This window comes from Billgrantia sp. Q4P2, assembly GCF_052806135.1.
Window position 1 is genome coordinate 170,471 of record NZ_JBRBAI010000005.1, and the last position, 57,436, is coordinate 227,906.

The 57,436-nt window shown below is 64.7% G+C and carries 50 protein-coding genes (2 of these 50 cut by a window edge); 24 read left to right on the plus strand and 26 right to left on the minus strand.

The window, feature by feature from the left end; all coding sequences use genetic code 11:
* Together murI and ACUY1T_RS11040 are read right to left on the minus strand one after the other, a co-directional pair.
* Positions 1–53, minus strand: the start of a protein-coding gene (gene murI / locus ACUY1T_RS11035; RefSeq protein WP_446022723.1) for a glutamate racemase. The gene continues 724 nt to the left of window position 1, outside the view; 53 of the gene's 777 nt are visible here — the first part of the coding sequence; the start codon lies at positions 51–53; the stop codon falls past the left edge of the window.
* 114 nt (positions 54–167) lie between these two features.
* Positions 168–713 carry a hemerythrin domain-containing protein gene (locus tag ACUY1T_RS11040; protein ID WP_446022988.1) on the minus strand — a complete coding sequence of 182 codons (546 nt, stop codon included), beginning with the start codon at positions 711–713 and terminating at the stop codon, positions 168–170.
* A 269-nt stretch (positions 714–982) separates the two neighbouring features.
* Here ACUY1T_RS11040 and ACUY1T_RS11045 point away from each other — a divergent pair, with 269 nt between their 5' ends.
* A complete protein-coding gene (locus tag ACUY1T_RS11045; RefSeq protein ID WP_446022725.1) occupies positions 983–2,326 on the plus strand; it encodes a replication-associated recombination protein A in 1,344 nt (447 codons plus the stop codon).
* 106 nt (positions 2,327–2,432) lie between these two features.
* Here ACUY1T_RS11045 and ACUY1T_RS11050 read toward each other — a convergent pair whose 3' ends face one another.
* The 8 genes from ACUY1T_RS11050 to ACUY1T_RS11085 all read right to left on the minus strand — a co-directional run bounded on the left by ACUY1T_RS11050 (position 2,433) and on the right by ACUY1T_RS11085 (position 12,915).
* Complete coding sequence (locus ACUY1T_RS11050; RefSeq protein ID WP_446022727.1) at positions 2,433–2,810, minus strand: hypothetical protein; 378 nt, start codon at positions 2,808–2,810, stop codon at positions 2,433–2,435.
* An 84-nt stretch (positions 2,811–2,894) separates the two neighbouring features.
* Positions 2,895–4,625, minus strand: a complete 1,731-nt coding sequence (locus ACUY1T_RS11055; protein WP_446022728.1) for a DUF2235 domain-containing protein — start codon at positions 4,623–4,625, stop codon at positions 2,895–2,897.
* A gap of 164 nt (positions 4,626–4,789) precedes the next feature.
* Positions 4,790–5,302, minus strand: coding sequence for a DUF3304 domain-containing protein (locus tag ACUY1T_RS11060; RefSeq protein ID WP_446022730.1), 513 nt, complete (start codon positions 5,300–5,302; stop codon positions 4,790–4,792).
* Entirely contained in the window at positions 5,303–5,896 is a 594-nt protein-coding gene (locus ACUY1T_RS11065) for a DUF3304 domain-containing protein (protein WP_446022732.1), read from the minus strand.
* 10 nt (positions 5,897–5,906) lie between these two features.
* The gene (locus tag ACUY1T_RS11070; RefSeq protein ID WP_446022734.1) at positions 5,907–6,674 is read right to left on the minus strand and encodes a DUF4123 domain-containing protein; all 768 of its coding nucleotides are present in this window, start codon (positions 6,672–6,674) and stop codon (positions 5,907–5,909) included.
* Positions 6,675–6,677: 3 nt separating this feature from the next.
* Positions 6,678–8,801: a type VI secretion system Vgr family protein gene (locus ACUY1T_RS11075; RefSeq protein ID WP_446022736.1), complete on the minus strand. Its 2,124-nt coding sequence runs from the start codon at positions 8,799–8,801 to the stop codon at positions 6,678–6,680.
* Between the two features lie 262 nt (positions 8,802–9,063).
* A complete protein-coding gene (gene lolA / locus ACUY1T_RS11080) occupies positions 9,064–9,693 on the minus strand; it encodes an outer membrane lipoprotein chaperone LolA (protein WP_446022738.1) in 630 nt (209 codons plus the stop codon).
* Positions 9,694–9,822: 129 nt separating this feature from the next.
* Positions 9,823–12,915 (minus strand): DNA translocase FtsK 4TM domain-containing protein, encoded by a 3,093-nt coding sequence (locus tag ACUY1T_RS11085; RefSeq protein WP_446022740.1) that lies wholly within the window; start codon positions 12,913–12,915, stop codon positions 9,823–9,825.
* 201 nt (positions 12,916–13,116) lie between these two features.
* Between ACUY1T_RS11085 and aat the strand changes: the two genes are divergently transcribed.
* The 3 genes from aat (at position 13,117) to infA (ending at position 15,014) form a co-directional block, all read left to right on the plus strand.
* Positions 13,117–13,860: a leucyl/phenylalanyl-tRNA--protein transferase gene (gene aat, locus ACUY1T_RS11090; RefSeq protein WP_446022741.1), complete on the plus strand. Its 744-nt coding sequence runs from the start codon at positions 13,117–13,119 to the stop codon at positions 13,858–13,860.
* A 12-nt stretch (positions 13,861–13,872) separates the two neighbouring features.
* Positions 13,873–14,622 (plus strand): arginyltransferase, encoded by a 750-nt coding sequence (locus ACUY1T_RS11095; RefSeq protein ID WP_446022743.1) that lies wholly within the window; start codon positions 13,873–13,875, stop codon positions 14,620–14,622.
* A 173-nt stretch (positions 14,623–14,795) separates the two neighbouring features.
* A complete protein-coding gene (gene infA, locus ACUY1T_RS11100) occupies positions 14,796–15,014 on the plus strand; it encodes a translation initiation factor IF-1 (RefSeq protein WP_010627817.1) in 219 nt (72 codons plus the stop codon).
* A gap of 105 nt (positions 15,015–15,119) precedes the next feature.
* Here infA and clpA read toward each other — a convergent pair whose 3' ends face one another.
* The 4 genes from clpA to ACUY1T_RS11120 all read right to left on the minus strand — a co-directional run bounded on the left by clpA (position 15,120) and on the right by ACUY1T_RS11120 (position 21,697).
* Positions 15,120–17,396: an ATP-dependent Clp protease ATP-binding subunit ClpA gene (gene clpA / locus ACUY1T_RS11105; RefSeq protein ID WP_446022746.1), complete on the minus strand. Its 2,277-nt coding sequence runs from the start codon at positions 17,394–17,396 to the stop codon at positions 15,120–15,122.
* Between the two features lie 139 nt (positions 17,397–17,535).
* On the minus strand, positions 17,536–17,919 hold the full coding sequence (gene clpS / locus ACUY1T_RS11110) for an ATP-dependent Clp protease adapter ClpS (protein WP_446022747.1): 384 nt from the start codon (positions 17,917–17,919) through the stop codon (positions 17,536–17,538).
* Positions 17,920–18,059: 140 nt separating this feature from the next.
* Entirely contained in the window at positions 18,060–19,316 is a 1,257-nt protein-coding gene (gene icd / locus ACUY1T_RS11115; protein WP_446022749.1) for an NADP-dependent isocitrate dehydrogenase, read from the minus strand.
* A gap of 143 nt (positions 19,317–19,459) precedes the next feature.
* Complete coding sequence (locus ACUY1T_RS11120) at positions 19,460–21,697, minus strand: NADP-dependent isocitrate dehydrogenase (RefSeq protein ID WP_446022751.1); 2,238 nt, start codon at positions 21,695–21,697, stop codon at positions 19,460–19,462.
* Between the two features lie 287 nt (positions 21,698–21,984).
* Here ACUY1T_RS11120 and ACUY1T_RS11125 point away from each other — a divergent pair, with 287 nt between their 5' ends.
* Together ACUY1T_RS11125 and ACUY1T_RS11130 are read left to right on the plus strand one after the other, a co-directional pair.
* Positions 21,985–22,593, plus strand: coding sequence for a pseudouridine synthase (locus ACUY1T_RS11125; protein WP_446022753.1), 609 nt, complete (start codon positions 21,985–21,987; stop codon positions 22,591–22,593).
* Positions 22,590–23,042: an NUDIX domain-containing protein gene (locus tag ACUY1T_RS11130; protein WP_446022754.1), complete on the plus strand. Its 453-nt coding sequence runs from the start codon at positions 22,590–22,592 to the stop codon at positions 23,040–23,042. The genes ACUY1T_RS11125 and ACUY1T_RS11130 overlap by 4 nt, the downstream gene beginning before the upstream one ends.
* 142 nt (positions 23,043–23,184) lie before the next feature.
* On the opposite strand, the gene ACUY1T_RS11135 is transcribed toward ACUY1T_RS11130, so the two are convergent.
* The 3 genes from ACUY1T_RS11135 to ACUY1T_RS11145 all read right to left on the minus strand — a co-directional run bounded on the left by ACUY1T_RS11135 (position 23,185) and on the right by ACUY1T_RS11145 (position 27,935).
* A complete protein-coding gene (locus ACUY1T_RS11135; protein WP_446022756.1) occupies positions 23,185–26,187 on the minus strand; it encodes an efflux RND transporter permease subunit in 3,003 nt (1,000 codons plus the stop codon).
* Positions 26,184–27,260, minus strand: coding sequence for an efflux RND transporter periplasmic adaptor subunit (locus tag ACUY1T_RS11140; RefSeq protein ID WP_446022758.1), 1,077 nt, complete (start codon positions 27,258–27,260; stop codon positions 26,184–26,186). The genes ACUY1T_RS11135 and ACUY1T_RS11140 overlap by 4 nt, the downstream gene beginning before the upstream one ends.
* A gap of 69 nt (positions 27,261–27,329) precedes the next feature.
* A complete protein-coding gene (locus tag ACUY1T_RS11145) occupies positions 27,330–27,935 on the minus strand; it encodes a TetR/AcrR family transcriptional regulator (protein WP_446022759.1) in 606 nt (201 codons plus the stop codon).
* Between the two features lie 138 nt (positions 27,936–28,073).
* On the opposite strand from ACUY1T_RS11145, the gene mnmA reads away from it, so the two are divergent.
* The 8 genes from mnmA (at position 28,074) to ACUY1T_RS11185 (ending at position 36,228) form a co-directional block, all read left to right on the plus strand.
* Entirely contained in the window at positions 28,074–29,186 is a 1,113-nt protein-coding gene (mnmA, locus tag ACUY1T_RS11150) for a tRNA 2-thiouridine(34) synthase MnmA (RefSeq protein WP_446022761.1), read from the plus strand.
* Positions 29,183–29,821, plus strand: coding sequence for a high frequency lysogenization protein HflD (gene hflD / locus ACUY1T_RS11155; protein ID WP_446022763.1), 639 nt, complete (start codon positions 29,183–29,185; stop codon positions 29,819–29,821). The genes mnmA and hflD overlap by 4 nt, the downstream gene beginning before the upstream one ends.
* A gap of 78 nt (positions 29,822–29,899) precedes the next feature.
* Positions 29,900–31,264 carry an adenylosuccinate lyase gene (gene purB / locus ACUY1T_RS11160; protein ID WP_446022990.1) on the plus strand — a complete coding sequence of 455 codons (1,365 nt, stop codon included), beginning with the start codon at positions 29,900–29,902 and terminating at the stop codon, positions 31,262–31,264.
* Between the two features lie 34 nt (positions 31,265–31,298).
* A complete protein-coding gene (locus ACUY1T_RS11165; protein WP_446022764.1) occupies positions 31,299–31,862 on the plus strand; it encodes a cob(I)yrinic acid a,c-diamide adenosyltransferase in 564 nt (187 codons plus the stop codon).
* 20 nt (positions 31,863–31,882) lie between these two features.
* A complete protein-coding gene (locus ACUY1T_RS11170; protein ID WP_446022766.1) occupies positions 31,883–33,055 on the plus strand; it encodes a ribosomal protein uL16 3-hydroxylase in 1,173 nt (390 codons plus the stop codon).
* A 4-nt stretch (positions 33,056–33,059) separates the two neighbouring features.
* Positions 33,060–33,491 (plus strand): GNAT family N-acetyltransferase, encoded by a 432-nt coding sequence (locus ACUY1T_RS11175; RefSeq protein ID WP_446022767.1) that lies wholly within the window; start codon positions 33,060–33,062, stop codon positions 33,489–33,491.
* 393 nt (positions 33,492–33,884) lie between these two features.
* Positions 33,885–35,480 carry an isocitrate lyase gene (locus ACUY1T_RS11180; RefSeq protein ID WP_446022769.1) on the plus strand — a complete coding sequence of 532 codons (1,596 nt, stop codon included), beginning with the start codon at positions 33,885–33,887 and terminating at the stop codon, positions 35,478–35,480.
* Positions 35,481–35,760: 280 nt separating this feature from the next.
* Entirely contained in the window at positions 35,761–36,228 is a 468-nt protein-coding gene (locus ACUY1T_RS11185; RefSeq protein WP_446022771.1) for a glycine zipper 2TM domain-containing protein, read from the plus strand.
* A gap of 151 nt (positions 36,229–36,379) precedes the next feature.
* Here ACUY1T_RS11185 and ACUY1T_RS11190 read toward each other — a convergent pair whose 3' ends face one another.
* Positions 36,380–36,664 (minus strand): hypothetical protein, encoded by a 285-nt coding sequence (locus ACUY1T_RS11190; protein ID WP_446022772.1) that lies wholly within the window; start codon positions 36,662–36,664, stop codon positions 36,380–36,382.
* A 213-nt stretch (positions 36,665–36,877) separates the two neighbouring features.
* Between ACUY1T_RS11190 and ACUY1T_RS11195 the strand changes: the two genes are divergently transcribed.
* Positions 36,878–37,360, plus strand: coding sequence for an FKBP-type peptidyl-prolyl cis-trans isomerase (locus ACUY1T_RS11195; RefSeq protein ID WP_111412531.1), 483 nt, complete (start codon positions 36,878–36,880; stop codon positions 37,358–37,360).
* Positions 37,361–37,423: 63 nt separating this feature from the next.
* Here ACUY1T_RS11195 and ACUY1T_RS11200 read toward each other — a convergent pair whose 3' ends face one another.
* A complete protein-coding gene (locus ACUY1T_RS11200; protein ID WP_446022774.1) occupies positions 37,424–38,074 on the minus strand; it encodes a CDP-alcohol phosphatidyltransferase family protein in 651 nt (216 codons plus the stop codon).
* Positions 38,067–40,304, minus strand: coding sequence for an FAD-dependent oxidoreductase (locus ACUY1T_RS11205; RefSeq protein WP_446022776.1), 2,238 nt, complete (start codon positions 40,302–40,304; stop codon positions 38,067–38,069). Before ACUY1T_RS11205 ends, ACUY1T_RS11200 begins: the two co-directional genes overlap by 8 nt.
* Positions 40,305–40,412: 108 nt before the next feature.
* On the opposite strand from ACUY1T_RS11205, the gene msrA reads away from it, so the two are divergent.
* A complete protein-coding gene (gene msrA, locus ACUY1T_RS11210; protein WP_446022778.1) occupies positions 40,413–41,027 on the plus strand; it encodes a peptide-methionine (S)-S-oxide reductase MsrA in 615 nt (204 codons plus the stop codon).
* Here msrA and ACUY1T_RS11215 read toward each other — a convergent pair.
* On the minus strand, positions 41,016–42,218 hold the full coding sequence (locus ACUY1T_RS11215) for an MFS transporter (protein WP_446022780.1): 1,203 nt from the start codon (positions 42,216–42,218) through the stop codon (positions 41,016–41,018). The genes msrA and ACUY1T_RS11215 overlap by 12 nt on opposite strands.
* 107 nt (positions 42,219–42,325) lie before the next feature.
* On the opposite strand from ACUY1T_RS11215, the gene ACUY1T_RS11220 reads away from it, so the two are divergent.
* Positions 42,326–43,213: a LysR family transcriptional regulator gene (locus ACUY1T_RS11220; protein ID WP_446022782.1), complete on the plus strand. Its 888-nt coding sequence runs from the start codon at positions 42,326–42,328 to the stop codon at positions 43,211–43,213.
* A gap of 59 nt (positions 43,214–43,272) precedes the next feature.
* Here the strand turns inward: ACUY1T_RS11220 and ACUY1T_RS11225 are convergent, their stop codons facing one another.
* Both ACUY1T_RS11225 and ACUY1T_RS11230 read right to left on the minus strand, forming a co-directional pair.
* The gene (locus ACUY1T_RS11225) at positions 43,273–43,809 is read right to left on the minus strand and encodes a C40 family peptidase (RefSeq protein WP_446022992.1); all 537 of its coding nucleotides are present in this window, start codon (positions 43,807–43,809) and stop codon (positions 43,273–43,275) included.
* A 317-nt stretch (positions 43,810–44,126) separates the two neighbouring features.
* Positions 44,127–46,592 carry a DUF1266 domain-containing protein gene (locus ACUY1T_RS11230; protein WP_446022784.1) on the minus strand — a complete coding sequence of 822 codons (2,466 nt, stop codon included), beginning with the start codon at positions 46,590–46,592 and terminating at the stop codon, positions 44,127–44,129.
* Between the two features lie 205 nt (positions 46,593–46,797).
* Between ACUY1T_RS11230 and ACUY1T_RS11235 the strand changes: the two genes are divergently transcribed.
* Both ACUY1T_RS11235 and gabT read left to right on the plus strand, forming a co-directional pair.
* The gene (locus ACUY1T_RS11235; protein WP_446022785.1) at positions 46,798–48,243 is read left to right on the plus strand and encodes an NAD-dependent succinate-semialdehyde dehydrogenase; all 1,446 of its coding nucleotides are present in this window, start codon (positions 46,798–46,800) and stop codon (positions 48,241–48,243) included.
* A 31-nt stretch (positions 48,244–48,274) separates the two neighbouring features.
* A complete protein-coding gene (gene gabT, locus ACUY1T_RS11240) occupies positions 48,275–49,567 on the plus strand; it encodes a 4-aminobutyrate--2-oxoglutarate transaminase (protein WP_446022786.1) in 1,293 nt (430 codons plus the stop codon).
* A 79-nt stretch (positions 49,568–49,646) separates the two neighbouring features.
* Here gabT and katE read toward each other — a convergent pair whose 3' ends face one another.
* The gene (katE, locus tag ACUY1T_RS11245) at positions 49,647–51,953 is read right to left on the minus strand and encodes a catalase HPII (protein WP_446022789.1); all 2,307 of its coding nucleotides are present in this window, start codon (positions 51,951–51,953) and stop codon (positions 49,647–49,649) included.
* A gap of 96 nt (positions 51,954–52,049) precedes the next feature.
* Here katE and ACUY1T_RS11250 point away from each other — a divergent pair, with 96 nt between their 5' ends.
* A complete protein-coding gene (locus ACUY1T_RS11250; RefSeq protein WP_446022790.1) occupies positions 52,050–52,733 on the plus strand; it encodes a hypothetical protein in 684 nt (227 codons plus the stop codon).
* Between the two features lie 73 nt (positions 52,734–52,806).
* Here ACUY1T_RS11250 and ACUY1T_RS11255 read toward each other — a convergent pair whose 3' ends face one another.
* Together ACUY1T_RS11255 and ACUY1T_RS11260 are read right to left on the minus strand one after the other, a co-directional pair.
* Entirely contained in the window at positions 52,807–53,043 is a 237-nt protein-coding gene (locus ACUY1T_RS11255; protein WP_446022792.1) for a GlsB/YeaQ/YmgE family stress response membrane protein, read from the minus strand.
* Between the two features lie 85 nt (positions 53,044–53,128).
* Positions 53,129–53,683, minus strand: a complete 555-nt coding sequence (locus ACUY1T_RS11260; protein WP_446022794.1) for a DUF924 family protein — start codon at positions 53,681–53,683, stop codon at positions 53,129–53,131.
* An 81-nt stretch (positions 53,684–53,764) separates the two neighbouring features.
* Here ACUY1T_RS11260 and ACUY1T_RS11265 point away from each other — a divergent pair, with 81 nt between their 5' ends.
* The 4 genes from ACUY1T_RS11265 to ACUY1T_RS11280 form a co-directional block, all read left to right on the plus strand.
* Positions 53,765–53,956, plus strand: coding sequence for a hypothetical protein (locus tag ACUY1T_RS11265; RefSeq protein WP_446022796.1), 192 nt, complete (start codon positions 53,765–53,767; stop codon positions 53,954–53,956).
* Between the two features lie 98 nt (positions 53,957–54,054).
* Positions 54,055–55,062 (plus strand): GlxA family transcriptional regulator, encoded by a 1,008-nt coding sequence (locus tag ACUY1T_RS11270; RefSeq protein ID WP_446022798.1) that lies wholly within the window; start codon positions 54,055–54,057, stop codon positions 55,060–55,062.
* A 19-nt stretch (positions 55,063–55,081) separates the two neighbouring features.
* Positions 55,082–56,260, plus strand: coding sequence for an MFS transporter (locus ACUY1T_RS11275; protein ID WP_446022800.1), 1,179 nt, complete (start codon positions 55,082–55,084; stop codon positions 56,258–56,260).
* Between the two features lie 26 nt (positions 56,261–56,286).
* Positions 56,287–57,436: the 5' portion of a YcjX family protein gene (locus ACUY1T_RS11280; protein ID WP_446022801.1), read on the plus strand. The gene runs 242 nt beyond the window's last position; only the first 1,150 of its 1,392 coding nucleotides appear in the window; the start codon lies at positions 56,287–56,289; the stop codon falls past the right edge of the window.

Here is a 57,436-nt window from a genome sequence, read left to right on the forward strand (position 1 = left end):
ACGACCGACAGGCCGCCGACACCGGAATCGAAGATCAGTATCGGGCCGGGCATGGCAAAACGAAGCTCATGGAAATCGCTCGGCGGCTACTAGAAAGGGACCTATTCTAGCAGCATGCCGAGCGAGCAGAAGCCTCCATTCGCCGGTCGGTATTGCGTCATCCGCTCTCAGGCAGCCGGTTCCTCAGCTTCGCGCAGCTCGGCGTAGAGCTCCGGATAGGCTTCCTGGAGCCGTTCCAGCTTGGCCGCAGCCCCCTCGGGCAGCGCCTGGGCCAGGCATTCCAGGTCGTGGTCGTCGAAGTGATCGCCAATCAGCGGGAAGAGCAGTTCGCGCTCGTCACGCAGATAGGCACGATGCGCATCGAGGTAGGCCTTCAGGTCAGCGGCGAAGCGGTCCATCGGGACCACCGCATCCATGAGAATCATGTCGATATCGTTGGACAACCGCATCAGGCGCGGTCTGAGGGCCTGGTAGTCGCTCGATAAACGCTCGGTGAGTTCCTTGCTCTCGGGAGCCAGGGCTTGCAGCCTCTCCGAGCAGACACGCTCCAGCGGAATGGTGAACCCTTCCATGTAGTCGAGAATATAGTCGACAACCTCGCGAACCAGCTGGAAATTAGGGCGTTCACCGGCCACCAAGGCCTTTTGCTTGAGCTGAAGAACGTGCAACATGCGCGCCATATTGGCATGATCCTGACGCAACTGGGTCAGCATGGGCATGTCGAGGCCTCCTCTAACGATGAGCGGGTATAGGGATTGGATTCTCGGGACCGGAGCAGGTTCAGTCTTGTCGCTATCGGGCTACGGCCTCGTCGCCAACAAGACACGGCACGAAATGGCAGGATGCAGTCTCCAACCTAGACCCTTTGGCCCAATCCCGCACATCGCCTAAGGTCGTATTGCCAGCCACGAATCACTACGCATCGCAGCCTCTGCGCATCACACTCCGCGGCAACGCCGGGCAGCACAAGGAGAACTCACCAATGGACCTTTTCGGCCAGGCGCCTGACGACTCTGCACCGCTGGCCTTTCGCATGCGCCCCCGGCGCTTCGACGACTACGTGGGCCAGCAAGCCCTGGTCGGGCCGGGCAAGCCACTGCGGCGCATGGCCGAAACCGGCAGCGTGCGTTCGATGATCCTGTGGGGGCCGCCCGGTACCGGCAAGACCACCCTGGCCGAGATCCTCGCCGAGCACTCCGGCGCGCACCTGGAGCGGTTGTCGGCGGTCATGGCCGGGGTCAAGGAGATCCGCGCCGCGGTGGAGCGAGCCCGTGCGGTGCAGGGCCAGGGGCGCCCCACCCTGCTCTTTCTCGACGAGATCCACCGGCTCAACAAGAGCCAGCAGGACGCCCTGCTGCCCCATGTGGAATCGGGCCTGCTGACGCTGATCGGCGCCACCACCGAGAACCCTTCATTCGAAGTCAACTCCGCGCTGCTCTCGCGTGCCCGCGTGTATGTGCTCACTGCGCTCGACGATGAGGAACTCATCGAAGTGATGCGGCGCGCCCTGAACGATCGCGAACGCGGGCTGGGCGAGCGTCGCATCGCCGTCGATGACGAGGTGCTGGGCATGCTGGCCCGCGCTGCCGCCGGCGATGCACGCCGCGCCCTGGGCATGCTGGAAACCGCCTGCGACTTCACCGTGCCCGAGGGCGATGGCGAGCGCCTCCCCCGCGAAGCGCTGGATGCGGCGCTCGGCCACCAGGCCAGCGCCTTCGACAAGCAGGGCGACTATTACTACGACCTGCTTTCGGCGATCCACAAGTCGGTGCGCTCGTCGCGCCAGGATGCCGCCCTGCTCTACATTGCCCGCTTCATCCAGGGCGGCGGCGACCCGCTCGATGTGGTGCGCCGGCTGGCAGCCATCGCCTCGGAAGACGTCGGCAATGCCGACCCGCGCGCCCTGCCACTGGTGATGGCGGCCTGGGACGCCTACCTGCGCCTGGGCGACTACGAGGGCCAGCGCGCCATCGCCCACGCCGCCATCCACCTCTCCATCGCGCCCAAGAGCAACGCCATCGATCAGGCGTGGAAGCGCGCCAAGGCGTTCGTGGCTGCCCAGCCACGCCTGGAGGTCCCCACCTACCTGCGCAACGCCCCGACCAAGCTGATGGAGTCGCTGGGCCACGGTCACGGCTATCGCTACGCCCATAACGAAGCGGAAGGCTACCCGGCGGGCAGCGCCCACGACTGCTGGCCGGAAGAGCTGCCCCACGAAGCCTTCTACCAGCCCAGCGAGCATGGCCAAGAGAAGCGCTACGCCCAGCTGATGGCCTGGCGTGCCGAGCTGGATGCGCGGGCCGACCGCGGCGAGGAAGAGGGATAGCAGCCGACTCAGGCATGGCGCAATCAGGGCAACGACAGCAAACGTCCCGCCAAGTCGGCGGGACGTTTGGTATCGGATCAGGCTCCCTCATGCTGACCTACCGCCCTCACCCCTCGATGTTTTCTTGCCCCTGCGTCTGGCGATGATAGAAGAAAAGATAGGCAAGCCCGAGCGGTGCGATGAAGATGGCAAAACTCCAACAGAGCGTCATAGTGAATATCTTCACCACCAGCAGCATCACCGCATTGACGAAGAACACATTGTCTCCCAGCAGGAATCCCACCGCCTGTTCGTAAATGAAGCGCGAATAGGGGTACAACAAGGCATTAACGGTCAGCAACAGCAGCTGATCCATGCGCACTTGCCCATCTCCCTGCGTGATAGCAAATACGATCAACGCCGACATTCCGATGCCGAAGAACAGCTGGCGCAAGAAGTAGCGAAGTGAAAGACCACCGAATGTCGTGGCAATGAAATGACGCATTGATTTTCCCTTTGTCGATCTTTCTTCTTTTCACATGGCCAGGCTCGGCGCATGCGCGTTCAATACCCACAATGTCAACAAGAATCAATTATTTAACGCATAGCCCAGCGCTCCATGGCCTCCCTGGGGTGCCGGGGTGGGATGCTCTTCCGGTGATGCGTTCGCCTCGACAGGCATGTCCACACCGCGCCAGGCGAAGAAGCGATAATGCCGGCTGCCCACGCTGGCATTGGCGCCCCCGGCCTGGAATTGCAGTTCCTGGTCGTCGGCATGGCGATCATGAATGCCATAGCGGAACAGGTATGCGACATCACTATTTCTCGTGAAGGTCTCCTCGAGTTCGTTTCGCGCCGACTCGCTGCCGACCCGGGCCATCCACAACCCGGCAAGCTTGCCTTCCGTTGCCAGCTGCCGTTGTGCATAGCGGCTGATCTCATTGTTCGCCGTATAATGCTGGCGATGGATGGCCCGCGCTTCCCGGTCGACCTCCTTCAGCCAGCCCCACTGCGCTTCCAACTCTGCCAGTGCCTGTTCGACCTCCTCAGCAGTGGCAACGATATCCTCCCACTCGTCCGGCCGGGTCAAAGAGGCCGTAGGCACGCCCAGCACACCGCTTGGCGTACGGCTCGGCAATGCGCCGAGACGAGCCTCCAGCGCAGCCCTGGTATCGCGGTAGATCAGGTAGCGCTTGGCCAGCCAGGACAGGTACAGCTCGGCATGAAAGAGGAAGCTCTCGGCGCTTGGCTCTCGGTACTTGCGGGTCGCTTCGGCATAGGCCGCCGCCAGCGAAGGCAGCGTATGGCCATCGATCTCGTCATCGACCATGAAATAGGCTGCCACATCGGGTTTACTCTGGTAGAGCTGTTCCAGGCTGGGCACCGGAACGCCGGCCCGATGCGCCATACGGTACATTCGATGCAACGCATAGCGCGACAGCTCGGCACTGACCTTCTGCTCGCCGGGCTTGAGGCCACCGCCAACATCCTCGCTGATGCCAGGCAGCAGCTCCTCGTGCCAGTTGGCCCGCTGCCCGCCAAGGGGGCGGCAGCGGCGGGTGATCCGCCGCTCCTGGGCGGCGATCAGGTGCACGGCCCGGCGGCAGGCAGGGTGCAACGGGCCGCCATCATCAATGGCCGTGACCGTGGGCAGCGGCGCTTCCAATAACCCCATATCGGGATGGGTGCGGTGCACGCAATCGAACAGCCCGGCAAAGGCGACCACCACTGCGGCGTCCTGGTAGCGGTAGGTATCGCCCTGGCGTTCGCATCGCTTGTCGAGCAGCTCGCGGATAAAGGCCTTGGCCAGGGCCGCGCCGAAATCGAAGCCGAACACCGAGACACGAATGGTGCCCAGCGGCATGCCGGCCGAATTCGCTAGCGTGACTTCTTCCTCGAACTCGCGGATCGCCTTGGTCAGCCGAGATGCCGCGCCGCTGGTCAGCAGGTGCGCCATCAGGGGGCTGTCGCGAAGCGGTGACCAGGATTCAACGCCAAGGTGCGCGACGCTATAGAGCGGTGCCTTTAGCCAGCTCTTGAGCGAGCTGAACTGCTCGGCCAGGGTACGCCGGGAGGTTTCCCACCAGGCACGCCCGCTCTCTTCCAGCAGACCACTCCCAACCGCTTCGCGGATGCTACCACTCATTAGCTTCTTGAGGGTGTTGCCCGCCTCATCAGGCGCCATACGCCCCACCGTTGCCAAGCTCTCGGACACTCCACTCTCCAGCGGTGTGCCCAGGCCGGGAAGATAGAGCTTGCGAAAACGTCGACCTGGCTGATCGCTCATCTGATCGGGGAATGTTTCGTAGAGACGTGCCACATTGCTAAACCGTCCATCGGATTCATCTCGCTCAGCGTGGCGCCCAATGCCATCGAAGAAAACACCCACCTCCAAGACGCTATGACACGTCATGGTGTCCAAAGCGGTTATATCCTCGGCAATAGCGCTTAGCGCCTCGCAGTTGGCAAGGATTTCCTCTTCGGTCATGGGGCACTTGCCTCTTCGACTTGGTCCAAGCGCTTCGGTAAATGGTCATAGGGCGACACCAGATTGGGGCTCCAGCCCAGCTTGACCCCGTGATTGGGCAGAAAATGCACGTGCAGGTAGCGGTCTTCCCGCGTGCGCTCTGGCATGGAAAGCGTCACATGACGTCTTTCGGGCTCATCGCCACGTTCGAACTCCTCGACGGTCCGTCCATACACCCACTCCACTTCAGCGGTATCGCCGCTGATCCGCTGGCAGCACACGGTCCCACCCCCTCCATAAGGACCAAGATTCCCCCCCCAGCGATCATTGACCCAGAAACGATGGATAGGACGGTCAATATGGCTATGCCCACGTATCGAGGTATCCGTGGGCATGGGGTGCAAGTCTGGCAAGAAGAACAGCCACACGAAATAACCGGCAAACAGCACGCTCAACCCCCAGCGCGCCCCCTTGGGCAGGCCGTACCAGATATTGTCGACCAGCCAATCCCAGATCCAATTCACCAGCATTTATTGCTCCTGATAGCGGGCCACGTCCGGGCGCTTTGGCAGGTGGGCGTAAGGCGAAATCAAGTCCGAACTCCAGCCCAGCTTGACCTCGTGATTCGGTAGAAAGTGCACATGCAGGTAGCGGTCTTCTCGTGTACGCTCCGGAATAATAACGCGCAGGGTGTATTCCTTCTCATTCCGAGGCGGGTGTAACGCAAGTGCCTCAAGTGAGGTGTCGGTTCGTTTTCTTTCCTCGTACGCCTCATATTCTTCTTTTGTGGTGACATCGACATACCACAAGATTTCTACCTCATTCTTTATACCTCTGAATGACCAGCAGCATGTCATGCCAGACCAGCCATCCCAATGGCCCTTGATATATTGCCGCCTCTCGACGTCTTTCCAACCTTCGTCGTCTAGCCTTTTATGACCACCCCAGCTGTCGTTTACCCAATAGGTGACGACGGGGTTGTGGGTATGGTTATGGCCTACAAGAGTAGCCTTTTGAACATGAAAAATAAGCCAAGTTACAAAAGCAACAAAAATGCCGAAAAATGTCCACCATACCCACAATGGAACAAGGTTGATATATCGGCGAAGGGGGCTGTAGATCACAAAATTCTCCCTAGCGCACCTGGCCAAGTAAGCGGCGATACACATAGGCCAGGCGCTCGCCGCGTTGAACCAGGCCCGCCTCGGTCGCGGCCAAGAGAGCGGCTTCCACTCGCTGCGAGCGCGCACAGGCGCACACGCCGGCAAAGAGCTCCGGGTACTGCTGGGTGAGCACGCGAATCGCGGTGCGTACCTCCGGATCGCCTTGCAGCGCCTGGTAAAGCGAGGTGGACAAGGTCAGCTTCCAAGGGGATGCCAGAAGCGCTTGCGCTTGCTCGGGCATGGCGCCTAGCGGCTGCCAGCTCGAATCATCTGCTGGCCACCACCACTGCTCGATGCCGCCGAAGAGCGCGAGGTGCCAATCGGCGCGGGTCTCGGCATGCAATTGCCGGATGACCTGGGGCAAATAGAATCTCAACAGTGCCGGTGGCTCACCCGCCGGATAGGCTACCATGGCGGGTGCCAGTTGGCTGGCCAGGCGCTGAGTCGCCATGCGGCTCTCGATCCAGGCATGCAGAGCGCAACCAAGCCCATGCTGAGCTGACAGCTCGGCCATCGACTCGAGCGTTACCTCGAACAGGCATGGCCCTTCAGCGGCCAGATGCGGCTGCCGGTCATCCTGCAGCAAAGGCCAGGCCGTGACACCTGGTGTCTCGAACAGCGCGGTGCGCGCAGCCGGATCGAGAAGGCCCAACTCGATCAGCGCGATGCGTCTGGGTGCTTCTTCTGCTGGCCAAGGGGTCCGTTGCCAGTCGACTGGAATCGTTGCGACCTCAGCCATGCTCTATTTCCCCGCCCGAACCATCGTTTGCCCCGAGGCCAACGCCTCCCGCCAGCACTCTTCGCATATCTCCGGCAACTTGAGGTGCGTGGTAAGCCGTGCATCATGCGTGACGCCCTCAATACGCTGATGCGCTTCAGCCATTGCCCGCCCCGGCAGCAGCGGCGTTTCGACGGCTTGGCCGGAACCCGAGCCGGGGCTGCCTCCGGCATTGATCCTGACCTTGGGGCCGACCAGGGTGACGCCGCCGTCGTCGAGCTTGAGGAAGCTGCCGCCAGCGTTGAGCGTCATTTCGCTGCCCGCTTCGAGCACTACCTTGTGACCGGCCTTGATGTGCAGCTCGCGACCGCATTCGCTGAGCCAGGCCTGGCCGGCCTTGACGTGCAGCGTGCCCTGTACCGTGAGGTGCTGGTTGGCGACGGTTTGCTCATGGCGCTCGCCACGCACGGTGTGGTGATCGTCGGCGTGAATCTCGCCGATGCGGTCGTGGTGCACGGTGAGGAAGCTGTCGTGGCCGATCTCTTCGGTGCGGTCGTTGTTCGTCAGCAGCTCCAGGTCCTTCTGGGCGTGGAGCCAGATCTGCTCCTGACCCGCTTCGTCCTCGAAGCGCAGCTCCTGGAAGCCTTCACCCTTGTGACTCTGGGTGCGGATGACGGTCCGGGTCTTGTTGGCCGGGAGTTCGTAGGGTGGTGTATTGACGGCGTTGTAGACCCGCCCGGTGATCAGCGGCTGATCCGGATCGCCCTCCAGGAACGATACGACGGTCTCATGCCCAATCCGGGGAATCGCCATGCTACCGTAGCCGCCGCCGGCCCAGCCCTGGCTCACGCGTACCCAGGCACTCGCCGTTTCATTCGGCTCGGCGTAGCGATCCCAGGGGAACTGCACCCTGACCCGGCCGTGCTCGTCGCAGTAGATCTCTTCTCCCTCGGGACCGACCACCACGGCGATCTGCGGGCCGTCGACGCGGGACTTGGGGTTGGGCTCGGGGCGCCAGGCCTGGTCGGCGGGCATCAGTACCAGTTCGTTATGGTACTTGGTCATGCCGCCTCCACTCTCTCCCACCCCTGAGCCCTGGTCGTCGCTCTGCAGGAATCCGTCCTCTTCCAGCGCCTGGGGCTGCTTGCCGTGGTGGACCACGCCGAGGACCTGCCAGTCGCGGTTGAGGTCATCGAGGTCGTGGTCGGTGAGCGCGAAGCGCACGCCTGGGGCAAGTTCGGGCAGGTCGCTCTCGGCATCGGCGGTGCTGGCGTTGTGGCGCAGCGCTTCGAGGCGAATACGGGTGAAGGCCTGGCCGGAGGCATCGGCCTTGTAGCGCCCGGGATAGTCGTAATGTTCGTAGTCGCTCCGCTGCCCGTGCGTCTCGAGATCGCGTGCGGCGTGGTCATGCAGCTGGGCATAGGCTGGGTTCTTGAACGAGTAGTCCTTGAGCGTGACCGAGGCCGGGGCAACCCGGGCGAACTGCTCGAGCTTGCGCACGTGGCGCGCGGGCGGCGTGCCCCCGGCGCGGCCGTGGTAGGTGCGCTCGCCCAAGTGGGGCAACACCTGAGGCGCATCGGCAAACACCAGGCGGTGGATGCCGTTCGGAGCATCCTCGCCTGTTTCGAAGAACTCGTGAAAGTAGAACAGGCCCTCTTCGGCGGCCAGGCGCTCGACGAAGGCCAGATCCGTTTCCCGGTACTGAACGAGGAACTCTCTTTCCTGCGGTTCGCGGGTGGCGGCGAAGACGATATCGATGAGGCCACGCTCGTCGCACAGGGTATTGATGACCGTGAGCGGCGAAACCTCCTGGAAGATGCGCGAGTTGTGGCGCAGGCCAAGGCGCCACAGCGCGGGACGGATCTCGACCCGGTAGAGGGTGCGGCGGTGGCCGCGGTCGCCACGGGCGAACTCGCTGACCACGCCATGAACGCGGCGCAGCACCTCGCCCTCCTGCCAGATCGTCAGGGTGGCCTCGCGATCGAGGATATCGGTGGCGGAGAGGCGGCCGTCACGGCTGGCGAAGCGCACGCTCAGTTCGAAGGGCTGGGACAGCGCTTCGGTGTGAGTGAACTCGATCACTGCCAGCTCGGCCTGATCGGCCCCGGCGAGCGCAAGGGTGAATTGCCATCCGGTAGCGTCGCGCATTACGCCTCCCTGCGTCTGCAGGTACAGTCGTTATCGTTTAATTAGTGAACGAGAATCCTCGCGCGAAGAGCTTACCAGCCACGAGAGAGAGTATCTGTGGCACTTGGCTGATAACGGTGTAGGAAATGACTTACAAAGGGGTAATTGTCCCAGTTGATGGCCTGGCGCGCCGAGCTGGATGCGCGGGCCGACCGCGGCGAGGAAGGCGAATAGCAACGCAAGCGCCGCCTCGAGGGCGGCGCTTTACGGCCAGCTTGGGAGGTCAGTGGGTATCGCGGATCACATCGGCCCCGTTGGGGATGTCGAACCTGAAACGGCTGTCGTCGATGGCATGGTTGGTGCGCACATCGCTGAACTCGATGACGGTCTCCTGGCCGGTACTGTCGATCATCTGCAGGGCCGCCAGGCGCTCGCCATTGAAGGTCATCTGCAGCTCTTCGAACAGAGTGTCGGGGGACTTCGGCACCAGGCGGAAGGTCTCGCTGCCGCCCTGCTGCTGGCGCGACACCTCGTAGCTCTCGGTGAGCTCACGGGCGCTGCCGGAGAGCAGCAGGGCCGGGGTATGGGTGACCCGCTGGTCGAGGGCCTGCACGGTGACCTGTTCCAGGTCGGGGTCGTAGAGGTAGACCTCGCGGCCGTCGGAGATCACTTCCTGCTGGTAGGGGGCATCGACCTCCCAGCGGAACTTGCCGGGGCGCGACAGCCACATGTGGCCGTTGGCCTGCTGCAGACGCTCGCCGCTGCCATCAAGGATCAGCTGTTCGAAACGCGCTTCGACGGTCTCCAGCGGCTCCAGCATGCGGGTCAGGCGCTCGGCGCCCTCGCTGGCCAAGGCGGCCGCCGGCATGGCGAGGGTCAGGGCCAGTGCAGCTAGGGTCTTCTTCATGCTCATCTTGTCTCTCCCTGGGCGGGTCCTGAATGGTGGATCCTGTCTCTCGGACTCGCTGCGTGCCGGCGGGTTGCATGGCCGCCGGCGCTTTCATGATTAATGCACGGTTGTCGCCTGGCGCCGCCGCGGGGCTCAGTTGCCCACCGGTGGCGGCGCCAGCACCTCGCGGCCGCCGTTGGACCCCATCGAGGAGACCACACCGGCCGCTTCCATCGCTTCCACCAGGCGCGCGGCGCGGTTGTAGCCGATCTTGAAGCGGCGTTGTACCGCTGAAATGGAGGCGCGGCGGCTCTCGGTGACGAACTGCACCGCCTCGTCGTAGAGCGCATCCTGTTCGGCATCGCCGCCACCCTCGCCGCCATCGGCTTCGAGCCCCGTCAGGGCGTCCGCCGAGACACCGCCGGCAAGGATCTCGTCGATGTATTCCGGCTCGCCGCGACGCTTCCAGTCCTCGACCACCCGGTGCACCTCGTCGTCATCGACGAAGGCGCCGTGCACGCGGGTCGGCAGCCCCGAACCGGCCGGCAGGTAGAGCATGTCGCCGTGGCCCAGCAGGTTCTCGGCGCCGCCCTGGTCGAGGATGGTGCGCGAATCGACCTTGGACGATACCTGGAAGGCCATGCGCGTGGGGATGTTGGCCTTGATCAGGCCGGTCACCACGTCGACCGAGGGCCGCTGTGTGGCCAGGATCAGGTGGATACCGGCGGCACGGGCCTTCTGGGCCAGACGGGCGATGAGCTCCTCGACTTTCTTGCCGACGATCATGAACATGTCGGCGAATTCGTCGATCACCACCACGATGTAGGGCAGCTTCTCGAGTACCGGCGGCGGCTCGTGCATCTCCCACGGCTGCGGTTCCCACAGCGGATCGGCGACCTGGGCGCCGGCGCGCTCGGCCTCGTCGAGCTTGCCGTTGAAGCCGGCGATGTTGCGCACGCCCATGGCGGCCATCAGCTTGTAGCGCCGTTCCATTTCGGCCACGCACCAGCGCAGCGCATTGGCCGCCTCCTTCATGTCGGTGACTACCGGTGCCAGCAGGTGCGGGATACCGTCGTAGACCGAGAGTTCCAGCATCTTGGGGTCGACCATGATCAGGCGCAGCTCCTCGGGCGTCGCCTTGAGCAGCATCGAGATCAGCATGGCATTGACCCCCACCGACTTGCCCGAACCGGTGGTGCCGGCCACCAGCAGGTGGGGCATCTTGCCCAGGTTGGCGACGACCGGGCCGCCGCCGATGTCCTGACCCAGCGCCATGGTCAACGCCGAGGCTTCCTGCTGGTAGCGGTCGGAGTCGATCACCTCGCGCAGGCGGATCATCGCCCGGTGCGGGTTGGGAATCTCGATGCCCACCGTGGGCCGCCCGGGGATCACCTCGACCACGCGCACGCTCTTGACCATCAGCGAGCGTGCCAGGTCCTTGGCCAGGTTGCTGATCTTGGAGACCTTCACGCCGGCAGCGGGCTTGATCTCGAAGCGGGTGATCACCGGTCCGGGCCAGGTATTGACGACCTCGGCCTTGACGCCGTACTCCCTCAGGCGGGTCTCGAGCAGCTCGGCCATGTCGGTCAGCTGCTGTTCGGTGTAGTTCTGCTGATGCGGTTCGGCTGGCGTGAGCAGGCGCAGGCTGGGCAGCTCGCCGTCCGGTTCCGGCATGTCATCGAGTACGGGGCGCTGGCTCTGCAGGTGCTCCACCGTCCACAGCGTCGGGCCGTCCGGCTCCTCCGCCGCTTCACGCGCCTGCTCCGCAGTCGCCACGCGACCTTCTCGAGCATCGCTGGCAGCCGGTGCGTCCTGCGGCTGGGAGGTCGACTCACGCCACGCACGCAGCCCTTCGGCCTGATCGGCGCAATGGCTCGACGCCTCTTGCCGCTCCTCCTGTCGCTCATCGTCACTGGCCGCGGCCGGCGAGGCACGCTCGAAGCCGGTAGCGTCGTCGTTCCGTTCGTCGTCCTCGAAACCGATATCGTTCCAGCTCAGGCGCGGCTCGTACGCATCGACCGGCTCTTCCGGCTGCAGGTCGCCGATCCCCGGTTCGCGCCGGGTCGCATCGAGCCGCTCGCCTGGCCTGGCCTGGCCGGTCACCTGCGACGGCGCTTCGGCAGGCACCTCGCGTGCGCTGTTCCTATCCCCGGCGTGTCCGGTAGCGGTATCGTCGCCCTCCGTTGCTCGCAGCGGCATGCCGGCGGCAGGGACAGGTTCATCGTCGCGGCTGGCCTTGAGCACCGTGGCCGCCGCCAGCGATTCGGGCGCACGCGCACCGCCAAGGCCCGGCCCCGGCGACGCCAACGGGGCAGCGGCAGGTTGCGGCGCGGGCGCCGTCTCGCCCTGGCGGGCGCTATAAGCGGCCTCCGGGCGCTTGGCCGAAGGGGTACGTTCGGGTACGTCCCAAGGGATGTCGGTGGCGCCGTCATCGCCGAAGGATGGCTCCAGCCCCGGCTCGCGCAAGGTCGGCGTCTCGCCCTCGGCCCTGGCATGGCGACGCTGCCAGAAACGCCAGCGCCGGCGCGGTGCCTCGTCTGGCGTTTCCGGCTCATCCTCCACTCGGCCGTCGTCATCGTCCCAATGCGGCTCGTGTCGGTCGCGCACCAGGCCGAACGGGGACGCCGCCCAGCGCCACAGGCGCAGGAAGCGGTGGCCGAGCTCATCCATCACCGTCAGCCAGGAGAGACCGCTGAAGAGGGGGAAGCCGCACAGCATCGCGGCCACCGCCAGCAGGCCGGTACCGCCCGACTCGACCAGGGGTACCAGGGCGCCGACCAGCCCCTCACCGAGGATGCCTCCCGAAGCATAGGGCAGCATGCTGTCCGGGCTGTAGAAATGCAGTGCTCCCAGCGTGGTCGTGCCCAGCAGCAGCAGCACCAGGCCGCCCAGACGCACGGCCACGGCCGTGGCATCCCATTCGATCCTGATCTTGCGCGTACGGATCAGCCGCCAACCGGCAAAGCCCAGCATACCGGGCCACCACAGGGCGCTGGCGCCGAACAGGGAGTAGAGCACGTCGGCCAGCCAGGCGCCGAAGGGGCCCATCCAGTTGGCAACGTCGGTTTCCGGGCCGCGGCGGGACCAGCCCGGGTCCGCCGGCTGATAGCTGAACAGGGCCAGCAGCAGGAACACGCATGCCGCCAACAGAATGATGGTCGCCCCTTCCCGGGCCACGCCATGCAGATGAAGCGCCAGGCGCGTGGTCGGCTGCTGGGAGTTCTCCTCCGCTGCGCGCCGTGGCACGCCCTTTTCCTTTACACTCAACTCGCCAACCCCCTCGCACCGTACCGGGACGGTGCCTTTCCGACTTACATGAAGCAGAATGAATCAGCCGCCATCATACCGGGACTGCAGCCCCCGGCACAGTGGCCATGACAGTCGCTTGAGCCAAATCGGCTCCGGCGTCAGACTAGTGAAACCAATGCTGACGAGGAGCGCCACTGCATGCTGTCCTGGCTTCCCGAGCGCCCCGTGCGTTTTCCTCCCGTCTCGCATGCCCTGCGTGATCCGGAAGGACTGTTGGCAGCGGGAGGCGAGCTGACCCCGGAGTGGCTGCTGGCCGCCTACCGGCGTGGCATCTTTCCCTGGTACAGTGACGACCAACCGATCCTGTGGTGGTGTCCGAATCCACGCATGGTACTGTTTCCCGATGAACTACACGTTTCCCGCAGCCTGGCCAAGCGACTACGCAATGGCAGTTTCGAAGTAACGTTCAATCGAGAATTCGGCAGCGTGGTCCAGGCCTGCGCGGCCCCGCGCCAGAGTCAACCCGGCACCTGGATCACCGCAGAGATGCATACCGCTTACGTGACCCTGCATCGGCTCGGCTATGCCCGCTCGGTGGAAGTCTGGCAGGGAGGCGAACTGGTGGGCGGGCTCTATGGCGTAGCCATGGGGCCGGTGTTCTTCGGTGAGTCGATGTTCTCGCGCACCAGCGACGCCTCCAAGGTCGCCCTGGTCCATCTGGTGCGCGCCATGCGCACCGGCGGCGGCCGCCTGATCGACTGCCAGATGCACACCCGACATCTCGCCAGCCTGGGCGCGCGGGATATCGCCCGCACCGAGTTCATCAACTATCTTGAATCATGCCTGACGACATCGGAGCCCACCGACAGTCAGCACCCGCTGCCCTGCTGGTCGCTGCCCGATGATTCACCATGCGTCGAGACCTTGACCGCTCTCACTTAGGAGGCGAATAACGTGAGCAGCAATACGCCTCGCCACCCGATACGGGACCTTCGCTTCTTCCTGACGGTGCCCCACGCCTGCAGCTACCTGGAGGGGCACGAGGCCACGACCCTGTTTCTCGACCCCCAGGAATCCCATGGTCAGGGGATCTACGACTCGCTCGCGCTGCTGGGGTTTCGACGCAGCGGGCACCATCTCTACCGGCCGCACTGCGAGGGCTGCAATGCCTGCGTCTCGGTGCGCATACCGGTCGATGACTTCCAGCCCAGCCGCAACCAGCGGCGGGTAGCCAGGCGCAATGCGGACCTGCGCTTGATCGAGCGCCCGGCGCTATTCGATTCCGAACACTACGCCCTGTACGAGCGCTACATCAAGATACGCCACTGGGACGGCGACATGTACCCGCCGAGCCGGGAGCAGTACCGCACCTTCCTGACCCTGGATGAGCCCTATTCACGACTTCTCGAGTTCCGCCTAGGCGAACGCCTGCTCGCCATCTCCGCCTTCGACCGCCTGGAACACGGGCTCTCCGCCATCTACACCTTCTTCGATCCCGACGCCGAATGGGAACGCCGCTCGCTGGGCACCTTCGCCGTACTGAGCCTGATCAACGAGGCCTATCGCGAGGGGCTGCCCCACGTCTACCTGGGCTACTGGATCCGCGAGTGCCGCAAGATGGCCTACAAGGAGGCCTACCGCCCGCTGGAAGTGCTCGAGGGACGTCACTGGCGGCGCCTATTGCCTACCGCGGCATCGACATGACTCGGCCTGCTTTGCCTTGACGCCCGGCTTGCGGCACAATATCGCGCTATCCTTGAGACGGGCGCGCCAATCGATCGTTGCGTCCGGCGCCCTGCCGTATGGCCATCATGACGCCAGGGCCCATGGCAACAAGGATTCATGCAGACCAATGTCATCAGCGAGGAACCGCCTATATGGCACGTGAAGACCATATCGAAATGGAAGGCGTCGTCGTCGATACCCTTCCCAACACCACCTTTCGCGTCGAGCTGGAGAACGGCCACGTCGTGACTGCCCATATCTCGGGCAAGATGCGCAAGAACTATATCCGCATTCTCACCGGCGACAAGGTCAAGGTCGAGCTGACTCCCTACGACCTGACCAAGGGCCGCATCGTCTACCGCTCGCGCTGAACGACCGATCGCATCGGCGGCACCACCAAGCGACCCGCTCCCCGACACGACAACGCCCCGTCCGAAGACAGGGCGCTGTGCGAAGGTCGAGGCAGTCCGGTAACGTCAGGGGGCGTCGGCCATTTCCGATTCCGTGGAAAGATGCAATTCGCCATCCTCCACCGTGACGTGCACCACCCCGCCGTGTTCGGATAGCTCTCCGAACAGGATCAGCTCTGCCAAGGGCTTCTTGAGCTTGTCCTGGATCAACCTCGCCATGGGCCTTGCGCCCATGCTGGGGTCGTAGCCCTTCTCGGCCAGCCAGTCGCGCGCGGTCATGTCCACATCCAGCTGTACCCGCTTCTCGTCGAGCTGCGCCTGCAGCTCCACCAGGAACTTGTCGACCACGCTACGCACCACCGAGGTCGGCAGGGAGTGGAACTGGATGATGCCGTCGAGGCGGTTGCGGAACTCCGGCGAGAAGGTCTTGCGGATCACCTCCATGGCATCGGTCGAATGGTCCTGGGTCTGGAAGCCGATGGAGCGGCGTGCCTGCTGCTCGGCCCCGGCGTTCGAGGTCATGACCAGGATCACGTGGCGGAAGTCCGCTTCGCGGCCATTGTTGTCGGTCAGGCGGCCATGGTCCATCACCTGCAGCAGCAGGTTGAAGACTTCCGGATGCGCTTTCTCGACCTCATCGAGCAGCAGCACGCAGTGCGGCTGCTTGGTAATCGCCTCGGTGAGCAGGCCACCCTGATCGTAGCCGACGTAGCCCGGGGGGGCACCGATCAGCCGCGACACGGTGTGACGCTCCATGTACTCCGACATGTCGAAGCGCACCAGCTCGATCCCCATGATGCGTGCCAGCTGGCGAGCCACCTCGGTCTTGCCCACCCCGGTAGGGCCGGCGAAGAGGAAACTACCCACCGGCTTGTCGGGCGACTTGAGACCGGCCCGCGACAGCTTGATGGCGGCGGAAAGGCTGTCGATGGCCTCGTCCTGGCCGAACACCAGCATCTTGAGGTCGCGGTCGAGGTTCTCGAGCAGCTTGCGGTCGGAGCTGGAGACGCTCTTCGGCGGGATCCGCGCGATGGAGGCGACGACCGCCTCGACCTGGTCGACGTCGATGGTCTCGACCCGCACCTCCGGCGGCAACAGCCGCTGGTGGGCGCCGGCCTCGTCGATCACGTCGATGGCCTTGTCGGGCAGGTGGCGGTCGTTGATGTAGCGATCCGCCAGGCGTGCCGCACTTTCCAACGCCGCGTCGGTGTACTTGAGGCGATGATGCTCCTCGAAACGCGAGCGCAGCCCCTTGAGGATGCGAATGGTGTCATCCACCGAGGGTGCCATGACATCGACCTTCTGGAAGCGGCGCGCCAGCGCACGGTCCTTCTCGAAGATGCCGCGGAACTCCTGGAAGGTGGTGGAACCGATGCAGCGCAGATCCCCCGAGGAGAGCAAGGGCTTGAGCAGGTTGGAAGCGTCCATCACGCCGCCAGAGGCCGCCCCGGCACCGATCACCGTATGGATCTCGTCGATGAACAGGATGGCATTGGGCTGCTTCTTGAGCTCAGCCAGCAGGCTCTTCAGGCGCTTCTCGAAGTCGCCGCGGTACTTGGTACCGGCCAGCAGCGCACCCATGTCGAGGGAGTAGACCACGGCGTCACCGATGACCTCGGGGACGTCCTCCTCGACGATCCGCTTGGCCAACCCTTCGGCGATGGCGGTCTTGCCCACGCCGGCCTCACCCACCAGCAGCGGGTTGTTCTTGCGCCGCCGGGCCAGTATCTGGATCACCCGCTCGAGCTCGTGCTCACGCCCGATCAACGGATCGATCTTGCCCATCCGCGCCTGCTCGTTGAGGTTGGTGGCGTAGCCGGTCAGTGGGTTGGCACTGGTTTCACCGCCGCCCTCCTCGGCTTCCTCGGCATCGCTGGGCGACGACGAGGGGTTCTGGCCGTGGCCGGCCACCTTGGAAATGCCATGGGCGATGTAGTTCACCGCATCGACCCGGGCCACGTTCTGCTGCTTGAGGAAGTAGACCGCCTGGCTCTCCTGCTCGGAGAAGATGGCGACCAGCACGTTGGCTCCGGTGACCTCGCTCTTGCCTGAGGACTGCACGTGGAATACGGCACGCTGCAACACACGCTGGAAGCCCAGTGTCGGCTGGGTCTCGCGGTCGCTTTGGTCCTCCGGGATCAGAGGGGTGGTGGAATTGATGAAATCCTGCAGGTCGGACCGCAACTTGTCGAGGTTGGCCCCACAGGCTCTCAGCACGTCTGCCGCTGATGCGTTATCGAGCAGTGCCAGCAGCAGGTGCTCCACGGTCATGAACTCGTGGCGCTTGGAGCGGGCCACGGTAAACGCCGTGTTCAGGGTCAGTTCAAGTTCTTTGCTCAGCATGGCAGTCCCCTTCTCGCCGCTTAGGGCTTGCATCGGATCTTTCGTGGTCCGGCACCTTCAACATCGGGCACAAACGCTGCCGTTGCAAGTCTCATCCTCAACGACTGCCATTCCTACCCCGTCTCTAGCAGACCGGGAGTCAGTCCGCCGCCTCGATATCGCTGAGCAGCGGGTGCTGACACTCTCTTGCATATTGATTGACCTGGTGGCTTTTGGTTTCAGCGATGTCGCGGGTGAAAATGCCGCAGGTCGCCTTGCCCTGGGTATGCACCGTGAGCATGACCTGCACGGCGGTCTCGCTGTCCATGTGGAAAAAGCTCTGCAGCACTTCCACCACGAACTCCATGGGGGTGTAGTCGTCGTTGTGCAATACCACCTTGTACATCGGCGGGCGGGCCACCTCGGGGTCGGCCGGCTGAACCGCCAGGTCGCCATCGTCTTCCTGTTCGGGACGCGGAGGCCGCGTCATGCCTGCCACGACACCGACCGATTCCCACCCGCTCGGGTCTTCTGTCTTGGACATAAAAGCCACACACTATCTCGGCAAGCCGGCCATCTCACGTCTCAGGTTAGACGATGTCAGGCCGGCAGGGTTCAGGTTGATACGCAAAAGGCCCTCGTCCGCCTGGCGAACGAGGGCCCCCGTCGGGTTCGACGCGTCGCTTACATGTTGTCCGCGACGGCCTGACCAAACTCGGAGCACTTGAGCAGCTTGGCATCGTCCATCAGGCGATGGAAGTCATAGGTGACTTCGCCCTTGGAAATCGCTTTCTCCATCCCCTTGAGCACCAGATCGGCCGCTTCGACCCAACCCATGTGACGCAGCATCATCTCGGCGGAGAGGATCAGCGAGCCGGGGTTGACCTTGTCCTGGCCGGCATACTTCGGCGCGGTACCGTGAGTCGCCTCGAACATGGCCACGTTATCGGAGAGGTTGGCGCCCGGCGCGATGCCGATGCCGCCCACTTCGGCCGCCAGGGCGTCGGAGAGGTAGTCACCGTTGAGGTTCAAGGTGGCGATGACGTCATACTCGGCCGGGCGCAGCAGGATCTGCTGCAGCATGGCATCGGCGATGACGTCCTTGACCACGATGTTCTTGCCGGTCTTGGGATTCTTGAACTGCATCCAAGGACCGCCGTCGAGCAGTTCGGCGCCAAACTCCTCCTTGGCAATCTCGTAGCCCCAATCCTTGAAGGCACCTTCGGTGAACTTCATGATGTTGCCCTTGTGCACCAGGGTCAGCGACTCGCGGTCGTTGTCCACGGTGTACTGCAGGGCTTGGCGCACCAGTCGCTTGGTGCCTTCCACGGAAACCGGCTTGACGCCGATGCCGCAGTTCTCGGGGAAGCGGATGTTGGTGACACCCATCTCCTCACGCAAAAACTTGATCACCTTGTCGGCTTCGGCGGAGCCGGCCTTCCACTCGATACCGGCGTAGATGTCTTCGGAGTTCTCGCGGAAGATCACCATGTCGACGTCGGCAGGCTTCTTGACCGGGCTCGGCACACCCTCGAACCAGCGCACCGGGCGCAGGCAGACATAAAGGTCGAGCTTCTGGCGCAGGGCCACGTTCAGGGAGCGAATTCCACCGCCCACGGGGGTGGTCAGCGGACCCTTGATGGAAACGACGTAGTCCTTGACGGCTTCGAGAGTCTCTTCGGGCAGCCAGGTATCGGCGTCGTAGACCTGGGTAGCTTTCTCACCGGCGTAGACTTCCATCCACGCGATCTTGCGCTCGCCGTCGTAGGCTTTCTGCACGGCGGCATCGATGGCGATCTTCATCGCCGGCGTCACGTCGACGCCAATACCATCACCCTCGATGTACGGGATGATGGGATTGTTCGGCACGTTCAGGGTGTTGTCGGCGTTGACGGTAATCTTCTCGCCGCCTTCTGGGACGACAATTTTCTGATACCCCATTGAGAACTCCCCTGTCTGGTCTGTTCAGTGGAGCGCGGAGTATAGCATTGTCCACCCAACCGGCCCATATGACCTAAGGACCCCCCGTCCGCCGAACAGCGGACGGGGGCCGAGAGGTCGGGCTAGCGGGACCTACCGGGACATCACCCCCTGGCAACCAGCGCCAGGGCGTCGTTCAAGGTCTTGCTCGGACGCATGACCGCCCGGGTCAGCTCAGGGTCGGCATGATAGTAACCCTTGATGTCCACCGGCTGGCCCTGCACGCCATTCAGCTCCTCGAGAATGGTGGCCTCCTTGGCTTCCAGGGTCTCGGCCAGGCGGCCGAACAGCGCCTTGAGTTCGGCGTCTTCGTCCTGGGCGGCCAGCGCCTGGGCCCAGTACAGGGCCAGGTAGAAGTGGCTGCCCCGGTTGTCCAGTTCGCCGACCTTGCGCGAGGGCGACTTGTCGTTCTCGAGGAACTGGCCGGTGGCCTTGTCCAGCGCATCCGCCAGCAGCGCTGCACGATCGTTGCCGAATCGCTTGGCAAGATGCTCCAGCGAGGCAGTCAGCGCCAGGAACTCGCCGAGGCTGTCCCAGCGCAGGTGATTCTCCTCGAGGAGCTGCAGCACGTGCTTGGGTGCCGAGCCACCCGCCCCAGTCTCGAACATGCCGCCACCGGCCATCAGCGGCACGATGGAGAGCATCTTGGCGCTGGTGCCCAGCTCCATGATCGGGAACAGGTCGGTGAGGTAGTCGCGCAGGATGTTACCGGTCACCGAGATGGTGTCGAGGCCGCGGATCACGCGCTCCAGGGTGTAGCGCATGGCCCGGACCTGGGACATGATCTGGATGTCGAGACCGCTGGTGTCGTGATCCTGGAGGTAGGTCTTTACCTTCTTGATCAGTTCGCTCTCGTGCGGGCGGTAGGGGTCGAGCCAGAACACCGCCGGCATGCCGGAATCGCGGCAGCGCTCCACGGCCAGCTTGACCCAGTCGCGGATCGGCTCGTCCTTGACCTGGCACATACGCCAGATATCGCCCTGCTCCACGTTCTGGGACAGCAGCACCTCGCCGGTTTCCAGGTCGGTGATGTTGGCGACGCCGTCCTCCGGCACCTCGAAGGTCTTGTCGTGGGAGCCGTACTCTTCCGCCTTCTGCGCCATCAGGCCGACGTTGGGCACGGTGCCCATGGTGGCCGGATCGAAGGCGCCGTGCCATTTGCAGAAGTTGATCATCTCCTGGTAGATGCGGGCGAAGGTGGACTCCGGTATCACCGCCTTGACGTCCTTCATACGACCATCGGCACCGTACATCTGGCCACCGGCGCGGATCATGGCCGGCATCGAGGCATCGACGATCACGTCGCTGGGCGAGTGGAAGTTGGTGATGCCGCGGGCCGAATCCACCATGGCCAGCTCCGGCCGCTGGTCGTGGCAGGCGTGCAGGTCGCGGATGATCTCCTCGCGCTGGGATTCCGGCAGGGTAGCGATCTTGTCGTAGAGGTTCACCATGCCGTTGTTGACGTCGACACCCAGTTCCTCGAACAACGCACCGTGCTTCTCGAAGGCGTCCTTGTAGAAGATCTTGACGCAGTGACCGAACACGATCGGATGCGAGACCTTCATCATCGTCGCCTTGACGTGCAGGGAGAACATCACGCCGGTCTTGCGGGCGTCCTCGATCTCCCGCTCGTAGAAGTCGCACAGTGCCTTCTTGCTCATGAACATGCTGTCGATGATCTCGCCTTCGAGCAGCGAGACCCTGGGCTTGAGCACCCGTGACTCACCGCTCCTGGTGATCAGCTCCATCTTCACGTCGCGGGCGCGATCCAGCGTCATCGATTTCTCGCCGTGGTAGAAATCGCCGCCGTGCATGTGCGATACATGGGTGCGCGAGGCCTGGCTCCACGCCCCCATATGGTGGGGATACTTGCGGGCATACTCCTTGACGGCCTTGGGTGCGCGGCGGTCGGAGTTACCCTCGCGCAGCACCGGGTTGACGGCACTGCCCTTTACCTTGTCATAGCGCGCCTTGATCTCTTTCTCTTCGGCGTTCTTCGGCTCGTCCGGATAGTCCGGCAGCTTGTAGCCCTGCCCCTGCAGCTCCTTGATCGCTGCCCTGAGCTGCGGCATGGAGGCACTGATGTTGGGCAGCTTGATGATATTGGCTTCCGGCGTCTTGGCCAGGGCACCCAGTTCGGCGAGGTGATCCTCGACGCGCTGCTCTACGGTCAGGTAGTCGGGGAACTGGGAGAGAATCCGAGCCGCCAGAGAGATGTCCCGGGTCTCCACCTCGATACCGGCGGCGTCGGTGTAGGCGTCGATGATCGGCAACAGCGAATGGGTCGCCAGCGCAGGCGCTTCGTCGGTGAACGTGTATATAATCTTCGGCGTTTTTGACATGGTTGCGTTGATCTCTCTGGTCGCTGCGATGGCAATGGACTGGAACGGTTGCGCGCACTCACGATGCCTGAAACGGGGGTCCCGGCGTGCTCCACCTACGGTTCTCATCTGGCGGGGGATGCGCTTGGCATCGACCCGGTGGCGAAGTCACGGCAGGCCACGTAGCGACGAGGGCGCTCCCGGCGAGCGAGCGCATTATATCAGCCACCCCGCCTCGGCGTATGGTCAATAAGGCTGACACGTTTCCCCCTCCCATCCCGCCTCGCTTGCCGGTAAGCTTTGCCTCTATGAGCGCCATCTATCTTCTGCACAAGCCCTACCGCATGCTCTCCCAGTTCACCGACCGCCGCAGCGAGGGTGAAACGCCGCGTGCCACGCTGGCGAACGTCATCGACGTGCCTGGCGTCTACGCGGCCGGGCGGCTGGACTATGATTCAGAAGGACTGCTGCTACTGACCGACGATGGGTCGCTGATCCAGCGCATCAGCGACCCGCGCCACAAGCAGCCCAAGACCTATCGCGTGCAGGTGGAGGGCAATCCCGACGAAGCGGCGCTGGCCGCCCTGCGCCAGGGTGTCGAACTCCAGGATGGCCGAACCCGGCCGGCCAAGGTCCGGCGCCTGGCGGCAAGCGGCCTGCCGGAGCGTACGCCGCCGGTGGACCCGAAGCGACACCCGGTCACGACCTGGCTGGAACTGACCATCAGCGAGGGGCGCAACCGCCAGGTCAGGCGCATGACGGCCCATGTCGGCCACCCCACCCTGCGCCTGGTGCGCGTGGCCATCGGTCCCTGGCGCCTGGACGGGCTGGCTCCGGGGGAGTGGCGCCGGGAAACCCTGCACGCCCCGCGCAATCCGCCAAGGCGCACGCCGCGCCGCCAAGGAGGTCACCGATGAGCCGCTGGCACCCGCACGTTACCGTGGCTACCGTCGTAGAGCGCGCCGGCCGCTTCCTGATGGTGGAAGAGTCGCCGAGAGGCAGCCAGATCAACCTGTTCAACCAGCCCGCCGGCCACCTGGAACCCGGCGAGCGGATCCAGGAGGCGGCACTGCGCGAACTGCGCGAAGAGACTGCCTGGCAGGTGGGCATCACCGACTACCTTGGGCTTTACGTCTACCAGACGCCCAGCGGCGAAACCTATCACAGCCATGGCTTCTTCGGCATGGCCCTGGCCCACTTGGGCAATGCTCTCGATCCTGCCGTCGTCGCCGTGCACTGGCTGACCCTGGAGGAGGTCGAGGAACTGGAGCGCCAGGGGCGACTGAGAAGCCCGCTGGTGCTCAAGCGCATTCGCGACGCCCTGGCCGGACGTTTTTATCCCATGGATGTCGTCCACGAGCGCTGAGGAAACCCAGTACAAGTCGACGAGCGAGATGAAGCGCAAGGCGCACGGAGCGCAAGAACCGGAGCATATGGGTTATATGTGAGGATTCTGAGCACCGCGCAACGCAGCGATTCGCTTGCGCAGGCACTTGTACTGGGTTTCCTTAACTTCTGATCAGTAGGCGGTACAACGCCGGTATCACCAGCAGCGTCAGCAGCGTGGAGGCAATCAGCCCGGAGATGATCGCCCAGGCCATCGGCGGCCACAGCGTCGACTGGGTCAAGGTCAACGGCACCAGGCCGGCCACGGTGGTGGCCGTGGTGAGCAGCACCGGCCGCGTGCGCCGGGCCACCGCAGCGACCACCGCCTCGCCTACGGAGTGACCCTGGCGGCGGTTGGCATTCATCAAATCGATCAGCACGATGGCGTTGTTGACCACGATGCCGACCAGCGCCACCACGCCGAGAATGGCAGTGAAGCCGAACGGCTGCCCGGTCAGCCACAGCCCCGGTATCACGCCGATGATCGCCAACGGCACGGTGGTCAGCACGATGGCCAGTTGACGGAAGGAGTTGAACTGCGCAAGCAGGAACACCGCCAGCAGCAAGCCGCCGATCGGGAGCGTCTGGAACAGCGCGGTATTGGCATCGTCGGCCGACTCCGCCGCCCCACCGATGGTGTAGCTGACCCCGTGAGGCAGCTCGAGCGCTTCCAGCCGCGGCAGGATCTCACCGAGTACGCCGTCGTAGGTCCAGCCATCGGCCACCTCGGCCAGTATCGCCGTCATGCGGCGCAAGCCACGATGCTGTATGACCGCCGGGCGCCAGGACAGCGCCAGAAAGGCGATTTCGCCGAGCGGCACCGAGCGCCCATCGGCTGCCGTGAGGCGCAGCCCCTCCAGCCCCTCGACGGAGAAACGCTCGCCTTCGGGCGCACGTACCAGCAGCGGCGCCGGATCGCGACCGGCACGCCAGGTGCTGACTTCGATCCCTCGGCTGGCGCCAGCCAGGGCCATGGCCACGTCGCGCCGCGAGAGGCCGTACTCGGCGGCACGGGCATCGTCGGTCTCGACCCGCAGGGTGGCCAAGCCTTCACCCAGGCGATGACGCGCATCTCGCGCCCCTTCGGCCCCGCGCACCACGCTGAGAATACGGCCGGCGGCATCGGCCAGCGCGGCGCGATCATCGGCATAGACACGAATCTCCACCGGGGCTTCCAGGGGCGGCCCCTGGCCCAGTCTGCGGGCCACCACCTCGGCTTCGGGCAGCCTCTCCGGCGCCACCTCCCTGACCCACGCCATCAGGCCGGCCAGATCATCGGCATCGTCGGCCTCCATCACCAGCCGCGCCAGGTGCGGCTGGCGCGGCTGCTCGACCAGGTTGTAATAGAAACGCGGGCCGCTGAAGCCGACGAAACGATGCACCGCCTGCACGGCCGGCCGCTCGGCCAGCGCGGTGGCCAGCACTTCGGCCTGATGCGCGGTATAGTCGAGATGAGTACCCTCGGGAAAATTGAGATCGACGATCAGCTGGTTGCGATCGGTATCGGGAAAGAAATCCTGGTTGAGCAGCGGCATCATGGCCACGGCACCGGCCAGCAGTACGCCCGCACCCACCAGCACCCAGACCGGCCAGCGCACGGCGAACCGGCCGATTCGCCCGCCCCAAGCCTGCAGCCACTCACGCCGCGCACCCAGGCGCGGCTTGAGAATGCCCGCAGCGAATACCGGGGTGACGAATACCGCGTACAGGTAGCTCACCGCCAGCGTCAGCATCACCATAATCGGAATCGCGCGGGTGAAATCGGCGGTGTTGCCGCTGGAAAGCAACAGCGGAACGAAGGCTGCCAGGGTGGTACCGGTGGCGGCCAGCAGCGGCGTGGCAAGCTCGCGCACCGAACGAGTCACGGCCTGAGCCGCCGAGCGCCCCTGGTCGCGGTGCCACTGGATGTTCTCGACCATGACGATGGCGCTGTCCACCAGCATGCCCAGCGCAATCACCATGCCAGCCACGGCGATCTGATGCAGCACCCCGCCCCCCATGGCATAGACGGCCAGGGAGGAGAAGGTGACCAGCGGCACGATCAGCATCACGGCCAGCCCCAGCCGCAGCCCCATGGCCAGGAACAGCAGTACGCCGAGGATGCCGATACCCAGCAGCAGCGAGAAGCCGAGTTCCGCCAGGCGCCGCTCGACCCAGCGCGGCTGGTAGAACGTCTCCTCTATCGCCAGCGGGGCATAGGCCGGGCGCAGCTCGTCCACCAGGGCGCGCAGCCGCTCCCCGAAGCGCACGGCGTTGACCGTGTCGTTGGAGAGTACCAGCCCCAGCGCCACTGCCGGCCGGCCATCGTGCCACAGTCGCTCGGTGGCGGGTTCCTGAGGCGCGAGATGCACGTCGGCCAGCTCACCGAGCGGCACCTGATCGCCACGCAGGGTGCGTATCGGCGTGGCGGCGAGTTCTTCCAGCGAACCGAACTCGGTGCGCGGGTCGAGCACCAGCGAGCGCCCGCCGATCGACAGGCTACCGCCGGGCGAAGTCAGGTTACGCGCGGCCAGTTGGTCTCCCAGGGCGCGGGCATCCAGGCCGGTCAGCTCGGCCAGGGTATCGTCCCAGCCGATCACCACCTGCTGTCCGGGGTCGGCGAGCAGGTCGATACGCGCAATCTCCTTGAGCCGGAACAGATCCCGGCGCAGCCGCTTGGCCGCCTCGCGCAGCTCGAGCAGGTCGTCGCTGCCGGTCAACGCCAGCACGATACCGTGAGCATCCGAATCGCGGTCGCTGATCTCGGCTTCGCCCACCCCATCGGGAAACTGCCGGCTGGCGCGGCTCACGGCAATGCGCACCTGCTCCCAGGCGGCGTCGGTATCGTAGACGTGCTCGTGCATCTCGATCGTGACGTGAGCCACGCCGAGGCGCGCGGTGCCGATGATGTCGTTGACCTCTTCGACCTGGGCCAGCTCCTCCTCCAACGGGTTGAGCACCAGTCGCTCGACCTGCTCCGGCTCCGCCCCGGGATAGGGCACCAGTACCTGGCCGAAGCGGTAAGGGAAGAAAGGATCCTCCTGCCGATCCATGGCCAGCCAGGCCGCCAGGCCGAGTAGTGCCAGCAGCAGCGTGACGGTCAGAATCAGCCGCTTGTAGCGCAGCGAGGAGAGCAACCAGCTCATGGCAGGACCCTCACCCGGTCGCCCTCTTCCAGACGACCCTGTCCTGCCGTTACCACCCGTTCGCCCGGGGCAAGCGCCGCGGCCGATACCGTGACCCAGCCATTGGCCAGGCGCCCAGGCGTCACGGCCATACGCTGAACCGTATCGTCTTCAGCGAGCATCAGCACATGCGGCGCCTGGCCACCGGAATCGACCACTGCCGCCAGCGGCACCTGCAGCTCCGGCTGTACGTCAAGCACCAACTGTACCCTGAGCGACTCACCCAGCGCCGGCGCGGGGTCCGACTCGACGGCGATGACTACCGGCGCCATACCCTCTCCCGCACGCCCGATGTCGGCGATCCGGCCATCGAAGCGCCGCGCCCCGAACGCCGCATCCAACCTCGCCTGCCGTCCTACCTCCAGCCGAGCGACGAGACTCGCCGGCACACGAATCTCCACCTCGCGCCCCGTGAGTCCGGCCAGGCTCATCACTGGCTGGCCGGCAGCCACGAAGTCGCCCGGCTCGACCAGCAGGTCGGTCACCTCGGCAGCGAAAGGGGCCCGCAGGGTCAGCTCGTCTAACTGTGCCCGCGCCTCGTCGCGCTGGGCCAGGGCCTGCTCACGGGCCTGGGCAAGGGCCTCGCGCTCCGAACGCAGGCGATCCAGCTCTTCTTCGGCGCTGAGGTTTCGCTCACGCAGCGTACGCGCACGCTCCACGTCGCGCCCCAAACGGCTCAAGCTGGCATCGAGTTCGCGCACCCGGGCCTCGGCGGCCGCGAGCGCCGGCGCCATGGCCGGGTTATGCAGCGTCGCCAGCGGCTCGCCCTGCTCTACCCGCTGCCCCCGTGCCACATGCCGCTCCTGCAACACACCTCCATGCAGGAAGGCGAGGGCCGCGCGCTCGCTGGCCCGCACCGTGCCGGGAAAGCGGTACCTCACTTCATCCTGGGACAGTCGCACCGCCTCACTGCGCACGCTGGGCAGTGGCTCCTCGCCCCTCTCGACCTCAGCGGGCACCGCATCGCAACCCACCAGCAGCATCGCCGACAGCATCAACGAGGCCACTAGGCCCCCTCTCTCCGCCCACCTCATTGTCCTTCTCCTCCATGCACCGGCCTCAACAAACTGGCCGACCGGTCAATTAATGGCGCAAAAAAACACTCACCCTCGGGGCGTCACCCCCTCCATGAAGATTCTGAGAAAATCCTCCAGGAACGCCTCGTTGCTGCCCATTCCGGGCCAGTGCTGGTGATGGCACTTGGCCTCGAACCACTGGGTACAGGTCATCACGAATACGGCGATCACGTGGGTGGGGTTGACGTCCTTGCGCAGCAGGCCGCGCATCTGGGCCTGGCGCACCCACTCGGCCCCCGCCCCGACGAGCTGGTTGTCGAGTTCGCCGCAGTGGCTGTCCCCCTCGAGGTGAGTCCAGGCAAACAGCCGTACCACGCCGGGGTTGTCGCGCAGGAAGTAGAAGTAGGCTTCCACCGAGCTGCGCAGAAGCGCGGCATCCGGCTCGCCGGCTTCCTCGAGCATGGCCATCTGGGCCGTGAAGTAGCGCTCGAAGGCACGATTCTTGACCGCCTCCCAGAGCTGCTCCTTGCTGCCGAAATGGTGATGGATCAGGCTCTTGGTGACCTCGGCCGAACGCGCCAGCGCGCTGAGCTTGACCGCAGAGAAGCCCTGCTCGACGAACAAGGCTTCCGCTGCATCGAGAATGCGAGCGCGGGTCAATTCGGGGTCACGGGTCTGGATTCTTTGGCTCATACCGCGACGATAGCCTTAACTGGCCGGCCGGTCAATTAGTGCATGTTCGCCCGGGCAAGCCCCTCACCAGATGAAGCCGCGCGGCAAGATGAGGTATAATTCCCGCCCATTTGCGACCCACTCAACCCGAGAGCGCCCATGACCGCCACCTCAGGCAAGGTGATCGTCGGCATGTCCGGCGGCGTCGACTCCTCCGTTTCCGCCCTGCTGCTGCTGGAGCAGGGGTATCAGGTCGAAGGCCTGTTCATGAAGAACTGGGACGAGGACGACGGCACCGAGTACTGTACCGCCAAGGCCGACCTGGCGGACGCCCAGGCCGTGTGCGAAAGGCTCGGCATCAAGCTGCACAGCGCCAATTTCGCCGCCGAGTACTGGGACAACGTGTTCGAGCATTTCCTGGCCGAGTACAAGGCCGGGCGAACGCCGAACCCGGATATCCTGTGCAACCGCGAGATCAAGTTCAAGGTGTTCCTCGAATATGCCGAGATGCTCGGCGCCGAGAAGATTGCCACCGGCCACTATGTCCGCGGTGGCGAACGTGGCGGGCGGCCGCGTCTGCTCAAGGGCCTCGATGCCAACAAGGACCAGAGCTACTTTCTCCACGCCGTGCCGGAGGCCGCCATCGCCCGCACCCTATTTCCGGTCGGCGAACTGGAGAAACCCGAAGTGCGCGCCATCGCCGAGCGCCACGGGCTGGCCACGGCGCGCAAGAAGGATTCCACCGGTATCTGCTTCATCGGCGAGCGCCGCTTCCGCGACTTCCTGCAGCAGTACCTGCCGGCCCAACCGGGGGTGATCGAGACACCGGAGGGTGAAGTCATCGGCGAGCACATGGGGCTGATGTACTACACCCTGGGCCAGCGCCAGGGGCTCGGCATCGGCGGACTGGCCAACCACCCCGAGGAGCCGTGGTACGTGGCGGGCAAGGACCTCGAGCGCAACGTGCTGATCGCCGTCCAGGGCAAGCACCACCCGCTGCTCTACACCGACTCGCTGTCCACCGAGGCGATGGACTGGGTGGCTGGCGAGCCGCCCGCCGCCGAGGGGCGCTATACCGCCAAGACCCGCTACCGCCAGAGCGACGTGCCCTGCCACATGCGTACGCGCCCGGATGGCGGCGTCGAGGTACGCTTCGACGAGCCCCAGCGTGCCGTCACACCCGGTCAGTCGCTGGTGCTCTACGACGGCGATATCTGTCTGGGCGGCGGGGTGATCCGCGACATCTGGAATGCCGAGGAGACCGGCACATGAGCACCACCCCTATTCATCGCGCTCCCAACACCGCCACGGCGCGCCAGGCCCTGGCCCTTGCCGGCGTCTTCCAGGCCGCCAGCCTGGTCGACGAACTGGCCCGCACCGGCCAGGTCGATAGCCGCCCCTGGGAGACGCTGATCCGCGCCACCCTGGACACCAATCCGGAAAGCTTCGAGGCGATCTACGGCGGCCACCCCAACAACCTGCGCCGCGGCCTCGAGGTGCTCGAGGCAGTGGTCGGGCGCAAGCAGGCCAACCCGGTGGTGCTGCGCTACGGCTTCTCGCTGCTGCTGCTGATGAACAAGCTGCGTGGCGACAACGACATGATGGCCTCCCTCGGCCAGCACCTGAACCGAATCCAGGGCCAGGCCGAGCACTTCGGCGCTACCCACGAGAACGTCATTGCCAGCCTCGGCGAGGCCTACCAGGAGACGCTCTCGACCCTGAAGACACGCATCGTGGTGCAGGGCGACCCCTCCATGCTGCAGAGCCGCATGATGCCCGAACGGGTGCGTGCCATCCTGCTCGGCGGCATTCGCTTCGCCCTACTCTGGCACCAGCAGGGCGGCCGACGCTGGAAGCTGGTGTTCCAGCGCGGCGCCCTGAAGAACGCCCTGGACCAGTTGGGTTGAGTTCTTTTGCCCTGTACGCCTTTCCCTACACGCCTTTCCCTACACGTATTGGATTAAACGACCATGCAAGCCGCTTCCCTGCCCCTCACCGCCCTCACCGCCCTTTCCCCCGTCGATGGACGCTACGGCAGCAAGGCTGAAGCCCTGCGCGAGCACTTCAGCGAGTTCGGCCTGATCCGCGCCCGGGTGATCGTCGAGATCCGCTGGCTGCAGCGCCTCGCCGAGCAGGGCGGCATCGTCGAAGTACCGCCGCTCTCCGCCGAGGCCACCGCCTTCCTCGAGGCCATGATCCGCGACTTCTCGCTGGCCGACGCCGAGCGCATCAAGGAGATCGAGCGCACCACCAACCACGACGTCAAGGCGGTGGAGTACTTCATCAAGGAGAAGATCGCCGGCCAGCCGGAGCTGCACGCGATCACCGAGTTCGTGCACTTCGCCTGCACCAGCGAGGACATCAACAACCTCTCTTACGGCGTGATGCTCGCCGACGGCCTCAAGGCCCTGCTGCCGGTGATGCACCAGGTGGCCGAAGAAGTCGCCAGGCTGGCCCATGCGCATGCCGGCCAGCCGATGCTCTCGCGCACCCACGGGCAGACCGCAAGCCCGACGACGCTGGGCAAGGAGATGGCCAATGTCGCCTATCGCCTGCGCCGTCAGCTCGCACAGATCGAAAGCGTCGAGATCCTCGGCAAGATCAACGGTGCGGTGGGCAACTACAACGCCCACCTTGCCACCTATCCGGAAGTCGACTGGGAAGCCAACGCGCGCACCTTCGTCGAGGGCCTGGGGCTGACCTTCAACCCCTACACTACCCAGATCGAACCCCACGACTACATCGCCGAGCTGTTCGATGCCATCTGCCGCTTCAATACCGTGCTGATCGACTTCGACCGCGACGTGTGGGGCTACATCTCGCTTGGCTACTTCAAGCAGAAGACCGTCGAGGGCGAGATCGGCTCCTCGACCATGCCACACAAGGTCAACCCCATCGATTTCGAGAACTCCGAAGGCAACCTGGGCCTGGCCAACGCCGTGCTCGCCCACCTGGCGCAGAAGCTGCCGATCTCGCGCTGGCAACGCGACCTCACTGACTCTACGGTGCTGCGCAACCTCGGCGTGGGCCTGGCCTACGGCCTGATCGCCTACCAGGCGGCACTCAAGGGCATCGGCAAGCTCGAGGCCAACCCGGCGCGCCTGGCCGAAGACCTCGATAACAGCTGGGAGGTGCTCGCCGAGCCGATCCAGACGGTGATGCGCCGCTACGGCATCGAGAAGCCCTACGAGAAGCTCAAGGAGCTGACCCGCGGCAAGCGCATCGACCAGGCCGGCTTTGCCGCCTTCATCGATTCGCTGGCGCTGCCGGCCGAGGTGAAGGACGAACTCAAGGCGCTGACACCGGCCACCTATATCGGCAACGCCGAGGCCCAGGCCCGCCGGCTCTGAGTGCCGCCCGCGAGAAACGTTGCAGGAGGGAACGATGGTCAAGCTCACCAAGATCTACACCCGCACCGGGGACAAGGGCGATACCGGCCTGGGTGACGGCAGCCGGGTAGCCAAGCACGACCTGCGCGTGGAAGCCTTCGGCACCGTGGACGAGGCCAACGCCACCCTCGGCCTGGCTCAGCTGCACGCCGAAGGTGAATGGCATGAACTCCTGGCCCGGCTGCAGAACGACCTGTTCGATGTCGGTGCCGACCTGTGCACACCCGAGCAGGAGTCACCCGAGTACCCGCCGCTGCGGGTCACGGCGGCGCAGGTGGAGTATCTGGAGCAGCGGATCGACGCCTACAACGCCGAGCTCGCCACCCTACGCTCCTTCATCCTGCCCGGCGGCACGCCTTTGGCGGCCCACCTGCACCTGGCACGCACCGTGTCCCGGCGCGCCGAGCGCCTGGTCACGGCACTGATGGCCGAGCAGCCGGTCAATCCGGAGGTACTGCGTTACCTCAACCGTCTCTCCGACCTGCTGTTCGTCCTCGCGCGCCGGGCCAATGGCAACGGCGAGAGCGACGTGCTGTGGGTACCCGGCGCCAATCGATGAGCTTCCATCAGGAGAACACCATGGCAAGTGATACGCCCCTGACACTGCTTGGCGGCCTCACGCCTGCCGAGTTCCTGCGCGACTACTGGCAGCGCCAGCCCTTGCTGATCCGCGGTGCCTTTCCCGACTTCGAGAGCCCGCTCGACCCCGATGAGCTGGCCGGGCTCGCCTGCGAGGAGGGCATCGAAGCGCGGCTGGTGGAAGAGGATGGCCCCAACGGCCCCTGGCAGGTGAGCCATGGTCCCTTCGACGAGGCCGTGTTCGGCGAACTCCCCGAGCGCGACTGGACCCTGCTGGTGCAAGCCGTGGACCACTACGTGCCGGAGGTGGCCGAGCTACTCGACCGCTTCGACTTCCTGCCTCGCTGGCGGCTCGACGACGTCATGATCAGCTACGCCCCACCGGGCGGCAGCGTCGGGCCCCATGTCGACCAGTACGATGTGTTCCTGCTGCAGGGCAGCGGCCGACGCCGCTGGCAGCTCGGCGGCAAGGTCGCCGACGACGCCCCCATCATTCCCGGCATCGACCTGCGCATCCTCGAGCGCTTCGAGGTCGAACCGGGCGACGACTGGGTGCTGGAGCCCGGCGACATGCTCTACCTGCCGCCGGGCTGGGCGCACCACGGTGTCAGTCAGACAGACGACTGCATGACCTACTCGGTGGGCTTCCGTGCGCCTTCGGCGGACGAAGCCATCACCTCCTATGCCGACTACCTCGGTGAGCAGCTTCCCCCCTCGCTACGCTTCAGCGACGCCGGCATGGCGCCACCCACCGACCCGGCGGAGCTCGACGATGCCTCGCTCGAACGCATGCGTCGCCTGATCCTCGGTACCCTCGACGATCCGGCCCAGCTCGCCCAGTGGTTCGGGCGCGTGATGACCCAGCCCAAATACGTCGACCAACTGGTGCCCAGCGAGACCCCTACCGATGTCGATGAGCTTGTCGCTCTACTACAGGAGGGCGAGGAGCTTACGCGCAGCCCCGGTTCCCGCTTTGCCTGGCACGCTTTGAACGAGAGTCGCGCCACCCTGTTCGCCGATGGCGATGGCGTCGAATGTGCGCTGCCCCTGGCCCGCGCTATGGCCTCCACCACGCCGATCGACGCCGAGCTACTGGCCTTCGACGGTGCCGCCGAGCTGCTTGCCACCCTGCTCGATGCCGGCAGCCTCGCCTGGTACGAAGAAGAGGAGTGACGCCATGGCGGAGAGCATCGTGATCCGTGAAGGGAGCTGGGCCGAACTCGGCGAAACCGCCGGCGAGATTCGTCGCGTGGTGTTCATCGAGGAGCAGCAGGTACCCCTGGAGGAAGAGTGGGACGGCCGCGACGGCGATTGTCGTCACTTTCTCGCCATGCATGGCGAAACGGCTCTCGGCACCGCCCGGCTGCTGCCCGACGGCCATATCGGCCGCGTAGCCGTGCTGCGCGAAGCGCGTGGCCTGGGCATCGGCGTGGCGCTGATGCAGGCCGCCATCGCCTCGGCGCGTCGGCTGGGCCATGCCCAGGTCGAGCTGGCCGCCCAGACCCACGCCCTCTCCTTCTATGAAAACCTTGGCTTCACGGCGTTCGGCGAGGTTTTCATGGATGCAGGCATTCCGCATCGCAACATGCGGCTTTCGTTACATGTCTGATGCCCCCAGGCTCGGCCGACCCGATCGAAATATGACTACAGGAATGGCCTCCTTCTTGCCACTCTTGTAGTCGAGCTACAACCCTCCTTCCCCACAAGTGATGATTGTCCAGGCCAGAAGGCATGGGGCATAGTGATGTCATGGCAACGTTAAAACGATTGTTCGGTAACGAAGTAAAAATCGCTCGACCACGATTGTGTTAGCGTCCGCCAAGATTCGACCAAGGCCGTAGAGACAGATTCACCCTTGTGGTTGAACCTGACATTACTTCGCAGTTGCAGCATGAAATCCGGAAGCGCCCGGCAGGATGCAGCAAGCGACCGACGAGGCAACGAGCGCCGCCGCATGGCAATCGAGGCCGACGACATAACCTCAGATCGGAAGGATGGCACCATGTCATACAAAGACGACATCAAGGCACTGGCTCAACTGCGTGAGGCCCAGAAGGGCAAGTGGGCGAGCATCAGCCCCGAGAATGCCGCCCGCATGCGCGCCCAGAACCGCTTCAAGACCGGTCTGGACATCGCTCGCTATACCGCCAAGATCATGCGCGAGGACATGGCCGCCTATGATGCCGACAGCGCCCAGTACACCCAGTCGCTGGGCTGCTGGCACGGCTTCATCGGTCAGCAGAAGCTGATTTCCATCAAGAAGCACTTCGGCAGCACCAAGCGCCGCTACCTCTACCTCTCCGGCTGGATGGTCGCCGCCCTGCGCTCCGAGTTCGGCCCCCTGCCCGACCAGTCCATGCACGAGAAGACCACCGTGGCGGGCCTGATCGAAGAGCTCTACACCTTCCTGCGCCAGGCCGACGCCTGGGAACTGAACCACCTGTTCCGCGACCTGGAAGCGGCACAGAAGGCGGGTGACAAGGCCAAGGCCGAGGATCTGATCGCCAAGATCGACAACCACGAGACCCACGTGGTGCCGATCATCGCCGACATCGACGCCGGTTTCGGCAATGCCGAGGCCACCTACCTGCTGGCCAAGAAGATGATCGAAGCGGGCGCCTGCTGTATCCAGCTCGAGAACCAGGTCTCCGATGAGAAGCAGTGCGGCCATCAGGACGGCAAGGTCACCGTGCCCCACGAGGATTTCCTGGCCAAGATCAATGCCGTGCGCTACGCCTTCCTCGAGCTCGGCGTGGACGACGGCGTGATCGTCGCCCGCACCGACTCCCTCGGCGCCGGCCTGACCCAGAAGATCGCCGTAACCAAGGAACCGGGCGACCTGGGTGACCAGTACAACAGCTTCCTCGACGGCGAGGAGATCACCTCCGCTTCCGATATCGACAACGGCGATGTGGTCATCAAGCAGAACGGCAAGCTGGTCAAGGTCAAGCGCCTGGCCTCCGGCCTCTACCAGTTCAAGCCGGGTACCGGCGAGGACCGCGTGGTACTGGACTGCATCACCAGCCTGCAGAACGGCGCCGACCTGCTGTGGATCGAGACCGAGAAGCCCCATGTCGGCCAGATCGCCAGCATGGTCAACCGTATCCGTGAAGTGGTGCCGGACGCCAAGCTGGTCTACAACAACTCGCCCTCCTTCAACTGGACGCTCAACTTCCGCCAGCAGGTGTTCGACGCCTGGGAGAAGGAAGGCAAGGACGTTTCCGCTTACGACCGCGCCAGCCTGATGAGTGCCGAGTACGACGATACCGAGCTTGGCCAGCTGGCCGACGAGTGGACCCGCAACTTCCAGCGCGACGCCGCGCGCGAAGCGGGCATCTTCCACCATCTGATCACGCTGCCGACCTACCACACCGCCGCGCTGTCCACCGACAACCTGGCCAAGGGCTACTTCGGCGACGAAGGCATGCTGGCCTACGTGGCCGGCGTGCAGCGCCGCGAGATCCGGGAAGGCATTGCCACCGTCAAGCATCAGGACATGGCCGGCTCCAACATCGGTGACGACCACAAGGAGTTCTTCCACGGCGAAGCGGCACTCAAGGCCGGTGGCAAGGACAACACCATGAACCAGTTCGGCTGAGCATGGCGTAGCGGTAGAACGACTGGAACCCTTGGGAGGCCTTGCGCCTCCCTTTTTTTCGTTCCTTTTACAGACGCGATGGATCCGCCGTAATGGCAGCCCCCCGGACCAGACATTTCCACATTTTTTACCAGCTTTGCCCTCGTGTTAAGGGGCACTCGTACGCCATTACACTGGTCAAACGATTCATGAGTGGTTAAGCTGATTAGCAAACAGTGTTTCCCTAGACTTGGCAACGGCGATCCCAGACCCGGCATCGGCTTGCTACCAGGAGGTGTACATGAAGCGTCTTCTTCCCGTGCTGGCCATCGGCATGCTGACTCTGGCCGGTTGTGCCAACACCTCGACCATGGGCGGTGACGTCTACCGCGGCAGCCAGGCAGGAACCTCCCAGACCGTGACCTTCGGCACCATTACTGCGCTGCGCCAGGTACAGATCCAGGCCGATAGCCGCATGGGCGGTATCATCGGCACCGGTGGCGGCGCGGTGATCGGCGGGCTGCTCGGCAACCAGGTGGGCGGCGGCTCCGGCCGGCAACTGGCAACGGCCGCTGGTGTCATCGGCGGTGCCGTGGCCGGTAGCGCCGTCGAGGATTCAGCCAACCGCGTTCGCGCCTGGGAAATGGAGATTCGCCGCGACGACGGCCAGAACGTCGTCATCGTGCAGAAGGCCGATCGCCCCTACCAGGTCGGTCAGCGCGTGCGCATGATAGGCAGCGGTGCCAACGTCAGCGTGGCGCCTTACTGAGCCAGCCTGACTCGATGGCCATGGCCATCGAGCCGCAATGCTCTGAAATAGACCGGGGCCCGTGACACATGCCACGGGCCCCAGTTTTTATTGAGTGTTTTATTGAGCGCCGCCAGGTCAGGCGGCACTCATCACATCGATGCACACCCCATCAATGAAAATTGGCCTTGTCCATGGCCCAGCCAGCCACTTTCTTGACGACCAGAGCCAGGATAGCGATGACGATCGCGGTCAACAGCATGTCGATGGGGCGCACCAGCGTCGTGGCACCCAGCACGGCAAGCGCGATGCTCCAGATCCAGCGGTTGTCGTCGTCGCTCTTGATGACGCGGGGTACCACCTTGTTCAAACCGGCACTCACCGTGGTTTCCCACATCCTGAGGCTGAAATACAGGATGAGGGCGAAGGCAATCAGCCAGATCACGATTTCGGTCATGGGCTCACTCCAGGCAAAAGGTTGGCTCAAATGGGACAGGAAAAGGATCACGCTAGGGTAGCCGCGAGGCACCGGGGGCGCAACCACGCCAAAAGGCGTGAATGGTACTCAGGTCAAGCTTCGATAAGCTGAAAAAACCGCATCCCCCCTGACAGCTCCGGCCTCGCGCGTTACCATGGTTGGTACATGCACTCACCGAAAGGTTCATCATCAATGCAGATTGCGCAAAACTCCGTTGTCGCGTTCCACTACACCCTGACCAACGATGCAGGTGAAGTGCTGGACAGCTCGGAAGGCCGTCAGCCGCTGACCTATCTCCACGGCGCCGGCAACATCATTCCTGGGCTGGAAAAACAGCTCGAAGGCCGCGAAGCCGGAGAGAAGCTCAACGTGACCGTTTCCCCGGAAGAGGGCTACGGCGAGGTGCAGCCTCAGCTCGTACAGGAAGTGCCGCGCGATGCCTTCCAGGGCGTCGAGGCCGTCGAGCCGGGCATGCAGTTCCAGGCCCAGACCCAGGGCGGGCCGCTGATGGTCACTGTGACCAAGGTAGAAGGCGACACCGTAACGGTCGACGGCAATCACCCGCTGGCCGGCCAGAAGCTCAACTTCGACGTCGAGATCTCCGAAGTGCGCGAAGCCAGCCAGGAAGAGATCGAGCATGGCCACGTGCATGGCGAAGGCGGCCATCAGCACTGAACGCGACACCGTCCGCGAACACTCAGGGGCAGCCGTATGGCTGCCCCTTTTCTTTCGCTCTCTTCAACGCGATCCAGTGCGCCGTTCGCCCCGCGCGTCTTCCAGCTCCCGAAGCGTACGATAGCCTCCCCATAACCGCGTGGTGGTGGTAATCAGGCACGCCATGGCAAAGAGCGTGGCCAGCAGGGCAAAGTGATTCGGCAGCAGGCAGAACAGTACGAAGGCCAGAATGGTCTCCGTGCCCTCGGTCAGGCCATGCAGGTAATAGAATGCCTTCTGCTGGAACCGTGGCCGTTCGAGCCCATGGCGTGTCGCCATGATGGCAAAGGCCAAAAACGAGGTTCCGGTGCCGATGAAGGCGAACAGCAGGAAAGCCGCCGCCAGCGCGTTGCTCGCCGGGTCAGCCAGGGCGAAACCCAGCACCACGGCAGCGTAGAACACGAAGTCGAGGCCGATATCGAGAAAGCCGCCCGCATCGCTCGCCCTGCCCGTGAGCCGGGCCAAGGCACCATCCACGCCATCGCCCAGACGATTGAGAAGGATCGCCACCAGGGCTGCGGCATACCACTCCATGGCCAGCAGCGGCAGGCTGAGCATGCCAATGACGAAGGCCGCCAGGGTGACCCGATCGGGCCGGACTTCCCAGGCCATGAGCCACTTCGCAATGAGCGACAGCGGTGCCTGTGTCAGGGGCATGGTCCAGCGATCAAGCATCCTTCCTCCTCGTCTCTCTCATCATCTTCCTTTGCGTCTCGGTCGTCGCTTCCCCGGATGCACCTCGGCGCCAGGCAAAATAGCGGGCCAGCCAGCCGAGCAGGCGCTCGGGCTTGTGGGCATTCTTCCATACGCCTGCGGTGGCCTTGGCCGCCTCCGACCAGGTGGGATAGGGATGCACCGTGCCCAGCAGCTTGTTGAGACCGATGCCATGGGTCATCGCCAGGGTGAACTCGGCCAGCAGCTCGCCGGCGCCCTGCCCCACCACGCTCGCCCCGAGAATCCGATCCTTGCCCGGCACCGTCAGCACCTTGACGAAGCCTTCGGTCTGGCCCTCGGTAATGGCCCGGTCCAGCTCGGCAAGCTCGTAGCGGGTCACCTCGAAGACGATGCCGCGGGCACGCGCTTCGCGCTCGCTGAGTCCTACCCTTGCCACCTCCGGCTCGGTGTAGGTCACGGCGGGCAGCGCCCGGTAGCTGACCCGGAAGCGCTTGAACTCGCCGAACAGTGCGTTGACCGTGGCATGCCACGCCTGATGGGCACTGGCATGGGTCAGTTGAAAGGGGCCGGCCACGTCGCCACAGGCCCAGACGTTGGGCAGTACGCTCTGCAGGCTCTCGTCCACCGCCAGGGTACCGTCCGGGCGCGTCTCAACGCCCAGCGCCTCGAGCCCCATGCCAGCCACGTTGGCCTGGCGCCCCACCGCTACCAGCAGGCGGTCGAAAGGCAGCCGGTGCGTCTCGACCTTGCCCGATGCCAGGCGACGCTCCACCTCCAGCACATGGCCTGCGTCGGGCACCTCGCCCGGCACGATCCGCACGGCACGGGTGTCAAGCCATAGCAACACGCCTTCCCTCTCGAGGCGCCGGCGCAGCGCGTCGGCAGCGTCGACGTCCTCACGGGGCAATAGCTGCGGACCCATCTCGACCAGGCTGACACGGCTGCCCAGGCGAGCGAAGCTCTGGCCCAGTTCGCAGCCGATGGGACCACCGCCCAACACCACCAGCCGCTCGGGCAGGGCCTCGAGCTGCCACAGGTTGTCCGAGGTCAGCGGCTCGATGGCCTCGAGCCCGGGCAGGGCCGGAACCTTCGGCCTTGCCCCACTGGCGATGACCACATGCCGGGTAGTAAGTACGCGCTCACTACCGTCGCCCGACACGCGCACCCGCCACGGATCCTGGAGGCAGGCCTCGCCGGCGAGCACCTCGACGCCGAGTCCCTCGTAGCGTTCGCGACTGTCGTGAGGCTCCACTTGATGAATGGCGCGCTGCACATGCGCCATCACCGCGGCAAAATCGACGCGCGGCTCGCCAGCATGGATGCCATAGCGGCCGGCGCCACGAACCTCCTCCGCCAACCGTGCCGCTCGAATCAGCGCCTTCGACGGTACGCAGCCGGTATTGAGACAGTCGCCACCCAGCTTGTCACGCTCGACAAGCGCCACTTTGGCCTTTACCGCCGCGGCGATATAGCTTGCCACCAGGCCCGCCGAACCGGCCCCGATCACCACAATGTCGTAATCGAAGCGTGTCGGACGGTGGAAGCGCTGCGCCAGACGCCGACGTTTGGCGATGCCCACCAAGCCGCGAGCCAGCCAGGGAAACAGGCCGATCAGCACGAACGAGCCGATCAGCCCCGGCGAAAGGATACCGGAGAGCGACTGCAGGTTGCCGAGTTCGCGCCCGGCATTCACGTACACCGCCGTGCCCGGCAGCATGCCGATCTGGCTGACCCAGTAGAAGGTCCATAGGCGCATGCGGGTCAGCCCCATCACCAGGTTGATGACGAAGAAGGGAAACAGCGGAATCAGTCGCAGGGTGAAGAGATAGAAGGCGCCCTCTCGCCGGATCCCGGCATTGATGCGCTCGAGTTGCGTGGCAAAGCGCCTCTCCAGCGGTGCCCGAGCCAGGGTACGAGCGATCAGCGCGGCCAGGGTGGCCCCCAGGGTGCTGGCGAAGGAAATGATCAAAAGTCCCCAGCCGAGCCCGAACAGGGCGCCGCCGAGCACCGTCAGCAACGTGGCGCCGGGCAGCGACAACGCCGCCATGAGCACGTAGATGGCGAAGAAGCCGCCCACGACCGTGACGGGATCATCGGCCAGCCAGGCCTGGAAGCGCGCCTGCTCGGCCTGGAGGTTGGCCAATGTCAAAATCTCATCGGCGCCGCTGACGAAGTAAGCTGCCACGACGAGGGCAAGGATCAGGGCAAGAATCAGACGACGACGCGTCACGGGCGTCTCCTGGATTGATCTACTGTTAACAGAGCCTATACGGAACCTGTGTCGCCTGACAGCTTCCAACCTTACAGTCTGCAACGAAATGAAACGAGGTAATCCGTCATGATCAGGATACGAAGCGTCTTGCTGGGTGGGCTGGTGCTCTTGACGTTGCCCTTTGGCAAGGCCATTGCCAGCGAGGAAACCGCCAGCGCCGTCTTCGGTGGCGGCTGCTTCTGGTGCGTGGAGGAGGCCTTCGACAAGGTCGATGGCGTCGTTTCGACCACCTCCGGTTTCAGTGGCGGTCACGTCGAGAACCCCAGCTATCAGCAGGTGGTAGACGGCAATACCGGCCACGCCGAAGTGGTCAGGGTGGAATACGATCCCGCTGCTGTCGATTACGCTACGCTGCTGCACGTGTTCTGGCGCAATATCGATCCCTTCGCCGTCGACCGCCAGTTCTGCGACGCGGGGGAGGCCTACCGCAGCGTGATCTACTACGGCAGCGACGAGGAGCAGGCTCTGGCCGAGGCCAGCCGAGACGAACTCGCCGAGCGCTTCGACCGTGAGATCGCCACCGAGATCACCCCCTTCGAGGCCTTCTATCCGGCTGAGGAGTATCATCAGGACTACTATCGCAAGAACCCGGTGCGCTACAACTATTACAAGTCGGCCTGCGGCCGCGAGCGTCGTCTCGAGGCGGTGTGGGGCGACGAGGCAGGCGGCCTAGGGGGCTAACGACATCCGCTCGTGGATTCGCTCGCCGCGCCATAGCCATAGTGCGATGCCGAGCGTGACGCCGAGCAACAGCCAGGAACCGATGGCGACGCCGAACCAGCCGCCCCGCTGCCAGAACGGCTCCAGCCAGAGGCTGCCGAGGCTAGCGCCCAGGTAGTAGAAGACCAGATAGAGCGCCGAGGCGCTGCCTCTCGCCCGCTGCGCCTGGCGACTGACCCAGCTCGAGGCCATCGAGTGGGCCAGGAAGAACCCTACCGCATTGACGGTCAGCCCAGCGACGATCCAGACCAGGGAGTCGACCAGGGTAATGAAGGTACCGGCCATCAGGATGAGTATGCCCAGCATCATGCTGGCCGGTTGGCTGAGGTGACGTGCCAGCCGGCCGGAAAGCGCCGAACTCAGGGTGCCGCCCAGGTAGGTAAGAAAGATCATGCCCAGCCAGCGGGCGCTCAAGCTGAATGGCTCCTCGGCCAGGCGGAAGGTGATGTAGCTGTACTGGTTGATGAAGATCAGGAAGTTGATGCCACCCAGCAGGTAGGCGGCCAACAGCAGCGGATGGCGCAAGTGACCGCCCAGGTCTGCCAGGGCCCCGCGCAGCTCGAAGCGCCGCGGCCTGAACTGGCGGGGCGGCGGCAGCAGCTTCCAGAACAGCGCCACGCCGGCCAGGGTCACCAGGCCAACCGTCAGGAAGCCGACGCTGGCCCCGCCGATCTCGCCGATGCCCCCACCGATCAGCCGCCCACCGATACCACCCAAGGTATTGGCACCGATATAGAGCCCGACGGCAGCCATCAGCGCCGGGCGCTCGAACTCGTCACCCATCCAGGCGATGGCTACCGCCGGCAAACCACCCAGCACAAAGCCCTGGACCAGGCGTAGTACCAGCAAGGCCTCGAAATTGGGCGCAAACGCCAGCCCGAGTGAACACAGCCCGGCCAGCAGCAACGTCACGCGCATGATGCCACCACGGCCAATGGCGTCGGACAGCGGGCCGAACACCAGCAGCGCCCCGGCCAGGGCAAGTGTGGCCACCGACATGACCAGGCTGACGCCCAGGGTCGAGACGCCAAATGCCTGACGCAGTTCCGGCAGCAGCGGCTGCGGTGCATAGAGATTGACGAACACCAGGATGGAACCGAGGCACAGCGCCAGGGTGGCGCGCCACCAGGCGCGGGAACGAGCGGCGATCATATAGGAACCTGAACTAAATCTTGCCTCACATGATCGGGCAGGCAGAATGATAAGCCAAACAGAATAAAAAGATTGACTCCATCTACTTATCTTATCGAGGAGCCTCCATGTCCCTTCCTTTCGACCTACGGGCCCTGCGCGTCTTCGTTACGGTGGCCGATCGAGCGGGCTTCAGTGCCGCCGCCCGCGAGCTGCATGTCGCTCAATCCGCCGTCAGCCAGACCATCGCCAACCTCGAGCGCCAGTTGGAACTGACCCTGTTCCACCGCCATGAGCGGCGTATCGCCCTGACACCGGAGGGCGAAACCCTCTACTCTCACGCCAGCGAACTCCTGGAACGCGCCGAGGCCACCCACCTGGCCATGCAAGAGCTTCACGGGCTGGTCAAGGGAGAGGTGCGTATCGGAATCCCGTCGATGCTCGGCTCGTATTACTTTCCGCCGCTGCTGATGGGTTTCAAGGCGCGACACCCCGGCATTCGCCTGACCGTGGTGGAGGCCGGCGCACGCCGTTTGCAGAGCATGATCGCGGCTGGCGAATTGGATCTCGGCGTGGTAATCGATGACGAACAGAGTCGTCACATGGAGCGGCGCCACTTGACCCGGGAAGAGATGGTGATCTGCGTGCCGCGCTCACACCCTTTTGCGCAGCGCAGCTGTGTCAGCGCCGCGGAGTTCTTCGATGAGCCGCTGGTACTGTTCCAGGACGGCTACTTCCATCGCGAATTCATCGAGGCCTTGTCGCGACAGACCGGGCTAGTGGCCAATATTGCCTTCCAGTCGAACCTGATCCCGCTGACCAAGGCCATCGTACGCCAGGGCTTCGGTATCACCACCTTCCTGCGCCGGGTGGTGGATGAACCCGGCCTCACCGCGGTTTCCTTCGAGAGCCCGGCCTGGCTGGACCTGTCGCTGGCCTGGGCCCGGGACGCCTACCTGTCGCGGGCCGAGAGTGCTTTCGTTGAATACGTCATCGGCCACCGTGAAGTTCTATAAGACTGAAGCAATGCTTCTCGAGCGATAGGAGTTGGAAAACCGCCGGGCGCAGGCGCTTCTCAGCCTTCTCCCGGCTCGGTGACGCGCTGCGCCAGGGTGGTCGGTTCCAGGGTGCGGCGCGCCTGCCAGTAGTAGCGCTGCCAGTAATTGCTGTCGAGTTCGGACAGCATGACGCCCTGGGAGGTGGAGGCGTGCAGGAAGTAGCCGTCGCCGACATAGATGCCGACGTGGTCATAACGCCCCGGCGGGCGGAAGAAGACCAGGTCGCCGACCTGAAGCTCGGCGCGGGAAATCTGCGTACCCTCCCGCACCTGCTCGCCGGTTGAGCGAGGAAGCTGCAAGCGGAAGGTTTCACTGAAAATGGCCTGCACCAGAGCCGAACAGTCAATACCGTTGCGGCCGGTGCCACCAATCCGATAGGGCGTCCCGGCCCAACGTTCATGCTGCGCCAGCAGGGCTGCGCGGACCAGTTCGGGGGGCGGGTTGTGCAGGCTATCCACCCGCAGGATGGGATTGTCCACCGGGGACATCATCGGGTTGAACGAAGACGACATGCCAGGCAGCTGTCGCGCAAAGTAGTCGTCCGGGGCTTCCAACGACGATTTCGACGGTCCGGCACACCCGGACAGCAACGCCAGCGACACACCGAGCACAGCGATACGACTCGATCCCGTGGCCAACATCTTGCGAGGTCCTCATTCCTTGGGCCGCGCGCTAACCCGGGTCGGGCGATAAGCCCTACCTGACAGACCCGAGAGGATCGCTGTGGTAGTGGTGCCTGGCATCGATTGCCCGTACCACTGCCAGAGCGGCCTTGCGCCGGCTCGCGACTATTTTGCATGAAGGCTCCCGTCAGGGAGCCGTTTCATTAAACCAGCTGACTATAAACCACACTTCGACACCAGAGCGAGCCCTAATGTAGCGTCTTGATATCGCCCGGTAACGTGTCGATATGCATGGGAGCCCAATGACGCGGCCTGGCCCCGGGGAAATCCAGGCTGGCCCAGGAACCGGCCAGCGGCGGCGCCCCCGACAGCCAAGCGACCAGGGCCTGGCGGAAACCGCCGAGGAAGCCCTCGCGCTCGGGCGTTTCGCCCATGAAGAAGGAAAAACCTGCGTAGAGACCGCGTGCGTAGGCCTCCCAGCTGCCGTAGTGCGCCGCCGCCAGCGCATGGGCTCGTTCCAGCACATCGCTGAAGGCGGCGCCGTCCAACCAGCCGAGCTGACGTCCGGCAATGGCCAGATCCACGGCCTGGGCCAGATCCCAGGCGGTCATGTCCAGCTCATTGCAGCCATCGGTATTGTCGCGCACCCGCTGCAAGCGCAGCAGGTGGGTGCGATCCTCCTCGCTGCACTCGCCGGTTTCCAGCATGGCGATTTCCGAAGCCAACCGCTGGGTATTGAGCGTATAGGGCGCATAGTTGATCTGGTACTCCTGACGGTCGCCCGCCTCGAGCAGGAAATCGAGAAACTCCTTGAGCTCGGCTTGGCCATGCAGGCCATAGTGCCCATCGATCCATTCCCTGATCGAGACCGCTTCCCTCTCACTCTCCACCGGAGGCTCGCTCCAGGAGGCATTGTTGAGTGGCCCCACCAGGGCCATGGCGGTGAAGCGGGACAGCGAGGGACGCGGCCCGGGTTCCTGCCATTGGCTCGAATGCCAGTCGAGCCAATGGAACGGGCTGCCCGGATCGTCCAGGTGCCAGCGGATCTCATTGATCAGCGGCGGATACTCCCCTTCAGGCAACAGCTGCTCCCACTGGACCCAGGCTTCGAGCAGACGACGGGCATCGGGGTAGAAGCGACACAGTGTGCCACGCAATGCCTCGGCCAGGGATTCCAGCGCCGAGGACTCGAACGCCTCGCTGTCCATCGCCATCTGCAGATAGAAGGCATACTTCTCGGCCATATGGATGGTCGCCGCATGGCGGCTGCCCTGCTTCAACGCTACGAGGCTTCTCAGGTCATCGGCCTTGGGCCGCCCGAACGGAGTATCGGCTGCGGGCAAGGCACCATGGGCAGCGTCGGCCGCCAGCTGATTGAGATGGTGTGCCTGGGCCGGCAGCCAGTAGCGGGACAGCACTTCCACACCCTCTTCGGGGTGTAACCCCAAGGTTTCGTCGAGGTAGCGCAAGGCATCGGCACGCCGCTCGACGGCGACCGACACGGCAGGCCCCTGGCGCATACCGAATTCGGGCTCGCGTACCGAGGCCAGTGCCAGAACCCAATGGCGTGGCGAACGCCGCCAGGCCGTGATCGAACGCCGCGATGCCTCCTTCTCTTCCTCGCTCAGCAACTGCTGCAGCGGTGCCCGCCACGGGCTGACGGGGGAGTTGAGCAACAGGCCCCAGTCACGCTGCATGTCAGCCAGCCGATCATGTCCCTCGAACAGGCTGCAGCCCCGCTGATAGGCACGTGCCAGCGCCGACCAGTCACTGTAGCGACGCAATACCAGGTCGGCGCCGTGGGTGGCAAAATCCTGGGCTTCTGCCACATCGAGCCAGCCCACACAGGCGCCGGCCCAGGCAAGGTCGACCAGCCGCAGCCAATCCCAGGCGGCCCACTCCAGTGGTTCACCGCGCTCGATGAAGGCAAGCAGTACGCGGCCGTAGTCACGTTCACCGCTGGCCAGCCCCCCGAGCCACGCCTGCCGCTCGTCGCCCGGCGCCGCCAGCAGGCGGGTGGCATCGAGATCCCAACCCTGCCGATGGCCATAGCCCGCCAGCCAGAGCAGGCTCTGGACCAGACTCGTGCGGTCATCGACCTGCCAGTAGCGCCACAGCCACTCTTTTACATCGGGCCAATCCGCCTCACCAGGCGGCACTTCCACCACCGGCGCGAAGGCTGCCCGCAGGCGCCAGGCATGGGCTTGAGGAACATCGGGCCAGAGCGCAAGGGACTTGTCCTTGCGCTGCAGGGCAACCCACTCGGTCAGGGTGTCCCAGGTAACGCCCTCACCGTCACGCTCGAGGGCCGCCAATGCCTCGCAGGCCTCCCAGAAACCATCGTCACCGCGCACCCAGCCTTCGGAACTCTTGGCATGTCGCAGCGCCTCGAGCCAGCTCTCCAGATTGGGATAATGACGGGTGATCTCGTCGGTCAAGCGCACCAGCCAGCTGTGCAAGCGCGACTCGCTGAGCCAACTGGCCGAACCGGCCAGGGCGAGCAGCTCGAGTGTCGCCAACAGGCGCGCCGGATCGGCAGTGCCGGTACCCAGGGCCTCGACTAGACGCCAGCCCAATTCACCGCGATCGGCGACGCCCAGCGCCTGCAATCTGGCGCCGGCCTCCTTGGCCTCGATCGTGTTGGGTTCGGGCTCGAAGGCCCAGTCGCACAGGACCAGCTGCTGAGCCCACCAGGCGTAAAGGGGGTCGACCAAGTCTCACCTCGACGTTCAACCAGCAGAGTAAAGGTGCAGCACTATCACACCAGGGAAATCGGCGCCTAGTGTAGCGGAAAGCGCAGCGCTCGCCGATGGCTACTGGCTGCAAAAAAAAGCATGGAGACCGATCGAGTGTAGTCTTGGCGAGACGTTTTAAATAATGCACACTCGACAAACAAGATAATCAACACGCGGAGCCCGTATGACACTCCCTGCCGACATCTTCATCGACAAGGCCTACATCGCCGGCCAGTGGCGCGACGCCGAGCGCCGCTTCGAGGTGACCGATCCCGCCACCGGCGAAACGCTGGCCAGCGTGCCGGACCTTACCGCAGACGACGCCCGCGACGCCGTGGCGGCGGCGGAGGCGGCCTGGCCGGCATGGCGCCGTCAGCCCGCCAAGCAGCGCGCCGCCCTGCTGCGCGCCTGGTTCGACGCCATCATGACCCACCAGGAGTCGCTGGCTCGCCTGATGACTCTGGAGCAAGGCAAGCCGTTGGCCGAATCCCGCGGCGAAGTGGCCTACGGAGCGTCGTTCGTGGAGTTCTATGCCGAGCAGGCCAAGCGCATGGCCGGTGAGACCCTGCCCAGCCATGGCGCCGACAAGCGCATCCTGGTCTTTCGCGAACCGATCGGCGTGGTGGCGGCCATCACCCCATGGAATTTCCCGCTGGCGATGATCACGCGTAAGTGCGCTCCGGCACTGGCCGCCGGTTGCCCGGTGGTGATCAAGCCCGCCGAGGCCACGCCGCTGACCGCCCTGGCCCTGGCCAAGCTGGCCGAAGAGGTGGGCTTCCCCGCCGGCGTGCTCAACGTGATCACGGCGAGCCGCCCCGCCGAGATCGGCGAGGTGCTGACCACCGACCCGCGAATACTCAAAGTCTCCTTCACCGGCTCCACGCCGGTGGGCAAGCGTCTGCTCGCGCAGTGCGCGGGCACGGTCAAGAAAGCCTCCCTGGAACTCGGCGGCAACGCACCATTCATCGTCTTCGACGATGCCGACCTGGACGCCGCAGTGGAAGGCGCGGTGGCCTCGAAGTTCCGTAATTCGGGCCAGACCTGTGTATGTACCAACCGCCTGCTGGTGCAATCCGGTGTCTATGATGTTTTCGTCGAGAAGCTAGCCGCCCGAGTCGGCGGGCTGCAGGTAGGCAGCGGTCTCGAGGAGGGAGTGGTGCAAGGGCCACTGATCAACCAGGCCGCGGTGGACAAGGTGCAGTCTCACATTGCCGACGCCCTGGCCAAGGGTGGCCGGCTGGTGTGCGGCGGCGAAGCGCATGCCTTGGGCGGCACCTTCTTCCAGCCCACGGTGATCGCCGACGTTACCGACCAGATGCGTGTCGCTCGCGAGGAAACCTTCGGCCCGCTGGCGCCGGTTTTCCGCTTCGATACCGACGAGCAGGCCATTGCCATGGCCAACGCCACCGAATTCGGCCTGGCGGCCTACTTCTATGCCCGCGACTATCGCCGCATCTGGCATGTGATGGAGGGTCTTGAGTATGGCATGGTGGCCGTCAACGAGGGGATTCTCTCCACCGAGCTTGCGCCTTTCGGCGGCGTCAAGGAGTCGGGACTGGGCCGTGAAGGTTCACATCACGGCCTGGATGAATTCACTGAACTAAAATACGTCTGTGTCGGCGGCCTGTGATCGCCAGCAGCGACTTTCCATGGAGGTCTAGATGAACAACGCACAGCTCAACGAACTCAAGCAGCGCTACGTCGCCAACGGCGCCGCCAGCCCCGCCACCCAGTTCGCCGATCGCGCCGAGAACGCGCTGATCTGGGACGCCGACGGCAATCGTATCATCGACTTCGCCGGCGGCATCGGCGTGCTCAACGTCGGCCATCGCCACCCCAAGGTGGTCGAAGCGGTGAAGGCACAGCTCGACAAGGTGATGCATACCTGCCAGACCGTGATGCCCTACGAGGGCTACGTCAAGGTGGCCGAAAAGCTCAGCCAGGTCACCCCGGTGCGCGGACACGCCAAGGTGATGCTGGCCAACTCCGGCGCCGAGGCGCTCGAAAACGCGGTGAAGATCGCCCGCGCCGCTACCGGCAAGAACAACGTGATCTGCTTCGACGGCGGCTACCATGGCCGTACCTTCATGACCATGGCCATGAACGGCAAGGTCGCGCCCTACGCCAGCGACTTCGGCACCATGCCGGGTAACGTCTTCCGCGCCCCCTACCCCGTGCCTTACCACGGCGTCAGTGAGGACGAGGCGCTGCGCGGCCTGAAGATGACACTCAAGACCGACGCTAACCCCCGCGATACCGCAGCGATCGTGCTCGAACCGGTACTCGGCGAGGGCGGCTTCTATCCGGCGCCGACCAGCTTCCTCAAGGCGATCCGAGAAATCTGCGACGAACACGGCATGCTGATGATCGTCGACGAAGTGCAGTCGGGCTTCGGCCGCACCGGTAAGCTGTTCGCCATCGAGCACAGCGGCATCGAGCCGGATATCATCACCATGGCCAAGAGCATGGCCGACGGCATGCCGATCTCCGCCGTGGTGGGCACTGACAAGGTCATGGACGCCTCCGGCCCCAACTCGCTGGGCGGCACCTATACCGGCAACCCGCTCTCCTGCGCCGCTACCCTTGCCGTGCTCGAGGTCTTCGAGGAAGAGAACATCCTCGCCAAGAGTCAGGCCCTGGGCGACAAGCTGGCCAAGCGCTTCAGCCAGTGGCAGAGCGATTTCGACTGTGTCGACAATGCCCGCAACATGGGCGCCATGGCCGCCATCGACCTGGTATCCGACAAGAGCAAGCACACGCCTGACGCCGACCTGGCCGGCGCGCTGTGCAAGAAAGCCCGCGAGAAAGGCCTGATCCTGCTCTCCTGCGGCCTCTACGGCAACACCATCCGCTTCCTGATGCCGGTCACCATCGAGGACGAGATTCTCGAGGAAGGGCTGGATATCGTCGAAGCCGCGCTCAAGGAGCTGGTCGGCAGCAAGGCCACCGCCTGATCTCGGCCACGTAGCGAAACGCCCGCCGGCACATGCCGGCGGGCGTTTTTGTTGGCACCGTATCGTCGAGCGCAGGCAATCAGGCCGGGATGTCGTTGGCCTTGGGATCGCGAGCCCACACCCGATGCTGCCCCATGGCCTCGCACAGCGGCGTGAAGACGTCATCCACCGTGGCGCCGGTCAACACGCCCTCCTCGCCGGTGGGCACGTCCGCCGCGTCCAGCAGCAGCTTGCCCTCGCCCACGGCGGCGATCGCCTTGAGGTGCTTGTAGGCCTCCTGCACGTAGTAGCGGCCGAGCCCCGACTGGGCCAGAGCATCCACGCTGTCGCTGCCGCCAGGCACCACCACTGCGTCCACCGCCACCGAGGGCATGCCGTTGAGCATGGCGTCAGGCGTTATGCTCTTGCCGTTCGCCGCCTTCACCGGCGCCATGCTGGGCGCAATCACCTTGCCCTCGGCACCTTCGGCCGCGAGTTTCTTCCTGATCGCCTCGACCTGATCGGCATCGACGCCGTCGGCCGCCAGGATCGCCACCTTGCGGAACTGAATATTGCCCGGCAGGCGCGCCATCAGGCTCAGGGCCGGGGATTCCAGTTGGGAACTCCTGCCCAGCTCCTCGGCGGGCGCAGGCTTCTCGGTGGGCGCCTCGATGCCGTGGTTCTCGCCGACACGGCGGGCTAGCTCCAGATCGATGTTGGGCAGGATCTCCTTGATCACCCGCTCGCGGATCCAGGGTCGCTGCACCTTGGAGAGCTCGAAAGTGTAGGCGGCAATGATGTGCTCCTTCTCCACCTCGGTCTGGCTGTTCCAGAACAGCGTGGCCTGGGAATAATGATCCCCGAATGAGGGGCTGCGGGCACGGACCTTGTGCGCGTCGATGCGCTCGTAATGGGACTCGAAGCCACCGTTCTCCGCCGCCGCCGGGGTTTCGCTGGGCCAGCCGCCGTCGATGGAGTTGGGCTCGTAGGAGGCCTGCCCCTTGTCGATGGTCTGGCGGTGCATGGAATCGCGCTGGTTGTTGTGGAACGGGCACACCGGCTGGTTGATGGGAAGCTCGTTGAAGTTGGGACCGCCGAGCCGCAGCATCTGGGTGTCGAGGTAGGAGAATAGCCGACCCTGCAACAAAGGGTCGTTGCTGAAGTCGATGCCCGGCACGATGTGGGCGGGGTTGAAGGCGACCTGTTCGGTCTCGGCGAAGTAATTGTCCGGGTTGCGGTTGAGCACCATCTTGCCGATGGGCGTGACCGGCACCAGCTCTTCGGGAATCAGCTTGGTGGGGTCGAGCAGGTCGAAGTCGAACCTGTGCTCGTCCTCCTCTTCCACGACCTGAATGCCGAACTCGTACTCGAGAAAATCGCCGTTCTCGATGTCCTCCCACATCATGCGGCGGTTGAAATCGGGATCGCGCCCCCACAGCTTCTGTGCCTCGTCCCAGATCAGCGAGCAGGTACCCGCCAGCGGCTTCCAGTGAAACTTCACGAAGCGCGCCTTGCCCTGCCTGTCGATCAGGCGAAAGGTATGCACGCCGAAGCCTTCCATGTTGCGGTAGTGCCGTGGGAAGGCACGGTCGGACATGGTCCACAGCACCATATGGGTCGATTCCGGCATCAGCGAGACGAAATCCCAAAAGGTGTCATGGGCGGACTGGCCCTGGGGAATCTCATTGTGCGGCTCGGGCTTCACCGCATGCACGAAGTCGGGAAACTTGATCGCATCCTGGATGAAGAACACCGGCATGTCGTTGCCGACCAGGTCCCAGTTGCCCTCGTCGGTATAGAACTTGGTGGCGAAACCGCGCACGTCGCGCACGGTGTCGTTGGAGCCGCGCGCGCCCTGTACGGTGGAGAAGCGCACGAAGACCGGCGTCTTCTTGCCGGGGTCCTGGAACAGTCCGGCCTTGGAGTACTGGGCGGCGTTGTCGTAGGGCTGGAAGTAGCCGTGCGCCGCCGCGCCGCGGGCGTGCACGATACGCTCGGGAATGCGCTCGTTGTCGAAGTGGTTGAGCTTCTCGCGGAAGATGAAGTCCTCGAGCAGCGTGGGCCCCCGCTCGGCCGCCTTCAATGAGTTATGGTTGTCGGCGATGCGCGCGCCGTGGTTGGTACGTAGATCGTGCCCGGTGGCATCCCTGCGGTACTTCTCCAGATTCTCGGACTTGCTGTGTTCGGTGGTCTTGAAATCGGTATCGTTGGGCGCGCCACTATTGGGCGTGGTGTGGGGGTTGTTCGCCATGCTCGAGCTCCTGTAGCCAGTGTGGTTCCATCCTTCCTTGCGTACGTGGCGCTCCGCCTTGGCCCGGCGGTTATGGTTCTTGTGCTTCGATTGACAAGGTAGTCCCGCCCCCAACGGCCGCCAATTACTCCGGCCTATGGCAACAAAAGAAAACATTAATCGGGTTAAGCTGCCGGCGACCAGGGCCGATACTGGCTAACTGAACGAGGGGGGCGCACCACCGCAAACGATGGCAAACCGAGGAGTGAGTCGATGAAAAGGATGACGGCCACCGGCGTGATCGCCACGCTGTGCCTACTGGGCACGACTCAGGCGTATGCACAAGACAATCGAATGACGCTGGGTGCCGTTGCCGGCACCACCGGCGTAGGTGCCGACATGGCGTGGCGCTTCAGCGAGCGCCTGGGCGTTTCCGCGCGCTACACCGGCGGTGTGGACTGGAACACCGACTACAGCACCGATGACGTTCACTACGATGGCGACGTCAGTCTGGCGGCAAGCAAGCTGACGTTGGACTACTACCCTTTCTCTGGTGGCTTCTTTCTCAGCGCCGGCCTCATGCTACCCGATATCGAAGCCGACGTGGTGGGCCGGCCGCGCAATTCGACCTATCAGTTCAATGGCCAAGAGTATCCAGCCGATGCGCTCGGCACCCTCAACGGCACGGTGACCCTCGCCGACGGTATCCAGCCCTACGCCGGGGTGGGCTGGCGCCAGTCGCATCGCAGCGGCTTCGGCGTCTTCGCCGAGGTCGGCGTGATTCCCACCGATCCGGACGTTTCGCTGAGGACATCGAGGGGCTTCGAGGACATGGACAATCCATTGTCAGCCCAACTGCGTCAGGATATCCGCCAGGAAGAACAACGGCTCGAGGACGAGGCCGAGAAGTGGCCCGTCTACCCGATAGCGGTAGTGGGCGTCAGCTATACCTTCTGATGCCACTTGGACAATAAAAGAGTCGGCCCGGGCATTGCCCGGGCCGACTCGTGTCACCTTCACCAAGCCAAGTCTATCGAACCTTGGAGATGATCCACAGCAGTAGTACCGCCCCCACCGTGGCCGTGACCAGCGAGCCGACGAAGCCACCGGCCTGCAGCCCCAGCAGGCGAAACAGGAAGCCGCCGATCACGGCCCCCACGATACCCACGCCGATGTTGGGCAGGATGCCGAAGCCGCCGCCACGCATGATGTTCCCGGCGATCCAGCCTGCCAGCCCACCGATGATCAGCCAGGCGATAAGTCCCATGTCGTCTCTCCTCTCCCTTTGATCGATTCGGTCCTGATTAGGCACCTTGATAGTGCCTGAGCGCAACTTGCCTGCAAAGGGTAGCTCAGAACGACGAGCCGGGATGTTTCAGGAACGCCAGCTCCTCTTCACTCGACTCCCGGTTCAGGATGGCATTGCGGTGCGGGTAGCGACCAAAGCGCAGCAGGATGTCGCGATGCAGGTGCTCGTAGCGCAGGTTGTCCTCGAGCCCGGGCTGGTCGAACAGGCGCAGCGCCTCGTCGTGGATCACGAGCGATTCGCTGTGCATATAGGGCATGTAGAAAAAGCGACGCCAGTCGATCTCCAATTCGCGGTCGCAGCCCTGCGCTACGGCCTCTTGTGCCAGAGCCAGCCCCATGGCGTCTTGAGCGAAGGCGCGTGGATCGTCGCGGTAGAGGTTGCGCGAGAACTGATCGAGTACCAGGATTTCGGCCAGCCGTCCCCGTGGCGAATCGCGCCACTGCCACAGCTCGCCGGCCGCCGCCGCGGCATGCAGCGAACCGAAGCGTTCACGGATCATGCCGTCCAGCTCGGTATCCTTGCGAAACCACTGGGCAGGCTCGAGCTCGTCGAACCAGAAGGCAATCACCGCATCGCTGCCGGGCAACTTTTCGTTCATGTCGTGTCCTCGTCGTTTACGCTCCTGATATCATGGACTTGGGTTGCAAATTTTTCACCCTCGGTTGCCACGGGAGACGCCATGACGCCCATGCTCGGCATGTTCACCTTCGTCTTCAACCTCGTCGGCCTGGTCATCTGCCTTGCCGGCCTGACGTTGGCCCAGCGCCGGGGGAAACGTCAGCAAAAGCGCTGGCCGGGTTACGCCTTGGCCGGGTTCGGTTTCCTCACCGCTACCACGCCGATATGGGCACAGTGGCTGCTAGGCCAATGAAGCAGCAGTTCGGATGTCCCTATCGGTGGGATATTGGTCATTGCAGACATCCCCCACCCGGAGGAGACTGGCATGACATCTCGTCGTGAGAGATCGCCATGTCGCGCACCATCGTCCTCCTCGCCTACCCCGATTGCCAGTTACTCGACGTCAGCGGCCCATGGCAGGTCTTCGCCTCGGCCAATGACCTGAGCGGCCGTGAACTCTATCGCCTGCATTTGGCCGCCGAAGTGCCAGGCAGCGTGGCAACCAATAGTGGCCTGCCGCTGCAGGCCGACACGGCCTGGAGCAAACTCTCCGCGCTCGGCCCCGTAGATACGCTGCTCGTTGCCGGTGGGCGCGGTGTCGCCGCCCAGCGTCAGCGCCCGGAGCTGCTCGATGTCTTGCGCGGCCAGGCTCGGCAGGTTCAGCGGCTGGGCTCGATCTGCACCGGCGCCTTCCTGCTCGCCGACGCCGGCCTGCTGGACGGACACCAGGCTACCACCCACTGGCGGCACTGCGCCCAGTTGGCCAACGACTTTCCCAAGGTTCGCGTGGTGCCCGATGCCCTCTACGTCGAGTCGGCCGGGCGCTTGACCAGTGCCGGCGTCACCGCCGGCATCGACCTGGCCTTGTCATTGATCGAGGCCGACCACGGCAGCGCCCTGGCCGGCCAGGTCGCCCGCGAGTTGGTACTGTTCCTGCGCCGCCCCGGCGGGCAGTCGCAGTTCAGTGAAGTGCTGGCCAACCAGCACCGCGCCAGCGGTGCACTGCGGCAACTGCTCGATCACCTCCACGCCGACCCCAGCGCCCCCCACCACTTGGAAGCGCTGGCCGACTCGATCGGGGTCACGCCGCGCCACCTCTCGCGTCTGTTCCGCCAGCAACTGGCCACCACGCCCGGCGCCTACCTCACCCGGCTACGCCTGGAGCAGGCCCGCCTGGCACTGGTGGCCAGCGAGCGACCACCGCCGCTGGACCGTCTGGCCCGACAGTGGCGGCTAGGCGGCGCAGAGCAGCTGCGCCGGCTGTTCCAGCGCCATTATGGCGTTTCCCCCACACTGTATTACCAGCGCTTCGGCCCAAGCGCCCAAGCCACCACGTCCACTACCCTGAACAATGGATGAACGCGCCCAGGAGGCCGCCATGCCCTTCAATGTGATGCTGCTGTCGCTGTGCCAGGCCCTGCTGGTCAGCGGCAATATTCTGCTGATCGCAGTCTCGCCGTTGATCGGCGCTCGCCTCGCCCCCGACCCGGCCTGGTCCACCGCGCCGGTTGCCACCCAGTGGCTGGGGCTGATGTGCGCCACCATCCCCGCCTCGCTGATCATGGCGCGGCTGGGGCGCAAGCGCGGCTTCCTGTTGGGTAACCTGCTGGGGCTCGCCGGGGTGGCCGTCGCCGCCCAAGCCTTGGTGGCCGAGGCCTTCTTCCTCTTCATGTTGGGCACCTGGCTGATCGGCATCGGTATCGGTTTCGGCCAACTCTATCGATTCGCCGCGGTGGAAGCCGCCCCCTTGGCGCTGCGCGACCGAGCCATCGGCCTGGTGATGGGCGGCGGCGTGCTGGCCGCCTTCTTCGGCCCGTGGCTGGCCCGTATCAGCCGCGAAGCCGCCGTCACGCCCTTCCTCGGCAGCTTCCTCGGCCTGGGCGCGCTCTACCTTGTGGCCCTGCTCGTACTGCTGGCGACCCGGCTGCCGCCCCCCGAGAAAACTCATGGCGACGGCCAGCCACGGCCGCTCGGCGAGATCGTGTGCCAGCCGGTGTTCCTCGTGGCGGTGCTCTCGGCGCTGATCGGCTACGGCGTGATGAACCTGGCGATGACCGCCACTCCACTGGCCATGGCCGGCGCCGGCCATCACTTCGATCATGTCGCCACGACGATCCAGTGGCACGTGCTGGCGATGTTCCTGCCCTCGTTCGCCACCGGGCACCTGACGGCACGCTTCGGCGCGCCACGCATGATCGCCACGGGCTGCGTGCTGCTGGCGGCGAGCGGCCTGGCTGCCCAGGTCGAGGCGGGAGTGGCGGGCTTTCATTTCGCGCTGATCCTGCTCGGGCTGGGCTGGAACTTCACCTTCCTGCCGGCCACCGGCCTGCTCACCGAGGCGTATCGGCCGGTGGAGAAGGCCCGTACCCAGGCTGCCAACGAGTTCCTGGTCTTCTCCACCGTGGCGGTCACCGCACTGCTGGCGGGCCCGCTGGTCAACCTGCTCGGCTGGACGCTGCTCAACGCTTTGTTGGTGCCGCTGTCGCTGGTGCCGATCGCGCTATTGGCCTGGCAGCGCCTTGCCAGACGCCGCCAAGACCCTCACATTAGCGGCTGACACTGCTGTGAAGGGATTCCTCGCCAATGCGCCAGTCGCTCACCCGGGAGCTGACCGACCTGATCGAACGCGGCCGTGACCGCCAGCTACGCCTGGCGGTCACCGGGCTTTCGCGCTCGGGCAAGACCGCCTTTCTCACTTCGCTGGTCAACCAGCTGCGCCATGCCGGACTCGAGGCACGCCTCGACCTGATGCCGGCGGCCCGTGACGGGCGCCTGCTGGGCGCCCGTCGGGTCAGCCAGCCCGACCTCGGCGTGCCGCGTTTCCCCTATGACCAGGCCATGGCGGCACTCGACGGCGAGCCGCCGCGCTGGCCCGAGCCCACCCGCGGCATCAGCGAGCTGCGCCTGTCGATCCGCTATCGCCCGGCGCGGCGCGGGATACTGCGCAGCGAAACCGCCGAACTCAGCCTCGACCTGTTCGACTACCCCGGCGAGTGGCTGCTCGACCTGCCGCTGCTGGATCATGACTACCCAGGCTGGAGCCGAGCCATGCTCGCAGGTGCCGGCGAGCATCGGCGCGCCCTGCTGGCGGAATGGGAGCGCGTAGCGGCCAGGCTCGACCCCACCGCCGAGGCCAACGAGGCCGAGCTCGCCGACATTGCCGCGCTCTATGCCAGGAGCCTGCAAGCCGCTCGCGAGGCAGGCTTCGCCAACCTGCAGCCGGGCCGCTTCCTGCTGCCGGGTGATCTGGAGGGCGCCCCGGTGCTGCAGTTCTTTCCGCTGCCGGCGTTGGCGGATGCCGACGAAGCGGCGCTGGCCAAGCTGCCGCCGGAGAGCGTCTATGCCACTCTCACCACGCGTTTTCGCCATTATCAGCAGCATATCGTGCGGCCTTTCTATCGCGACCATTTCCGCCGCTTCGATCGCCAGATCGTGCTGGTCGACGTGCTTGGCGCCCTCAATGCCGGCCCGGAGCGCTTCGAGGACCTTTCCCAAGCGCTGGCCACGCTGATGCAGAGCTTCGATTACGGCAAGCGCAGCCTGCTCTCGCGGCTGTTTACACCGCGCATCGACAAGCTGGCGATCGCCGCGACCAAGGCCGACCACGTCACCCCGGAGCAGCACGTCAACCTGACTGCCCTGCTCGAGGCGCTGCTGGCCGAGCCGCTGCAGGACCTGCGCTACGCCAACGTGCCGGTGAAGGCGCTGTCGCTGGCCGCGATACGCGCTACCG

Coding starts and splice junctions, on each gene's coding strand:
- ACUY1T_RS11040 (WP_446022988.1), bottom strand. CDS start 713: ATGCTGACCCAGTTGCGTCAGGATCATGCCAATATGGCGCGCATGTTG.
- ACUY1T_RS11045 (WP_446022725.1), top strand. CDS start 983: ATGGACCTTTTCGGCCAGGCGCCTGACGACTCTGCACCGCTGGCCTTT.
- ACUY1T_RS11050 (WP_446022727.1), bottom strand. CDS start 2,810: ATGCGTCATTTCATTGCCACGACATTCGGTGGTCTTTCACTTCGCTAC.
- ACUY1T_RS11060 (WP_446022730.1), bottom strand. CDS start 5,302: ATGCTGGTGAATTGGATCTGGGATTGGCTGGTCGACAATATCTGGTAC.
- ACUY1T_RS11070 (WP_446022734.1), bottom strand. CDS start 6,674: ATGGCTGAGGTCGCAACGATTCCAGTCGACTGGCAACGGACCCCTTGG.
- ACUY1T_RS11075 (WP_446022736.1), bottom strand. CDS start 8,801: ATGCGCGACGCTACCGGATGGCAATTCACCCTTGCGCTCGCCGGGGCC.
- lolA (WP_446022738.1), bottom strand. CDS start 9,693: ATGAGCATGAAGAAGACCCTAGCTGCACTGGCCCTGACCCTCGCCATG.
- aat (WP_446022741.1), top strand. CDS start 13,117: ATGCTGTCCTGGCTTCCCGAGCGCCCCGTGCGTTTTCCTCCCGTCTCG.
- infA (WP_010627817.1), top strand. CDS start 14,796: ATGGCACGTGAAGACCATATCGAAATGGAAGGCGTCGTCGTCGATACC.
- clpA (WP_446022746.1), bottom strand. CDS start 17,396: ATGCTGAGCAAAGAACTTGAACTGACCCTGAACACGGCGTTTACCGTG.
- clpS (WP_446022747.1), bottom strand. CDS start 17,919: ATGTCCAAGACAGAAGACCCGAGCGGGTGGGAATCGGTCGGTGTCGTG.
- icd (WP_446022749.1), bottom strand. CDS start 19,316: ATGGGGTATCAGAAAATTGTCGTCCCAGAAGGCGGCGAGAAGATTACC.
- ACUY1T_RS11120 (WP_446022751.1), bottom strand. CDS start 21,697: ATGTCAAAAACGCCGAAGATTATATACACGTTCACCGACGAAGCGCCT.
- ACUY1T_RS11125 (WP_446022753.1), top strand. CDS start 21,985: ATGAGCGCCATCTATCTTCTGCACAAGCCCTACCGCATGCTCTCCCAG.
- ACUY1T_RS11130 (WP_446022754.1), top strand. CDS start 22,590: ATGAGCCGCTGGCACCCGCACGTTACCGTGGCTACCGTCGTAGAGCGC.
- ACUY1T_RS11135 (WP_446022756.1), bottom strand. CDS start 26,187: ATGAGCTGGTTGCTCTCCTCGCTGCGCTACAAGCGGCTGATTCTGACC.
- ACUY1T_RS11140 (WP_446022758.1), bottom strand. CDS start 27,260: ATGAGGTGGGCGGAGAGAGGGGGCCTAGTGGCCTCGTTGATGCTGTCG.
- ACUY1T_RS11145 (WP_446022759.1), bottom strand. CDS start 27,935: ATGAGCCAAAGAATCCAGACCCGTGACCCCGAATTGACCCGCGCTCGC.
- mnmA (WP_446022761.1), top strand. CDS start 28,074: ATGACCGCCACCTCAGGCAAGGTGATCGTCGGCATGTCCGGCGGCGTC.
- hflD (WP_446022763.1), top strand. CDS start 29,183: ATGAGCACCACCCCTATTCATCGCGCTCCCAACACCGCCACGGCGCGC.
- ACUY1T_RS11165 (WP_446022764.1), top strand. CDS start 31,299: ATGGTCAAGCTCACCAAGATCTACACCCGCACCGGGGACAAGGGCGAT.
- ACUY1T_RS11170 (WP_446022766.1), top strand. CDS start 31,883: ATGGCAAGTGATACGCCCCTGACACTGCTTGGCGGCCTCACGCCTGCC.
- ACUY1T_RS11175 (WP_446022767.1), top strand. CDS start 33,060: ATGGCGGAGAGCATCGTGATCCGTGAAGGGAGCTGGGCCGAACTCGGC.
- ACUY1T_RS11180 (WP_446022769.1), top strand. CDS start 33,885: ATGTCATACAAAGACGACATCAAGGCACTGGCTCAACTGCGTGAGGCC.
- ACUY1T_RS11185 (WP_446022771.1), top strand. CDS start 35,761: ATGAAGCGTCTTCTTCCCGTGCTGGCCATCGGCATGCTGACTCTGGCC.
- ACUY1T_RS11190 (WP_446022772.1), bottom strand. CDS start 36,664: ATGACCGAAATCGTGATCTGGCTGATTGCCTTCGCCCTCATCCTGTAT.
- ACUY1T_RS11195 (WP_111412531.1), top strand. CDS start 36,878: ATGCAGATTGCGCAAAACTCCGTTGTCGCGTTCCACTACACCCTGACC.
- ACUY1T_RS11200 (WP_446022774.1), bottom strand. CDS start 38,074: ATGCTTGATCGCTGGACCATGCCCCTGACACAGGCACCGCTGTCGCTC.
- msrA (WP_446022778.1), top strand. CDS start 40,413: ATGATCAGGATACGAAGCGTCTTGCTGGGTGGGCTGGTGCTCTTGACG.
- ACUY1T_RS11215 (WP_446022780.1), bottom strand. CDS start 42,218: ATGATCGCCGCTCGTTCCCGCGCCTGGTGGCGCGCCACCCTGGCGCTG.
- ACUY1T_RS11220 (WP_446022782.1), top strand. CDS start 42,326: ATGTCCCTTCCTTTCGACCTACGGGCCCTGCGCGTCTTCGTTACGGTG.
- ACUY1T_RS11235 (WP_446022785.1), top strand. CDS start 46,798: ATGACACTCCCTGCCGACATCTTCATCGACAAGGCCTACATCGCCGGC.
- gabT (WP_446022786.1), top strand. CDS start 48,275: ATGAACAACGCACAGCTCAACGAACTCAAGCAGCGCTACGTCGCCAAC.
- katE (WP_446022789.1), bottom strand. CDS start 51,953: ATGTTTTCTTTTGTTGCCATAGGCCGGAGTAATTGGCGGCCGTTGGGG.
- ACUY1T_RS11250 (WP_446022790.1), top strand. CDS start 52,050: ATGAAAAGGATGACGGCCACCGGCGTGATCGCCACGCTGTGCCTACTG.
- ACUY1T_RS11255 (WP_446022792.1), bottom strand. CDS start 53,043: ATGGGACTTATCGCCTGGCTGATCATCGGTGGGCTGGCAGGCTGGATC.
- ACUY1T_RS11260 (WP_446022794.1), bottom strand. CDS start 53,683: ATGAACGAAAAGTTGCCCGGCAGCGATGCGGTGATTGCCTTCTGGTTC.
- ACUY1T_RS11265 (WP_446022796.1), top strand. CDS start 53,765: ATGACGCCCATGCTCGGCATGTTCACCTTCGTCTTCAACCTCGTCGGC.
- ACUY1T_RS11270 (WP_446022798.1), top strand. CDS start 54,055: ATGTCGCGCACCATCGTCCTCCTCGCCTACCCCGATTGCCAGTTACTC.
- ACUY1T_RS11275 (WP_446022800.1), top strand. CDS start 55,082: ATGCCCTTCAATGTGATGCTGCTGTCGCTGTGCCAGGCCCTGCTGGTC.